This is a genomic window from Algoriphagus namhaensis (assembly GCF_042649705.1).
Classification (GTDB): domain Bacteria; phylum Bacteroidota; class Bacteroidia; order Cytophagales; family Cyclobacteriaceae; genus Algoriphagus; species Algoriphagus namhaensis.
The window spans coordinates 1,668,760-1,726,005 of record NZ_JBHRZS010000007.1; the positions used below are offsets into that span (position 1 = coordinate 1,668,760).

Here is a 57,246-nt window from a genome sequence, read left to right on the forward strand (position 1 = left end):
ATCCAGTCAAGTCAAAAAAGAATGTATCCGAGATATTTCTGTTCCATTGAATCGAACTAACCCAATTTGCCCAACCCAGACCAAAATCCTCATCTAAGCCCAGAAAGTCTCGCCCTTGATAAGAAGAGATGGAAAGCTTGTCGCGATCATTGAGATAGAACGTAAACTTGCCGCTCAAATCATGAAAGTTCAGGCGATTATTTCGGAGGTCTTCATCATTGGAAAGCTGCAAAAAAACATCCGCATAAGTTCGTCTTGCAGAAACCGAAAAAGTCGAATTGTTATTGAAAAGCGGGCCATCTACTGATATTCGGGAAGAAATGGTACCAATTCCCCCCTCACCATGAATTTGCTCCCGATTACCTTCTTTAAGGGATACGTCAATCAGAGATGACAATCGCCCACCATAAGAAGCAGGCATATTCCCTTTATAAAGCTCAACTTGATCTAAAGCATCCGGATTAAAAACGGAGAAAAAACCAAAAAAGTGAGAGGCATTATAAACCGGAGCCCCATCAATTTGGATTAGGTTTTGGTCTGCCGAACCTCCACGAACAAATAATCCTGTGGTCCCCTCTCCTGCCGTTTGGACCCCGGGTAACAGTTGCAAGCTTCGCAATAAGTCCACTTCACCAAACAGAGCGGGGATATTTTTGATTGACTCAATTGGAAGACGGACGATTCCAGTTTCAAGGTTTTTGACTTGTTCGTCCGGACGGATTTCCTGAATAATTATTTCATCAAGAGACATTTCGTCGGGACTCAGGAAAAACTTGAGCTCCTTATCAATATCTTTTGGATTAATCACTCGATTGGAAGTCTGATAGCCTACAAATGAAATGACTAATCGATCGGGTAGCTCGCGAATCTGAATACTAAATTTACCATCCAGATCAGAAACCACTCCCGTAGAAACATCCCCCTCCCAATAAATACTCGCGCCTGGCATGGGCTCTGAGTTATTGACATCTACGATAGTACCATTAAGGACTTGGCTTTGGGAAAAAGCAGAGTTGCTAAACCCTCCAAAAAACAAGAGAAACACACCCAAAAACGGGAGCGATTGAATTTTCATGTGGTAAAGTTGGTCGTGGTTCTTTAGGAAGACGAACTAGAAAGATTAATGTTTGTTAATTATTAAAATTCCTATGCCATCGGGTCAACCTTATTTTAAACGGCACTGTAAAAATGCACGAGATTTTATAATTTCGAACCATGATTTGGGCATACCCTGATTTAAAGCTGATATTAATACTTGCAGGGATATTTATCCTTCTGTACACGCTCTATATTGTTCGTTTTTGGCGAATCAATCGCCGCCTCAAAGTGGAAAAGCGAAGACTATTTACCAAGCTAGTCATTCGCACCTCCTATTTCACCCTATTTTTAATTGCTTTAGCCGGTCCGTCTATCGGTGTTTCGACCAAAGAAATCACTGAGGAAGGAAAGGATATTTTCATCGCCGTGGATCTGTCCCAGTCCATGAATGCACAGGATATCGGCCCGAGTCGCTTGCAGCGTATCAAATTTGAATTAAAAAATCTAACCAAAAGCTTCCCTTCCGATCGAATTGGATTGATCATTTTCAGTTCGGAAGCCTTTCTTCAGTGTCCCCTTACATTTGACCAAAGCGTTTTGCAGTTGTACATCGACGGCCTGAACACCGGTTTAGTTCCTAATTTTGGTACTGATCTCAATGGACCTTTGCTCATGGCACTGGATCGATTTGAAAAAGATGAGAGTCAAGAAATCAAGTCAAAATCCATTATTCTGATTTCTGACGGGGAAAATTTTGGAGATGATTTGGACGGAATTGCCAATCGCCTTTCAGACTTAGGTGTCAAAGTATTTTCGCTGGGGGTTGGAACAGACAATGGGTCGACCATTCCTAGAGGTAATGGAGTCGTCATTGATCCTAGCACCGGACAACCTGCAGTGACCGTTTTGGATCGTGATCCACTCCAAAGGATCGCATCCCAGACTGATGGACAATATTTTGAAATCTCCGATGGAGTTCAGGAAGTGGGAAGTCTAATCTCAGCCCTGGAAAGAATAGAAGGTGGAGTGACTGGGTCTAGAACCGTGGAAGCCTCCGCAAATAAGTACTTTTACTTTCTAATGGTGGCCTTCGCACTCACCTTGCTAGATATGATGTTGCCTATTAAAACCATCAAACTCTAATGAGCTGGAAATCAATCGCCTTTATTCTTTTGCTTTTACCTGCTTCTTGGACTCGCATTTCTAGATTAAATGAAGCTATAGATCAAGCCGAAAAAAGCTATGCAAGTACGGAATATGAGCAGTCCATTACGGATCATTTGGCTTTGATAGAAAATTTTCAATACTCCTCATCAAACTTGGATTTCAACTTAGGGCTGAGTTATCAATATGCTGAGAAGCTTGAAGAAGCTACAGCCAACTTTGATAAAGCTTCCATTGCCGTTGACAAAAAGCTGTCCTCCATGGCTTTCAATCAGGGCGGTGTGCTATTGGGAAATAAACAGGAAAATGAAGCTGCGCTGAGCAAATTCAAGTCCGCCCTAATCAAAGATCCCACGAACGAGACTGCCCGATATAATTATGAGCTTTTGGCTCGATGGATGCAGCGGGACGAGGAGCGTCAACAAGAAGATCAAAATAAACCCGAACCTTCGGATTTTGCGAAGCAGAAAAAAGCAGAAGCAGATCGATTGGTAGAGCAGTTTAGATTTAAGGATGCTCTGAAAGTAATGACAGATGCTCTGGCCCAAGATGAAACTGTTGCTGCCTATCAGGAGTTTATTACTAACCTACAAGAAGTCACAGAAATCGATGAAAAGTAAACTAATACTATGTACAGGATTACTTTGGGCTCTGGCCTTCGGTACGAGTCATGCCCAAGCTGTCGGCGACTATTTCAATAAAGCAGCGCGATCCTATGTGAAAACAGAGCGAGATCAAGCACTCGCCACAGTCAATGAAGGACTGGGCAAATACCCCAATGACCCAAAGCTTCAAGCCCTCAAAGAAAAACTAGAAAAGGAAAAAGAGGAGGAAGAGCAAGAGAAGCAGGATCAGCAAAATAAAGATCAGCAACAACAACAGCAGGATCAGCAGAATCAAGACAGTGAAGGTGAGCAATCCGAGCAAGATCAGCAGCAAAAGCAAGATGGAGAGCAGACGGATCAAGATAAGGCCGATGAGTCCCAAGATGGGAAACCAGAAAATCAATCTGAGGATGAGCCAGAAAATGCCAATGATCAAATGGATGCGAACCTAGCTGATCGAAATAAGGCTATGGAGGAGTTTAAAGAAAAGCTCAAAGCCATGAACCTCACTCCCGAGCAAGCAGCCCAGATCTTAGAAAACATGAATGCAGCAGAGCTTCGCTACATTCAACAAAATAAAAAACGACCCACCGAACGTCCAAAAAAAGGCATTCCGGATTGGTAAAAATTAGATTAAAGAACTAAACCCAAATTTAACATGATCAAAGAAGTATATATCGTATCAGCAGTGCGTACTCCCCTAGGCAGCTATGGAGGAGCCCTATCAGGGCTCACCGCAGTGGAACTTGGAAGCAAGGCTATCAAAGGAGCTTTGGAAAAGTCAGGAGTAGACTCCAAGGAGGTACAAGAAGTATTCATGGGAAATGTGATTTCCGCAAATCTTGGACAGGCTCCCGCAAGACAGGCTTCTGTTGGTGCAGGAATAGGCTACAATGTTCCCTGTACCACTGTCAATAAAGTATGCGCTTCAGGAATGAAAGCAGTAATGCTCGGTGCCCAGTCCATTATGCTTGGTATTAACGATGTCGTAGTAGCGGGTGGAATGGAAAGCATGTCTAATGTTCCATTTTACGTTCCTAAAGCACGTTTCGGCTACAAATACGGTAATGCAGAATTTGTAGACGGATTAGTAAAAGACGGCCTTTTTGAGGCTTATTATAATTTTCCAATGGGAAATTGTGCCGACAATACTGCTAGAGAATTAAATATCAGCCGTGAAGATCAAGATGCTTACGCCATTCAGTCATATGAGAGATCAGCAAAGGCCTGGGCAGATGGAAAATTTGCAGATGAAGTGATTCCAGTGGAAATTAAAGTACGAAAGGGCATAGTAACTATCAGCGAAGACGAGGAGTACAAAAATGTCATGTTTGACAAAATCCCAAACCTTCGACCTGTGTTTGAAAAAGAAGGAACAGTGACCGCCGCAAACGCGTCGACAATGAACGATGGCGCTTCTGCTCTTGTATTGGTAAGTAAGGAAAAAGCTGATGCACTTGGGCTGAAGCCTTTGGCAAAAATCCGTGGATTTGCAGATGCGGCTACGGATCCAATTTGGTTTACCACTGCACCCGCCTTGGCCATTCCAAAGGCAATCGCGAATGCTGGGCTTTCTGCTGCCGATGTGGATTTTTATGAAATCAATGAGGCATTCTCCGCTGTAGCACTAGCAAATCAGCGACAACTAGAACTAGACAATGACAAAATCAACGTCTTTGGAGGTGCAGTTTCTCTTGGACATCCACTAGGTGCATCCGGAGCAAGAATCATCACCACACTAAATAGCGTACTGCATAACCATCAAGGTAATATCGGAGTCGCAGGAATATGCAATGGAGGTGGCGGTGCCTCAGCCATTGTAATCGAAAAAATGTAATCTAACCCCAAGCCACAGCACTAGGTGCTGTGGCATTTCTATTTATGAGGAGTCTTCTTCTTATTTTTTTGTTCTTGGTAAATTTCTATGTCTTTGGTCAGGACACCGTTCGGACCTATTATGACAATGAGGAGACCCTTCTCAAGGAAGTCTATGTTGTAATCAACGGAAAGGCTCAAGGTGAAGTCAGGAGGTATGCCCTTGAAGGTGGCTTGGTGCAAATCGGCCAACTCAAGGATAATCAGCGTCATGGCCTCTTTGTAGACCTAGATGAAATCTCCGGAGACACGCTCAAACTCACTACTTTTGTAAATAACGCTCGTTCAGGAAAATCCATTAGTTATTTTCCCAGTGGACTCATCCGACAAGAAAGCTTTTTCGAAAATGATCAGCTCCAAGGGGAAGTCATTACTTATTTCCCCTCGGGAGTCGTACAAGACAAAACGAACTTTGTCGATAATCGACCCAACGGGCCCACTCAATCTTTCTTTGAGTCGGGAGCCCCTAAAGTCAAGGCTACCTTCAAGGACGGAAATTACGACGGCCTTTATGAAGAGTATGACGAAAGCGGGCAGCTATTGATTTCAGTTAATTATAAGGATAGTGAAATTGACGGTACGGAAACTCGCTACTTTGCCAACGGTACGATTCAATCCGCCAGAGATTATAAAAAAGGTGTCTTGGATGGGAATTATTTACTCAATTTTCCCAGCGGAAAAGTATCCAGAAATGGCACCTACAAAAACGGCCAGCCGGAAGGAGAAATGATCGAGTACCATGAGAATGGAAAAATCAAAGAGCGGGCAATTTTTAAACGCGGCGTACCAGTAGAAAGCATTAAGAAATATCATCCAAATGGTGAACTCGAAATGCTTGCAGAGTATGACAAGGAAGGTGAATTGCTCAGCGAAACGTATTATCACATCAATGGAAGCTTAAATTACCAAGCTCGATATGTGGGTGGTTTGATCGAAGGAGAATTAAAAATCCTCCGAAAGGACGGAACAATAGAGGAAATCAGAAACTACAGAAAAGGTTTATTGGATGGAAAAAGAGAATACTTTGATCAGAATGGTGAACCCATGAAAACAGAAATGTATTCCCGCGGAAAGAAAGTTGACAATTAAGACCTCTCGAATCTGAAGAACCTAAACCTTTTTTTATTTTTGCCAAAAGACTTGATTCATGACTGAAGCTATCAAAGAAACCCAGTTCAAATTTCCTGGACAGATCGATTTTTACAAAGGCAAAGTACGCGATGTCTATATTTTTGAAAAAGAGCTGGTAGTCGTGGCCTCAGATCGAATCTCCGCCTTTGATGTAGTTTTACCCAGAGCCATTCCCTATAAAGGACAAGTATTGAATCAGATTGCTGCTAAGTTTCTAGCCGCCACGGCTGACCTTGTTCCAAATTGGGTGGAATCAGTGCCGGATCCAAATGTCACCATAGGCAAGAGATGCGTCCCATTCAAAGTAGAGATGGTGGTCAGAGGATACCTCGCCGGCCATGCAGCCAGAGAGTATAAATTGGGCAAACGCATGCTCTGTGGAGTGTCTCTTCCTGAAGGGCTCAAAGAAAATGATAAACTTCCTACTCCTATCATCACTCCCACTACAAAGGCCGATGCCGGGCATGACGAGGATATTTCCAGAGAAGAAATCCTACGTCAGGGAATTGTCTCGACCAAGGATTATGAAAAACTCGAAGCTTACACATTGGCCCTTTTCCAGCGTGGACAGGAAATGGCTGACGAAAAAGGCCTAATCCTTGTCGACACAAAATATGAGTTCGGAAAGCATGAAGGAGAAATTTATTTGATCGATGAAATCCACACGCCCGACTCCTCTCGTTATTTCTACAAGGAAGGTTACAGCGAAAATCAGGCGAAAGGATTACCACAAAAGCAGCTCTCTAAGGAATTTGTACGGCAATGGCTGATTGCCGGAGGTTTTCAGGGAAAAGACGGTCAGCAGATACCCGAAATGACCGATGATATTGTAGAAAGCATCTCGGATCGCTATATTGAGCTTTTCGAAAAAATCACCGGAGAAACCTTTGTCAAAGCAGACACCAAAAACATTGAAAACCGAATCGAAACAGCGATTTTGAACCAACTTACTTAATTACAAAAGACCATGAAATACTCAATCGATAAAAAAGAGCAATACGTAATTTTCACTCCAGCAGAAGAAAAACTCGATTCGCTACTTGCACCAAAGCTTAAATCCGAGCTTTTGACAATCCATGCAGAAGGCTTTTCCAACTTAGTGTTGGATATGTCTCAAGTGAAATATGTGGACTCTAGCGGACTGAGTGCTTTGCTTGTAGGAGACCGTGAGTTTGGAAATGGGGGTGGTATTTTCATTATCTCTGGAGTGCAGGAGCATGTGATGAAATTGCTCAAGATTTCGATGCTTGACAAGAAATTAAATCTTGTAAACACCCTTGAAGAGGCTGGAGAGGCCATTTTCATTCATGAAATAGAAAACGGCGAAGACAGCGAAGAAACCCTAGAAGAGGAGGATTGATCCCTGAATTTGAAGTAACGGTACTTGGGAATACTTCCTCCATTCCTGTGCATGGAAGAAACCCCACAGCTCAGGTGGTCAGATACCATCAGGAGTATTTGCTGATCGATTGCGGTGAGGGCACTCAAATGCAATTGAAAAAATTCAAACAGAAATCCTCCCGGATCTCTTGCATTTTCATTTCGCACCTGCATGGTGATCATTACTTAGGCTTGGTAGGCTTGCTTTCGAGTTACAACTTGAATGGGCGTACCAAGCCTTTGACGATTTATGGCCCAAAAGGTCTTGACGAAATTATCACGACCCAGTTTAAATGGAGTAAAACCAAACTGGTCTACCCTTTAAGTTTTCGAGAAACCAACCCCAACGAGGCTGAATTACTTTTGGAAACCAACCAAATTCGAGTGTTTAGCTTCCCAATGAAGCACAGGCTTCCCACCACTGGTTTTAGAATTGAAGAAAAAACACGTCTGCGAAACCTGATTAAAGAAAAAGTTTTGTCCGAAAAGCCATCGGTGGAAGCCATTAAGACGCTACGTGAAGGACAGGACTTCCTTGATGAAGCGGGTAAACTCTTTCGGGTAAAGGATTTTGCATATCCTCAAGGCGAAATGCGATCTTATGCATTTTGTTCGGACACCATTTTCGATCCTGATCTGGTTCCTCATGTAAAGGATGTCACGCTACTTTACCACGAATCCACCTTTATGGATGATCAAAAAGATCGAGCAAAAATCACCTTTCACTCCACCGCCAAAGAAGCTGCAGAAATCGCCAAACGGGCCAATGTAGGTCAATTGATGCTTGGGCATTTTTCCTCGCGCTACGGAGATCTCGAAGGACTTTTGGCAGAAGCCAAAACTATTTTTTCAAAATCCTATTTAAGTACTCAAGGCGAAACTTACCCTATCACATGACCGATCCTTCGATAAAAAAACGCACCAATCTTTTTGTCATTCTGGCAAGTATATTTCTCACCAATGCTATTCTCGCTGAAGTGATCGGTGTGAAGATTTTTTCAGGTGAAAAAACATTGGGATTCGAACCGGTAAACTGGACTTTCTTTGGAGAATACGTCCTCGATTTTAATCTAACTGCGGGCGCAGTGATTTGGCCCATCGTATTCATTACTACCGATATCATCAATGAGTATTTTGGTAAAAAGGGTGTTCGAAAAATTAGTTTTATCACTGCTGGATTGATCGCCTATGTTTTTTTGGTAATTAGCCTAGTCACAGTTTTGGTGCCGGCAGACTTCTGGCTTGAGGTCAACGCCACGACTCCGGACGGAACCCCTTTCAACATCAATTATGCGTTCAACCTGATTTTCACGCAAGGTCTAGGAATTATCATCGGATCACTGACAGCCTTTCTTTTAGGACAATTGATTGACGTATATGTCTTCCAAAAACTGCGTGCGGTTACCGGTCCAAAACTTATCTGGCTTCGCGCCACAGGATCCACTTTTGTCTCTCAATTTATTGACTCGTTTGTGGTTTTGGGAATCGCTTTTTACGTTTTCGGCAATTGGGGATTGAGCCAAGTACTTGCTGTCGGCATCATCAATTACATCTACAAATTCACGGTAGCTATCTTACTCACTCCACTTTTATATGTCGGTCATGGCTTGATCGATCGCTACCTTGGAAAAGACCTTGCAGATCAAATGATGGAAGAGGCTTCCGAAGACACTTCCTTCATTTAGCACAAAGGATATTTCCTTGAGTGACTGATTAAGGCGCCGCAACCAAATATATTTCTCTTAAAATACCTTAATACTTAATAATATTCTATTGATGTTTGAAAGGGATTAGGAATACAAAATAAAAGTTCCTACATTTGCACCCGTCAATAAGACATAGAACAATTTTTCGTGCCGTGAAATCCTTACTGTCGCTTGTCTGGGATCATCACAAGGAAACATGGCAAGAAAAGTAAGGAAAACATCATGGAGCAAACACTCAAGTTCTCAGACTTGGGAATTTCTGCGGAAATTCTTAAGTCGGTGGAAGAGATGGGCTATACCCAACCTTCCCAAATTCAAACAGAAGCTATCCCTTATGTATTAGCAGGAAGAGATGTCATCGGACAGGCTCAAACTGGTACTGGCAAAACAGCCGCATTTGCGATACCTATCATTGATCTGGTAGATCCAGATTTCAATAAGCCACAGGCAATCATCCTCTGCCCTACTCGTGAACTCGCAGTACAGGTGGAAGGAGAATTCCAAAAACTATCCAAGCACCTACGAAACATCAACTCCGTAGCAATCTATGGTGGTGAATCTATAGACAAGCAGATTCGCGTACTTAGAAAAGGAGTACAAATCGTGGTAGGTACACCTGGACGAGTTCAGGATCACATTAAAAGAGGTACATTAAAGCTAGAAGACGTTGGAATCATCGTATTGGATGAGGCAGATGAAATGCTAGACATGGGTTTCAGAGATGACATCGAGGCAATATTGCGTGAAATGCCAGAAGAAAGACAAACCGTCTTTTTCTCTGCTACCATGCCTAAGCCGATCATGGATCTAACCAAGAAGTTTCAAAAAGATCCTGCGATTGTAAAGATCGACAAGAAGGAATTAACAGTATCGAATATTGAGCAAGTGTACTACGAGGTGAAATCTTCACTAAGAGTAGATCTAATGGCTCGATTGATCAATGTCAACGAATATTCTCTTAGCGTGGTATTCTGTAATACCAAGCGAATGACTGATGAGGTTACCGAAAAGCTTGCAGCTCACGGAATCCTTGCTGAGGCTCTTCATGGAGACCTATCTCAGGCACAGCGTGACAAGGTCATGAATAAGTTTAGAAAAGGTCATTGCGCAGTATTGGTTGCTACAGATGTAGCCGCTAGAGGTATTGACGTGGATGATGTGGAAGCTGTATTCAACTTTGATCTTCCTTTAGACGAAGAAAACTACGTACACCGTATCGGTCGTACAGGTAGAGCAGGTAAGTCTGGTACAGCCATTAACTTTATCTCCGGAAGAAGAGATTCATATAAGCTTAGGGATCTAGAAAGATTCACAAAAGCTGCTATCACTCAGCTTGCACCTCCTTCATTGGCAGAATTGATCCAGATGAAAAAAGATCAATTGGCAAATGATATTCAAGCGAAAATCGCGATCGAAGAGGACAATCAACTTTTCGAAGAGACACTTGGTCAATTATTGGCTAATGGCTTGACCATGGAGCAAATTGCTCTAGGTTTGACTAAAATCGCCCTAGGTGACTCAGTGAAGAAACTTAGAGAGCAAAACTTTAGCATCGAAGCTGGAAGTGATCGCCGAAGAGGTGACTCAGACAGCAGAGGTGGACGTAGAGAATTTTCTCGTGACGGTGGAAGAGACGGAGGTCGTCGTGGTGAGCGAGGCGGAAGAAATGATAGATTTGAACGTGGAGAGAGAAGTGGACGTAGAGAGCGTTTTGACCGTAGCGAAAGAGGCGGTCGGGATGCAGGACCTCGTGGCGAAAGAGCTCGTGAGGCAAATATGGCCAGACTTTTCTTGAATCTAGGTAAAAAAGATCGAATCAGACCCAACGATATCGTGGGAGCAATTGCTGGTGAGGCAGGTGTTCCAGGTAAGAGTATCGGTGGAATTGATATCTATGACAACTTCTCCTTTGTGGACGTGCCTCAGAAAGATGCCGCTCACGTAATTCAGGTGATGAAGACGAATACCATCAAAGGTAAGTCTGTAAACATGGAGATCTCAAAAGGTTAATTAATATTGGTTATTTGGTTAGAAAGCGCGGTCCTCTTTGGGCTGCGCTTTTTTGCTTTTCGACCATTTAATCTTTTTTCTTTTCCTTACTTTCGTCATTAACTTTAGACATGCAGCTTTTTTACCACGAAAATATTGAAGGACAAAGCGTCTCCTTCGGAGCAGAAGAATCTAGGCACTTGACTAAGGTGCTTCGCAAAAAAATAGGTGATTTGATCCAAGTCACAGACGGAAAAGGCCAATTGGCAACCTGCATTCTTGAAGAAATCAGCTCGCGCGGAGCTAGGCTTCAGATCAAAGAAAAGACTCTCAGCCCCAAGGATGATTTTGAGATTCATCTGATTATTGCTCCGACCAAAAGTCCGGATAGGATGGAGTGGATGATAGAGAAAGCAACTGAAATCGGATTTCATAAACTCACCTTAATCGAAAGCGAAAACTCGGAGCGACATAGAATTAAAACCGATCGACTCGAGAAGAAAATGATCTCAGCTTGTAAGCAAAGTCTTAAATTTCATTTTCCCGAAATATCTCCTTTTGCTTCATTTGAAGAGATGCTGAATACATCCCAATCATTTGATGGTCAAAAATTCATCGCTTATGTGGACGAACAGAATGATCAGCATCTTTTTGGTCTTGCCCAGCCTCATGGAAAATATTGGATTTTGATCGGACCTGAAGGGGATTTTTCCAAAAAAGAAATTGACGAGGCCCTGGCCTTGGGTTTTGAGCCTGTTTCCTTAGGAAAGAGTAGACTTCGAACCGAAACCGCTGGGTTGGCTGCCGTCCATATCCTTAATCTGGTGCAAGAAAAAGCCTAAATCAAAAAGACTTCAAGTTTCACTTGAACTATCAGCACCTTTTTCTTTAAATTGAGGTAACTTTTAAACAGGGACCGTGCCGTACAAAGAACGCGAAATAGAGAAGAAATATTTTTCCATTGGTGAGGTAGCCAGTCAGTTTGGCGTCGCCGCATCTTTGATTCGATACTGGGAAAGTGAGTTTGATATGCTTCGCCCCAGAAAGGACAAAAAGGGGAACCGTCGATACACCAAAGACGACATTCAAAAACTACGGTACATCTATCACCTTGTGAAAGAAAAGGGCTATACCCTACAAGGAGCTCAAGAGGTAATCAAATCAGGTAAGGAAGAGGGCTTTGATAAAGTAGCTGCTGTCCAAAACCTTCAGGAGCTCAAGGATTTTTTGATCAAAATTCGAGATGGCTTCAACAAACAAACCGGAGAATGACGATCTCCAATACTTCCTCGCTTTAGCATTAGCACCAAAAATAGGCCCTGCCGTCTTCAAAGCGATCTTGGCTTATGCAGGTTCTCCCAAGCGATTTTTTGAACTCCCGAAAGGAAAGGTAAGTAAAACACCTTCAGTGGGGCCCAAGCTTCTGGAACTGCGCAACCAGGAACAGAAACTTCTTGCCAAAGCAGAGTCAATTATTGAGCAGTCCACTAAGCAAGGATTTAGTATCCTCACTTCTCTCCACCCAGATTTTCCGCAGCGATTGAAGCTTCAGGAAGATGGGCCCGTAGTTCTCTTTTCAAAGGGAAAAGCAAACCTAAACTTCGAAAGAACTGTGGGCATCGTGGGTACTCGAAGTGCCACTTCCTATGGAAAGGATGTGACCAAACGGATCGTAGAGCAGCTCCTACCCTATCAACCAGCAATTATTTCAGGTTTGGCGTATGGCATTGATATCGAAGCACATCGGGTAGCCTTAAATTTTGGCTTGCCGACGGTGGCTGTTTTGGGCTCGCCCATTGATCATATTTACCCGGGGATTCATCGGAGTACAGCGGAGGCGCTGCAAGAAACAGGTGCCTTAATGAGCGAATATCCACCCGGAAGCAAAATGGTTCCAGGAAACTTTCCCGCAAGAAATCGAATCATTGCAGGCCTCTCAGACGCTTTGATCGTGGTGGAAGCAGCCAAAAAAGGAGGTGCCTTAATTACTGCGGAGATTGCTTACTCGTACAACAAAGAAGTCTTCGCCGTACCTGGAAACTTACAATCTCAGTATAGCGAGGGCTGTAATCATCTGATCCAAAAAATGAAAGCCAATATCTTCACCGGGCCTTATGATATTGCACAGGCACTGTTTTGGCCTGAGCCAGGAGAGAAAAAACAGGAAAAGCCAAACCTTGATCTGAGTAATCGAAGTCCAGAGGAGAAGATGATTTTGAGTTTATTGCAAGAACTCAAGGAAGTGGATATCGATAAGTTAAGCTTAGAAACTGAAATTGGGCTGGGAAATTTGGCATCCATTCTTCTTTCCCTAGAGTTTGAAGGAATCGTAAAATCCTTACCTGGCAAGAAGTACAAATTACTGCATTAGCCTTGCTTGGTTTTCCGTATCACTTTTGGGAAATACCACAAATAAAACCCACTCAAGCTCATCAAAAGTAATCCAAAAGCCGTGGCACTTGAGTAAACTAGCTTGGCTGTTTCGGTATTCCCAAAGTAAAAATCAACGATACTTCCATCGTGTACTTTCTCAATCCAATCAGAGTGACGTGTCGCCACTGACAGAATCTCTCCGGAATATCCATCAATCTGTACTTCAGTAAAATGCTCTTCAAAAGTAACTTTGGCTATTCCTTTATCCGGCCGTATATCGATACGATCCACCAAAGAGGAAAGAGATCGGGAATCCATCTCGGTGATGGCAATAGCGAGCATCTTTTCTGTAGGAATCCACTCACCCTGCCTTTGAACCTCTGAGCTTTGAGTTGGAGGCAAGAGTTCGACCTTCTTTTTCCAGGCGAGCAAAATTGAGGTAATCCCGATTACTAGAAAGAAAATCATTAGCGGAACCCCCAGCCAACGGTGAATGATCCGCATGCGACGCAGACGACGCACTTTTACTTGAAGTTTTTCTTGCTGCATAACTACTGATTAAACACGAAGCTAGTAAGCTTCATGGCTTCATTTAGCTCTGCCTTGTTCAAACCCAAGTCATGTCCGAGCCCTTCCAGAGTTTCGATCATTCGCTCCGTTGCCATATTTCCAACCAATTCATCCTTGGCCATTGGACACCCGCCAAAACCATTCAAGGCCCCATCAAAACGGCTACAGCCCGCTCCTATCCCAGCTTTCACTTTGGCTGCAATATCTTCCTTGCGACTATGCAGATGGGCACCAAATTCAATATGTGGGAAAGCCGGTATTTGAATTTCAAAAAGTTGGGTGATCAGTTCAGGACTAGCTGAGCCAATGGTATCTGAAAGTGAAATAATCTTGACGCCTAGCTGATCCAGTTTTTGTACAAATTCGGCCACCAATTCAGGAGAATAAGGGTCCCCGTATGGATTACCGAAGCCCATGCTGAGATACGTTACCAACGTTTTCCCTTTAACCTCGCAGAGATTTTGGATTTCTTCCACAGTTTCTAAAGCTTGGGCGATAGAAGCGTTTGTATTTCTCTGCTGAAAAGTCTCAGAAATCGAAAGCGGAAAACCCAAATAATCAATCTGTGGAAAAAGCAAGGCGTCATTTGCTCCCCGTGTATTGGCCACAATGGCCAAAAGCTTTGACCTCGACTGATGAAGGTCCAAAAGCTCTAAAACCTCTGCTGTATCCCGCATCTGCGGAATAGCCTTAGGACTGACGAAACTCCCAAAATCAATCGTATCAAAACCTATTTCCAACAGCTGATTAATATAAGCAGCCTTTATGGCTGTATCAATAAAGTTGGGAATACCCTGCATCGCATCCCTGGGACATTCAATAAGTTTGATCATAGCCCGAAGATATGGAGAAATGAGAAAAGGAGGGAAAAATTGGGAAGGAAGGTCAATCCAAACAACACTAATAGATCCTAATGAAATTAAAATACCTCCTTTGCGATCTGATAGGTCGCTTGCGCTTTACTCATGGTATAGAAATGTAAGCTGGGTGCTCCTGCCTTTACCAGCTCCTTGCACTGAGACACAGCCCATTCGATTCCTACTTCGCGCACATCTGCATTACTCTTGCATTTTTCCAACTCATCCATTAAGGCATCGGGTAAGTCTAGGAAAAAAGTTCTCGGAAGCATGGTGATCTGACCAAGTGTAGAAATGGGTTTGATCCCGGGAATAATCGGAACATCAATCCCAGCAGCTCTTACATCCTCCACAAACTTAAAGTACTTGGCATTATCAAAAAACATCTGAGTCACGATATACTCTGCGCCATTGTCCACTTTTTCCTTGAGATATTTCAAGTCAAATTTCATGGATGGTGCCTCAAAATGTTTCTCCGGATAGCCTGCTACACCCACACAAAAATCTGTTTGGAAAGCAGGCTCCGTCTCCTCATGTAGGTATTTGCCTTTGTTCATCCGTACGATTTGCTGGACCAGTTCGGAAGCATAGCTGTGCCCATTCTCCTCCGGTACAAATTTGCCTTCCGTCTTGGGCGCATCACCACGTAGCGCTAGGACGTTTTCCACCCCGATAAAATTCAAGTCGATCAGGGCATTTTCGGTTTCTTCTTTGGTAAAGCCTCCACAGAGCAAGTGCGGTACCGCGTCGATATGAAAGCGATTCATAATCGCTGCGCAAATACCCACTGTTCCTGGGCGCTTCTTTGTACTGATTCGCTCTAGTAGGCCATTTGGATGCTTTTTATAGATATACTCTTCCCTATGATAGGTCACATCCACAAAAGGAGGCTTAAAATCCATCAGTGGCTCAATCCCCTGCAATAACTCTTTAAGACTTTGTCCCTTGAGCGGAGGTAGGATTTCAAAAGAAAAAAGCGTTTTATCTGCTTTTGCTAAATGCTCGGTAATTTTCATACAATTGATTCTGTGGAGATGGATTGAGGGGAATAGGCCAAATTTGGGGAAAGAAGCTTTTCTGCTGCCTCCAAACTTATTTTCTTTCGGTCTGCATAGTCTTTAACCTGATCTTGAGCGATCTTTCCAAGCCCAAAATAAGCGGATTCGGGATGCCCAAAATAAAAGCCAGAGACCGAAGATGTAGGGTACATCGCATAGCTTGAGGTCAACTTCATGCCAATTCCTTCCGCATCGAGAAGTCGGAAAATCTCCTCTTTTTCGGAGTGCTCGGGACAGGCCGGGTATCCGGGAGCTGGGCGAATACCTGTATAATTCTCACGGATTAGATCGTCATTTTCTAAAGACTCATCCGTTGCATAGCCCCAATACTCTTTTCGGACAAGCTCGTGAACATATTCAGCGGCTGCCTCCGCCAATCTATCTGCTAAGGCTTTTAAGAGAATATCATTATAGTCATCTCCATTTTTCTGAAACTCCTCCAGCTTTGGCTCCATTCCAAGTCCTGCAGTTACGGCAAAGCAACCCAGATAATCTGTTTGATTTGGATGAAGGTAGTCTGCCAATGATCGATTAGGCACTCCTCTTCCTTTTTTACCTTGCTGTCGCAAAAAGTGGAATTCACCGTTTTTATCTCCAGTGGCTTCTGAAGGCAGAATTCGGATACTGTCATCAAGTCTCTCTATCGGGAAAAGCCCAAAAACAGCTTTGGCAGAAAGCCAGCGCTCAGAAATAAGCTGATCGAGCATTTGATTGGCATCGGCAAAAAGCTTCTTGGCTTCAGAACCAACTACAGGATCTTCCAAGATTTTTGGATACTTCCCACTCAGCATCCAAGTGCTGAAAAACGGGGTCCAGTCGATATACTTTCGCAAAACTTGCATATCCAGCTCTTCAAGAACCGTTTTTCCAAGTGCTTTGGGCTTGACTGGAGCGTAATTTTCCCAGTCTATCTCGACAGGGTTCTCCTTGGCCTCGTCGTAGGAAATTAGCTGTTTGACTGATTGCTTGGCTTCATGAGCTACTCGAAGCTCAGCATAAGTTTCTTTAATTTGCTTGTGGTATGCGTCTTTAGTTTCAGGGCTAATGGCTTCACCGGCAATAGGGACGGATTTACTCGCATCAGTCACATGAACCACGGTTCCTGAATACACCGGATCGATTTTTACCGCCGTATGAATTCTGGATGTGGTGGCTCCTCCTATCAATAATGGGATTTTCAAGCCTTGACGTTCCATTTCGGATGCTACATTGACCATCTCATCGAGGGAAGGCGTGATTAGACCGCTCAATCCGATGATATCAACTTTGTTTTTTATCGCTTCGTCGATGATCCTTTGGGCATCTACCATAACCCCTAAATCGATGATTTGGTAGCTATTGCAGGCCAATACCACGCCTACGATATTTTTCCCAATGTCATGCACATCACCTTTTACGGTAGCCATCAGAATTTTTTTCAAAGAGCTTTCCTCTTGCCCTTCTTCCGGCAAAGGCATAAATGGCTCTAAATAGGCCACCGCTTTCTTCATCACTCGGGCAGACTTCACCACTTGAGGGAGGAACATTTTCCCTTCACCAAATAGGTCTCCCACTACATTCATCCCATCCATCAGCGGGCCTTCGATCACTTTAAGCGGATTGACTAATTCTAGTCTTGCCGCCTCGGTATCCTCTATGATGTAATCCAAAATCCCTTTGACAAGCGCATGTTCGATTCGTTTTGCCACTGGGTCAGATCGCCAAGCCTCGTTTGCAATTTCTTTTTTACCTGTAGATTTTACAGTCTCAGCAAAGTCCAAAAGCCGCTCTGTAGCATCCTCCCTTCGGTCGAAAAGCACATCTTCCACTCGCTCCAAAAGGTCCTTGGGAATGTCATCATATACCTCCAACATCGTAGGGTTCACAATTCCCATATCCATCCCATGCTTGATGGCATGATAAAGGAAAGAGGCATGCATGGCTTCTCGGACAGGATTATTTCCCCGGAAAGAGAAACTTACATTACTCACACCTCCACTTACTTTTGCACCAGGAAGATTGGCTTTGATCCATTTGGTCGCTTCGAAAAAATCCACCGCATTCTTTCTGTGCTCCTCCATTCCTGTGGCCACAGGGAAAATATTAGGATCAAAAATTATATCGTCAGGATTAAACCTGGCCTTCCGCACCAAAAGGTCATAGCTGCGTTTACAGATTTCGATTCGTCTCTCGTAGGTATCCGCCTGTCCGTCCTCATCAAAGGCCATCACCACAACTGCAGCTCCAAATTTCTTGATGGTTTTGGCCTGCTGAAGAAATTCTTCCTCACCATTTTTGAGCGAGATTGAATTCACGATTCCTTTGCCCTGCACACATTTAAGTCCCGCCAAAATGATAGACCATTTCGAACTATCAATCATAATCGGGATTCGAGAAATTTCAGGCTCAGAAGCAATCAAATTTAAAAATTGAGTCATAGCGGCTTCCCCATCGAGCATTCCTTCGTCCATACAGACGTCAAGAATCTGCGCTCCCCCTCGCACTTGGTCCAAGGCCACTTCCAGTGCCTCGTCATAATTTCCTGAAAGAATCAACCGTGCAAATCGCTTCGAACCAGTTACATTAGTTCGCTCACCGATATTCACAAAATTCAGTTCGGGTGTGAACACCAAAGGTTCTAAGCCAGATAGCTTTAATAGGTTTCTAGTCTCCATCACATTCAATCGGCTAAAATATTTTCTTGAGATTCAAGGCTCCGTGGGGCATAGCTTTCGGCCATTTTGGCTAGAGCTGAAATATGATCAGGAGTAGTCCCGCAGCAGCCCCCGAGAATATTCAGCAAACCATCTTTTAAAAATTCATGCACTTGATCTGCCATTTCCTTGGCATCTTGATCATAGGCCCCAAATTCATTGGGAAGTCCGGCATTTGGATAGGCACTCACATAGAAGGGAGCTTTTTGAGCTAGCACTTTAAGATAGGGTCGTAGCTCCTTTGCACCGAGAGCGCAGTTGAGTCCTACGGAAAGGAGTGGTACATGGCTTACGGAAATCAAAAAAGCTTCTGTGGTTTGCCCGGAAAGAGTTCTACCCGAAGCATCCGTAATGGTACCTGAAATCATTATTGGAATCCCTCCTTCTTTGGGATCCAAGGGGATATTTCTTTCTTCAAAAACCTCCTGAATTGCAAATAGCGCTGCTTTAGCATTAAGGGTATCAAAAATGGTCTCCACCAAAAGTATATCCACTCCCCCATCCAAGAGACCTCTAGTCTGCTCCTTGTAGGCATCTGCTAGTTGATCGAAAGTCACCGCTCTAAACCCAGGGTCATTGACATCCGGTGAAATTGACGCCGTTCGGTTGGTGGGTCCCAAAGCTCCAGCTACAAATCGAGGTCGTTTCGGAGTTTGGGAGGATACTGCGAGTGCCACTTCCTTAGCGAGCAAAGCAGATTGGAAATTGATTTGATAAGCTAAGTCAGACAAATCATAGTCCGCCTGAGCAATGGATGTCCCACTGAAGGTATTCGTCTCAATAATATCAGCACCAGCATCCAGATATTCTTGATGAATTTGCTTGATGATTTCAGGTCTGGAAAGGGACAATAGATCATTGTTACCCTTGAGAGGCTTGTGATGATTTGCCAATGCGGGAGTTCGAAAATCCTCTTCTGTCAGCGTATATCGCTGAATCATGGTACCCATGGCACCATCGAGGATAAGAATTCTTTTGGCTAATTGTGCTAGAAGTAAGTCCGTTCTGTTTTGCATAGTCTATAAAAGCTTAATCGAGCAAAACCACGGAAAAAAGTAAATCTACTTCTCCGCTCATCTGTTTCCGGATTCATCCGGAATGGGAGTTAGCACCTTGTTTACAGGTTGCTAAGACGTCAAAGGGCCCTTCCCTCGGTCTTTCTCGATAAGCTCACCAAAGGTAATACCAAATCGATAAAAAACCACCTAACTCGCAATTAAGAATTTAGCCATCAAATTATGGGCGGATTCCGACACTTATATTCCAGTAGGGTGCGGCCATAAAGCCAGCCATTCCGAGCTCGGCAAGTTTGAAATTTGCCAAGGGCAATTCATATCCCAATGAGGTGCTAAAGACCAAATCGAACAGCTTACCGTCTTGAACAGGTAGCCCATACTCTAAAAACACCTCTGGCTTACCGAGTAATCCACCACTTCTCAAATAGCCATCAAAATCTCTTTGCTCCAGCAACTCAGGAAAATCAGGTTTGGAATTTTGGGTAATGGTGTAGCGAATATTGCCATAGCCTAGGCCCGCCAAAGCCCCAAATGCAAAGTTTTTTACCTGAAAAACTTTCATTCCAGCATCTGCATAGACTCTCAGACTGTTTAAACTATGAGATTGAAAATCACTTGCTGCTCCATCCATGGCTAGATTGTATACCTCCAATCCATAAAGCAACTTCTCAGTCTGACCGAGAATTTTGACACCTAGATTCGAGGGCCTTCCTTCCAATGGATTGAGACCGGCTTCCACCAATTGTCGGTTAAATTTATCAGGCTTCGAGAAATGAAAACTATTAAGCAGGTAAAAGGTGATACTCGCGTCCTTATAGAAAAAATTACGGTCAGGAATGGTGATTCCTGCTCCTAGACGAAGAAAAGCACCAGCTTGCGTGTTTTCAAAAGAAACTCCATTTAGGTCCCACTTCCCCTCAAATGGACTGAAGGAATAACCGAACTTCCCAATCAAAGAAACTGATTCTTTTCGACCAGGAATAGGGAAATCATATGTGAGATGAAATCCTATTTCAGTTAAAAAATTCCCGTATTTCCCGCTCCCTTTTTGGATATCATTTTCCCTAAGTATAAAGCCTTCGGCTGGATCTTGGAGAAAGGCATTCAATTGATCCGGCTGCTCTGAGGGGAGCATCTGAAAATTCAGGTAGCCCACTCCTAAAGACATATAATGGATCAACTGAAATTTCGATTCTTCGGTAAAGGAATATCCAACATTGATCAAAGCTCTGGAGGTACGGTAGTCGATTCTATAGTCGTCCAGTTGCCCTCTTCCTCCATGGTTTTGATACAATTCAAAACCAATAACCAAGTCATTCAAACGTGTCTGTGCTCCCAACCCAAAGGTTTGATACCGGTTGGGAAGTCCAGAGATTCCCCGATCTGAGAGTAGCTGATCAAATTGATTGAGTTTGGCCGTAGAAGTACCTCCTAGCACGTACAGAGTACTCCTCTTTTCGTAGAATTTTTGAGCCCATGCAGAAGTAGACACTCCTACCCAAAAGCAAAAAAATACGAATACACGGCTAAAATTAATCCTCATTGATCAGGCTGGTCGAGATAAGCTTGGGATGAAAAGGCAAAATTTATGCTAAAAAAGCTCTTTTATCCCTTCTTATTCAATTGACCCAACAATTTATCGTAAAGGCCCTCAGGAGTGAAAGGTTTGGGGACGAAGTCATTGATCCCAACTTCATTCATCTTTTCTCTAATCTCGTGGATGGAAGATGCTGTAAGAACTAGAATAGGTGTTTGACTTTTGTGAGCATCTGAATGACTTCGAATGTACTCAGCCACCTCAAAGCCATCTACACGAGGCATCTGCAAATCCAAGAGAACCACATCAAAATCAGCTTTTTCAAACTCATCCATGGCTTCTTGTCCATCTGATACCAGCACCAATTTGCCGGTATTCCAGGAAGTTAAAAATTTCTGAATCAGGATCTGATTCACCATATTATCCTCTGCTACCAAAATGGATGCATCTTCTAGAGATTTGGGTGCTGATCGACCGGCATCGGACATAGGTTTTGTTTTTTTAGATGGAATTTTAAAAGTAAGCTCAAATGCAAAATCTGTTCCTCCCTCAGGCTTCATTTGCACTTCTATATCGGATCCATGAAGCTGAACCAATCTCTTCACAATCGTCAATCCAAGTCCAGTACCACCATATTTACGCGTAGTATCGGAGGAAGCCTGCGTAAATTCCTCAAAAATCGAATCCATTTTTTCCGAAGGAATCCCAATTCCAGTATCTGAACAAACAAACCGGATTCGCATTTCATCCTCGGTCTGATCTAGATTAGTTAAATGCATTGAGACCTCCCCCTTTTCGGTAAACTTAATCGCATTTGAAATCAAATTATTTACAATTTGACCTATACGAATGGGGTCTCCTATTAAGGAGTCTGGAATGGAATCGTCGATCTGGCAACTGAGCTTGAGATTTTTTTCACTCGCCTGGAATGAATAAGAATGAACCAATCTTGAGATCAACATTCGCAGATCGAAAGGAACAAGCTCAAGCTCTATTTTACCCGATTCGATTTTAGAATAGTCTAAGATATCATTGATCAAACCTGTTAAGTTTTCCGCAGAAAACTGCAAAGTTTTCAAATTTTCGAGCTGGTCTGGGCGAGGATTCTCCTGCATTAAAAAGTGAGACATTCCGACTACCGCGTTTAGAGGAGTTCGGATTTCATGACTCATTATGGAAAGGAACTGTGACTTGATCAGTGAAGCCTGCTCAGCCCGCTCTTTTTCCTTAAGCAAAGCTTGCTGTGCTTCTTTCAATTTTGAGATATCTCTGGCAATTCCTGTGTAGTATCCCTTCGAATTCTCTTTGTTTTTAATCACCTTGCCATTGGAATTGAATACACGAAAACTACCGTCCTTGTGCTTAAGTCGAAATTCTAGGATTTGATTTTTTTCTAGGAAATTTTCTTCCTCGCTAAGCATTCCTTGAAAGGCCCCAAGATCTTCCGGATCAAGATACTCAAAAATGCTATGTCCAGTCACCTCGTCAGATGAATAGCCAAGAAACTGAGTTACGTTCGGCGAAACATAGGTGAGCTCAAAAGTATCGGAAAGGGAGAATATAATTTCTGTTGACTCTTCTACCAGGGTTCTATACTTTTCTTCTGATCTCCTCAGATCTTCCTTAGTTTCAATGAAATCCGTAATATCTCTGGCGCTAAACAGAATACCTCGGATGTAAGGATCATCTAGGAGATTTTTGGCGAAACTCTCAATATAAATTCGTTTCCCGTTCATTCCCTGAATCCAGAAATCGATATTGACTTCTTGCTTATTCTCCAGAACAGAGCGATAGTCCCCTTTGACTATTTCTAGAACTCCCATAGAAAGGAAATCTCTAAAATTTCTACCGACAATTGAATTCACACTGAAGCCCAATTTTTCGCCTACTGAGGCGCTTATAAACTTGTAATTACCAGCCGAATCCAAAATGGCTATCAAGTCATGTGTATTATTCAGAATTGTACGGAGGTATTGAATCTCTTCCTTAGAGTACTCCGACGGATCGCTCAAGAAAAGGGCAGGTTTTTCAGGAATGATTTCCTTTTTTTCACCTTTTACCACCAAAAACCGGCTCTGGTAGTCCGATGGAAGATTTGTAAAATCCCAATTATAGCTTAAGGACAAGCCATCCTTGGTGATTATATTTTGGTAAATTTTAGAATCAATTTCTTGTCCAGATTTAAAAAATTCCTCGAGCTTATATCGAGCCTCCTTGCTAGAGAAAAAGTCTCTCCAATTATCTGGCAAGTCTTTGAAGTTTTCTTTGTAAAATTTATTCACATAGATGATTTCCTCTTTATCCATCAAGAATAGTGGAGCCTTGTATTGATCAAAAAAATCAGAAATGTCAAATCTATGAAACTGCTCCATCGAAAGGTGAAACTAATTTACCGTTTTAAATCCTCAGCTTTATAATTACAAAGTACCTAGCAGCGATGCTTTTGGATCGTTAGGTAAACTTACTAAAGTTTTCCATTAAAAATAAAATCCAAAAGTCTATATTCCCTCTTGAAAATCTCTTTTCAAATATTAGTATTATGCAAGTAAAATCGTTTAACTAAACCAAAAAAGAATGATTATTTCAACAACAAACAACCTCGAAGGGTATACGGTAACAGAATATCTCGGCATTGTCTCTGGTGAGACAATTATCGGAGCCAATGTCTTCAAGGATTTTTTTGCAAGTATAACGGACATCGTTGGGGGTAGATCTGGAGCTTACGAACGCGTATTGCGGGAAGCGAAGGCCACTGCCATGGCAGAAATGGAAATGCAAGCCAAAGCCTTTGGCGCAACGGCTGTAATCGGCATTGATCTAGATTATGAAACCATTCGTGACGGTATGCTGATGGTCACCGTGGCCGGTACAGCTGTTCGTATTACAAAAAATTAATGAAAAGCCCGTTTAGGGCTTTTTTATATATTCTTTCATTTTTTCTACTGTAGCTTTTTTAAAAAAATGATCTCCAATAATTGTGACAGGGGCAGATTTGCACATATCCAAGCATTTGGTTTTGACAAACTTAAACTGCCCTTTAAATGGCGCCGAGCAGAGTTCTTCCTTCAAAACCTTAGTCAGCTGTTTACACCCTGACTTTTTACAATCAGACCCGGTACAGATAAAAACAAGTTTTCGTGGATGCTTCATCACGTAGTGGAAACATACTGCATCATCAACCCACAAATGTAGGCTCCGTACGTTCCTGCGGCATAACCTAATACGGCAAGAAGAACTCCAACCGAGGCTAGCGAGGGATCAAAGGCAGAAGCTACGATCGGTGCTGAAGCCGCTCCACCCACATTGGCCTGAGAGCCCACGGCAACATAGAAAAACGGAGCTTTGATTAAATAGGCCACAATCAGCATAATGAGAATGTGGAAGAACATCCACAAGATGCCTATCAAGAATAAGATTGGATTATCCAATACTGCCCCGAGATCCATTTGCATACCAATACTGGTCACCAGAACATAAAGAAGTACTGTACCCATTCGGGAGGCCCCTGCACCCTCAAGATTTCTAGCTTTGGTAAATGACAAAGCGAGCCCAGCAGTGGTGGCGATTACCACGATCCAAAAGAAGCTGGAATCCAAGGAGTATTGGCTAAGTGAAGGATAATTTTCCCCGATGAAAGGTGCTAGCCAATCCGCGATCAAGTGCGCCGCCCCAGTCATTCCAAATCCGACCCCTAGGATAATCATGGTGTCTGAAAGCGTTGGAATCTTCATGATTCCTGCCCTGAAATCAGCGATTTTATCTCTTAATTCATATATAGCAGTACTATCTGCTTTGAATATCTTATCTATCTTATCCGGCTTAGCGGCCCAAAATAACAGGAAGGCAAGCCACAAATTCGCGACTAGCACATCTACTGCGATCATTTGACCAAACAACTCCGTGCTTGCACCAAATACCTCTAGCATGGCTGTTTGATTAGCTCCTCCGCCGATCCAAGAGCCAGCTATGGTTGCGAGACCCCGCCAAACTTCCTCCGGACCACTTCCGCCAAGTAATTCCGGCTGAATAGTTCCGACAGTCAATAGCGCTAAAGGCCCTCCAAGCATAATCCCGAGGGTTCCTGCCAAAAACATGGTTAATGCTTTCGGTCCGAGACGGAGAATTCCTTTAAAATCTATGCTTAGGGTAAATAGCACAAGTGAAGCAGGAAGCAAATATCGGCTGGCCACTTTGTAAAGACCAGAGCTTTCTCCTGAAATGATACCAAAGGAATTCAATACTGCAGGTAAAAAGTAAGCCAGCAAAACGACAGGGACCACAGAATAAAATTTGGTCCAAAATCTCGATTTGCTGGCCGAGGTTGCAAAAATGGTAGCCAAAATTAACATCAGAATTCCGAAGACTACTGCGTCATTGGTAATTAAAGGTTCGTTCGCTTCCATATTCAGTGGGTGAGTTGCAAGGTTAATCACAAATGGTGAAAATCACCAAAAAATCGAGTTTAACCTTCGTCGATCAAATGTAGAAGTTCACTCAACATCATGGCTGTAGCACCCCAAACTACTTCACCGTCGATTTCAAAGTAAGGAGTATCAAGGACCAAATTACGCGCGAAATTAAACTTCTTCTCCTTTCTGATACTTGGAGATAGTAGCTCTTTAACGGTGGGCAGGAGAATCCGGTCCACCTCTTTTTCCTCTCTGACGAATTCCGGTTTCTGTGACGTTATCCCAATAAATGGGCTGACAAGGAAATTACTTGGTGGGATAAATAAACTCGTCATCTCTCCTAAAATCTCCACTCGACTTGGATCCACCCCTACCTCTTCTTGTGCCTCCCGAAGAGCTGTTTGCTCAAGATTTGCGTCTTCCAATTCATACTTCCCCCCTGGAAAAGCGATCTGACCACTATGTACTCCTTCGTAACTCGGCCTTTTGATCAATGGAAAACAGACTTCTTGGGAATCCGGATAAAAAAGAATCAAAACAGCACCTTTTCTATGATTTGAAGGGACTTCAGGGTCAAAGCGTTTTGGGTCAATGGGGTTTGGTGCCATGGTCAAATGCGCATTTTTCCCTGGCAATGGTTTTGAAAAGCCTTTTTCTAACTTTTGAATTAATTCAGTGAAATTCATTTCAAATCTAACCCCCTCAGTTTTTCGGCTAGGTAATTTGTAGGATCATAATCTGTGGAAAGTTGATTATAAGCATATTGATAGAGTCGATCCTCATCAAGATTAATCAACCAAACCATGGGCCTGTAGCCATTTTCTTCCTGCAGAGAGCCCAAAACCAAAAATTCCCCACTGCTAATCCAGCGTCCTTCTTCGAGCATACCCGATGGCCCCATAAACAGTAGCGTTTCTTTCATTCCATCCTCTCTATACCAAACCACTTTAGAGTCTGGATTAAAAAATGCCTCCTTAGAATTCTTTCTTGCCTCGACCTTGGAAGAGTAAAGGTCTATTCGGCCATTCCCTTCTGGATGGGCAAATTGATAGGGATAAAGTGGGTCATCTTCCAAAATCGGATTGCGTTCAGGCATCGTCAGATCTTGGATGCTATCCGTTCGCATCAGCTCAAAACCTTCAGGGCTTACCGCAATGGATGGTCTCCATTGAGCCAGCCAAGCTGGATATGCCGCTAGTCCATTTTGGATTTGTGCTTTGAGAACTGAATTATTGATTTCGCCATCTGACAATGAGGCAGCTGACTCATTCGATTCCTGATCACCACTACAGGAAAAAAGGGCTAGACCCAGAACCAGAAATACAAAAAGTCGTCGATTGATCATCAAAAGGGAATTGGAAAATGAAAATAATACGGTGTAGCGTAAAATCAAAAAAGGCCAGAGTAACACTCCGGCCTTTTCTAGCTCTCAAACCTATTAAACCTATTGTAGATATTCAATATTGAATACAGCCGAAAAGTAGAAATTGTTTTCATATAGTCCAAACAATCGATTGCGAAAGATTTTCAAAATTTTATTTTCCATGATATTTCTCATTTTATTGGTCTCATTTTCAATCGAATGGAAGGAAATCCTGAAATATTTTTTTTTAGTCTTACCTTTTAAAAAATTTCAGTTTTTCCAGTATCATGATCAATCCGAGTCAGCATTCTCAACTAGCGAGACAAATCTTCGATGGTTTTGACCAATACATTTCTAAGTTTGGAGTACACAGTAGGCTGGCTCCCAGTTATTTCAAATCCAGAAATTGGACTCAGACACAGCAAAATCACAAGGATCGATTGCGCGTTTACAAGGATATTCTCAAACCCCTTTGTACTGAAATAAATGAAGCTTTGAGTGAGCAAAAATCCAATCGAGAGATTTGGAAGGCTGTTCAGACCTCCTATTCGGCTTTGATCAAAGAAAGACAGGATGTGGAGCTTGCTGAGACTTTTTTCAATTCAGTCATCCGAAAAGTATTCCCTGGGCTTTCAATGGATGAGGAACTCATGTATGTACGAGAAACTCGCCTCCCTCAGCTTGTAGAAGACAGTAGCGATCTTTTGAATACCTATCCTTCATCCATGGGACTGGACAGGATCATTCGGACTATTCTGGATGATTATGATTTTGGCGTTCCATTTATGGATAAGGAAGCAGATATTAGCTTTTTGATCCATAGTATAAAGGAAGTTATCCTCTCGAGATACCATGTGGCACCCACCACTAAAACTCAACTTTTAAAGTCCGTTTTTTATCGAAATAAAGCGGCTTACTTGATCGGTAGAACCTATTTAGGTCATAAATGGATGCCTTTTATTATTCCCATCATGAATGGGCCTGAAGGAATTTTCGTAGACACTCTCATCTTCGATCCGAACATAATGAGTCATCTTTTCAGCTTTACCCGGTCTTACTTTATGGTGGAAGCAGAGATACCTTCCCAAGTGGTGAGTTTCCTTCATGAGGTGATTCCACACAAAAAAGTACATGAATTATACAATGCCATAGGTTTTAACAAGCACGGCAAAACTCTTCTGTATCGAGATTTTCTCTCCCATTTGGAGAAAAGTGAGGACCAGTTTACGATCGCTCCCGGGGTAAAAGGAATGGTGATGACGGTGTTCACCCTTCCGTCTTTAAATCTTGTTTTCAAATGTATCAAGGACCATTTCGAGCCTCCCAAAAACATGACCCGAAATGAGGTTCGAGCAAAATATCGCTTGGTTTCTCTCCATGATCGAGTCGGTAGAATGGCCGACACACATGAGTTTGAGGATTTTGCTATTCCCAAAAATAGAGTGAGTCCAGAGTTACTTTTGGAGCTTAAAAACACCATCAATTCACTTCTAGAAATCAGAGGAGATCAATTGATAATCAAACATCTATACACCGAGCGGAAAATGATCCCACTGAATGTATATCTAGAAGATTGTAGTAAAGAGGAGGGATTAGAGGTAGCTGAAGACTATGGCCGGGCCATAATCCAACTGGCACAGGCCAATATTTTCCCCGGGGACATGCTCGTCAAAAACTTTGGTCTGACTCGTCAAAAACGAGTAGTCTTCTATGACTATGATGAAATTGAGTTTTTGGTGGATATGAATTTTAGAGAAAAACCAAAGGCAGAAACCTACGAGCAAATCTATGCACCAGAGCCTTGGTATTCAATTGCTAGAAACGATGTATTTCCAGAAGATTTCAAAAGATGGATGATAGGACGTGATGATCTGAAACCTCATTTTTTAGCCTATCATGAAAAACTTTTTCTCCCTGAATTTTGGCAAAGGCTACAATCCAAAATATCAAATGGAGAATTGATTCATGCATTCCCCTACCCTGAAGAGATTCGATTTCGCCCCAATCAAAAAGTATGATATTGTGTGGTTTCCTAGAACCATTTGACAACAAAATGTATTTTTGAAACCACAGCGGAAACGCCACAATTGAAGATGACTACCAAATCCCATCCAGACACACTTAAAGATCTTAAAACCAAGACAATCCAACTGTCTACTCCAGATGATGACCATCGCCCGGTGTACATCGCCGGGAATTTCAATAATTGGACGACTCAGGATCATCAGTTTCGCATGAAAAAGATTTCCAAGGGAAATTACGAGTTCACCTTCCCTGCGGAGACCAAGTTTCAAGGAGAATTGATCTATAAATTCACAAAAGGAGACTGGTCAGAGGTTGAGATTGATCGATATGGAAATCGAACACCGAATCGGATATGGCATGACGAAAAAACGACTCGAAAAGAGAAAGTAGCCAAGTGGAGAAAAAACTGGCTCCCCTATCGCCCTAGTCAGCTTCCTCAGATCCATCTCATGTCAGAGGAATTTGAGATTCCTCAGCTCAACAAAAAGCGACGAATCTGGGCCCTTCTTCCCCATGACTACGATACTAGCGATGAACAATATCCGGTATTGTATCTCCAAGACGCACAAAATTTATTTAATGAGGAAGCTGAATTTGGGAATTGGCAGATTGACAAGAAACTAGCCGTCATGTCAGACTATGGCATCGGTAAAATCATCATCATTGCTGTAGAACATGGTGAAGATGATCGATTGGAAGAATACAATGTGGGCAGAACCCTTTTAGGATCTGGAAGTGGCAAGCAGTACATCCGATTTATAACTGATACCCTGAAGCCATTTGTGGATGCCACTTACCGAACCAAACCCGAGCGGGAGTTTACTGGGATCGGAGGAAGTTCGATGGGCGGTCTGGTAAGTATTTTTTCAGGAATCATGTACCCAGAAGTTTTTGGTAAACTGATGATCTTCTCCCCTTCGCTCTGGGTGCTTCCCAAAATCAAACTAGGCTTTTTGGATCTATTTGACCCTATGGATACCCGCATTTATATCTATGCTGGAGGTGACGAAAGTAAGGACATGATCGCTCATGTCAGCAAGCTTCAAAAAAAACTACTTAAACGCGATGCCCTTCATGGCAAAATGAAAGTGCATTTAAGTATTAATGAAGAGGGAAAGCATTCCGAAACGTATTGGAGTGACGAATTTCCAAAGGCCATAGAATGGCTGTTTTACAGTGATAAAGAAGCATAAATATGAAATTCATTTCAACGAATACTTCATCAGCCACAGTTCAGGTGTTTGCTGTTTTGGAAAAGGATTTAGAAACACTTCAGAATAAGTTAGACTTCCAGTTGCCATCGGACAAAACCTTTGACGGCAGCAAGGATAGCCTCCATTGGTTGGAGAGTTCTGGAAAGCAAATCGCCCTGTTGGGTTTGGGAGATGGAAACAGTCCAAAAACCATTCTAAACTCCTTCCGAAGAATTCTTTCAAAGAATGGCAAAAAAATAGAAGACGCTACAGCTATCCAATTTATCGGAGAGCTGAGCGAATTCCAACTCACCCAGGCACTAGTTGGATTTAAACTTGGAGCTTATCATGCTGATTTCTACAAAAAAGAGCGTAAAAACAGCTTTGAAGAACTATCTGTACAAGTAAATGTCAGTGAGACCATCATTTCTAAGGCTAGCAAAATTGCAGATGCAATGAAGGAAGCGATGAGACTGGTGGATTTGCCACCTTCGGTGAAAACACCCGAATATTTGGCGAAGTGGGCGCTTTCGAAGTCAAAAGAATTAGGCTTCAAAGCCCAAATTATCGACGAAAAGCAGGCGAAAAAAGAAGGTCTTGAGGCCTTTTTGGCTGTGGGTCAAGGAAGCTCCAAAGCTTCCCAATTTATCATTATGGAACACAGACCTTCCAATCCAAAATTTCATCTCGGTTTAGTAGGCAAAGGAGTCACCTTTGATACAGGAGGTCTAAATATCAAAACACAGGGAATGCATCATATGAAATCCGATATGGGAGGTGCAGCTGCCGTTTTGGGCACCATGCAATTGATTGCCGATCTTGAGCTTCCGATTCACTTGACGGCCATCGTTCCCGCTGTAGAAAATGCGGTAAGCGCCGAGGCATTTTTGCCTAGTGAGGTGATTTCAAGCCATGCAGGGTTAAGCATCGAAGTGATCGACACGGATGCCGAAGGAAGATTGATTTTGGCAGATGGACTTTCTTACTTGGTGAAAAAATACAATCCAGATCATGTGATCGACCTGGCTACTCTCACCGGCTCTAGTGTTGGTACTTTTGGCTATGAATGCGGTGCGCTTTTCTCCAACAATGATCAATTAGCACAGGACTTACAAACTGCCGGGAGCGGTTGTTCAGAGCGAGTTTGGCCTCTTCCTGTGTGGGAAGAGTACGGAAAGGAAATGGATAGCGACATCGCAGATATCAAAAATTATCATGGCAAACCTATCGCAGGAGCGATTACGGCAGCTAAGTTTCTCCAAGCATTTACCCATGAGCATCCATCTTGGGCTCACCTCGATATTGCAGGGGTGGCTTTTGGAGATAGTGAATTTTCAAAAAGTAAAACGGGCACTGCTTTTGGTGTTCAATTATTACTTAATTTCATCGAAAACCAATTGAACCATGTCGACTGATTTTTCCACTTTCCTCTGCATCTCCAATTTCTTTAAAGGAGGTGACTTTCTCGTTGAACTGAAGAAACAAGGCAACAAAGTATTTCTAATCACTTCAGAAAAATTGAAGGACCAAGCCTGGCCATATGACCACATTGACGAGGTTTTTTACATGCCTGGCCAGGATCTTGATTGGGATTTGGACACCTTACTTCAAGGTGTTGGTGGCTTGATGAAAGCCAATAAAATCGACAGCATTGTAGCCTTGGATGATTACGATGTAGAAAAAGCCACTTTCCTTCGTGAAAATCTCCGAATCCCAGGAATGGGACAAACTACTGGGAGATTCTTTAGAGATAAATTGGCGATGCGAATCAAAGCTCAAGATGAAGGAATTCAGGTTCCTGCTTTTGCGCCTCTATTCAATGATGAAGACATCAATCAGTTTGCAGACCATATCCCAGCTCCATGGGTTCTGAAGCCTCGATCCGAAGCCTCAGCGCATGGAATTATCAAGGTTCATGACAAAAATTCACTTTGGGAACATATTCATGGACTAGGTGAAAATAGACTTTACTATCTGGTGGAGCAATTCAAACCCGGAGATGTCTACCATGCTGATGGTTTGATTTTGGAGGGAAAGCCGCTCTTCTGTGCTGTATCCAAATATCTCTCTACCCCGATGGAAATCTCTCAAGGGGGAGGGATTTTTAGAAGCGCAAGCGTTCCCTATGGCTCAGATGATGATGAAGCTATTCAGAAAGTCAATAAGCAAGTGATGAAGGCTTTCGGTATGAAATCCGGAGCAACGCATACTGAGTTCATCAAAAATAGAGAAGATGGAGAAATCTATTTTCTGGAAACCTCATCACGGGTAGGTGGCGCACATCTCGCAGAAATGGTGGCTGCAGCCACAGGCGTCAATCTCTGGGGTGAATGGGCTAAAATCGAAGACGCGCTAGCCAAAGGGAAAAAGTACAAACTTCCCAAGGTACGGAAGGAATATGGAGGAATTGTTCTGACGCTTTCTTCTCACCAAAACCCTGACTTGAGTGGCTTTAATGATCCCGAGGTTTGCTTCAGAGTTCCTTTGGAATATCATGCTGGATTGATCGTACGATCCAAAGATCATGGAAGAGTACGTGAGCTTTTGGATGACTATGCACAGCGACTTTCTTCAGGTTTTGCATCAGTAGCAGCTGCTCCGGAAGTAAAGAAGTTTCACTAAAACTTCTCCTCCACTCCTAGTCCAAACAACGCAAAGTCATATTTGACTGGATCTTTCGGGTCAAATTCCCGGAGACGGGCTGTCAGTTCAAGGGCTGTTTGCCAGTCCGTTCGTTTGCGTGTGATTAAACCAAGCTTTCGCGCTACTCGATCCACATGAAGATCACAGGGACAAATGAGATCCTTGGGCTGCAATCTGTTCCAAATCCCGAAATCCACACCCTTATCGTCATGTCGCACCATCCAGCGCAAAAACATATTCAATCTCTTACAGGCCGACTTTCTTTCGGGCGTAGCGATGTGCTTTCGTGTACGTGAAGGAGCATCAGGTAAATCAAAAAAGGTCCGATGAAAGCCAATAAGACTTTTCTCAATGGCTTGATCCGATCCTTGCCCACTCAAAAAAGCATCCTCGAGAGTGTCGTATTTTTGATAAAACTGACTCAAAAATTCAATGAAATAAAGCGTATCCGTCGCAGTAAATGTGCGATGCTTAAAATTTAAGAATGCCTTTAAGTCATTTTCCTGGTGAGAAATCATAAACTCATGCGGAGCATGATCCATTTTCTCAAAAAGCTCTAAGCATTTATTGATGATGGTTTTTCTTTGGCCCCAGGCCAAAACCGCAGCAAAGAAACCTGCAATTTCAATGTCCTGCTTTTTTGAGTATCGGTGAGGGATAGATATCGGATCCAGTTCAATAAAACCCGGCTGATTATACTCAGCCACCTTTTGATCCAAAAAATCTTGTAAATCAGTCATCAAAGGGCAACTTTGACTTCTCCACCTTGGGTTCCGTCAAACCATTTGAACATCAATTCATTGTCTACTCGATCGGAAACATGCCAATCGAAGCACTTCATTTGCGTAAGCGAGCGAAGGGAATCTTGATCTGGATCATACAAGCAAATATCAAAATCTGGTAAATCCTTTGATTCGGTAGTATTCCATTTTTCTAGAATAAAACCTTCTTCCATTACCCGTACTTTTTTTCCGAAAATATAATCTGATAAAACCGAGGGCACTCCGTCTGTTCTTCTAAATCGAAAACCGGAAGGCCCAAACATGATTTGCTTCTCCAGCTTTGCTTCCAACAAATCATTGGAATAGGGTAATGCTTCCCACTCAGACTCTTTGAGGACGACTCTTCTTCCTTCAGGTCTCAGCCGGGTGAGCAATTTGGATAGCAGTGAAAAGAAATAGGTCAAACCCACGAAAAGCAATCCAAACGTAGCCAATACTGGATAGCAGAGGATGAAAATCAGATTCCAGATAAATCTGAAAACGTGGTGAAAAAAGAGTTGAATTTTATTCATGAGTACTTCGCACTAGCAAAAGTACGCTTGATTAAAGGATTATCAAAAGATTTAATCCATGAGAAATGTCCTGAAAAGGCAATCCGAGCATTGCTGAAGACTAAATTCCGGATCAATACATGATCTCAACGGGAAAGCGTCCATTCACGGCTTTTAATTGATCAAAAGCCGCTTGAGATAGTTTGATGAGTAAGGTGGAATTATCGCCCGTCTCCGGCAAAGCCCCAACTACCCGTGCAAAAATAGTGACATCATTTTCTTCATTCTTCACTCGCATGATTGTTCCTATCGGAGCAGTACGGTGCAAGACTAGATACTTTTTATGCGAACCAGTACCTTCAATAAGCTCGGCTTTTCCAGTTTCTTTTATATTCTTAAATCCACCTGAGCTGGCCTCAGCGCTCATGGCAGCATCAGCTTCTTCGATGCTACTCACCACTTTGGGCTGTCCATAAACCGGAACTGTAGATTCCTCAATGGGACCTCTACCCACTTTTAGGATTTGACCGGCCTTGACGTTGTTTGAACTGAGGGCATTCCAAGTAATTAAATCCTCCACTCTGGCATCATAGGTGTTGGCTATGGAAAAAAGAGTTTCTCCAGATTTTACTGTATGTGACATCCATTCACCTGGCACCAAAGGCTTTTCGTTACCAGTAAGTTCAGGTTGAGCCGCTGCTTCCAATTTCTCCACTTGCTTTTCTACCTCCTCTTTTTTAGGCTCTGTAACCTTTACTTCTTTCTTCGGAGCAGCTTTCTCTGCCACAGGAGTCGCTTTAGTCACAGTTGTAGTTGTAGCAATTTCTTGAATAGGCTCAATCACAGGCTGAGGTTCTACTGCTTGGGGTTGAGCCACATTTTTGATGATTAGCCCTTGACCAATGCTCAAGTCGTTTCCGATCAGGCCATTCCATTCTTTCAGATCTTCTACTTTGACCTCGTATTTCTTAGAAATAGAAAAAAGAGTTTCTCCAGGCCCTACATTATGAAGCTTCGCTCCTTCCGGAATTGCAGCAACCGGGATAAAAGGCACTCTAATACTTTGTCCGATTTTTAGGCCTTCCTTTAAGACAGGATTGGCGCTAATGATATCCCCAACTGGTGAATTGTATCGCCTAGAAATACCAAAAAGTGTCTCTTTGGGGTCTACTTCATGAATAATGAAAGACTTCCCGTTCACGGTTTCTACACCTACTGAGTCAGGTACCGATACCGTCGAGGCGAAAGATGAAGAATGTGTAAAAAAGAAAAGGGCAGTGAATAGAACAAAGATTGACTTCAATTCTGAAAACATATATGAACAGGTAATAGTGTGACGTATTGACAATTAATACAAGATTAATTTCGATTCAGTACATGCGCAAGAATTATGCTAAAAACCTCAAATAAATTACAAATCGCATGATTTAGGAATTCTTTGCAAATGCATCCTGTTTAAAAATTAATTGTGCCTATTTCGTATCTTTTGACAGGCTTATAAGTTTTATACCTATGACATCTCGTTTATTAGTTTCTCTTTTCTTGGTTCTCAGTTTCGCCATTTTGGCTTCGGCCCAAGAAAAACCCAATACACAAAAGACCATTCTTACCTTCAAAATAGATGAGGACATTGATCCAGGTATGAATCGTCGGGTTAAGCTCGCCTTAGAAAAAGCTGAAGAAATCGAGGCTGATCTCATCATTATAGAAATGGACACCTATGGAGGGGCAGTGACCGATGCCGACGACATCCGTACCATGATTCTCGAATCACAGATCCCAATCTATGTTTTTATAAATAAAGACGCAGCTTCGGCTGGTGCCCTAATTTCAATTGCAACGGACAGTATTTACATGGCGCCCGGAGCTAGTATAGGTGCGGCTACGGTGGTGAATGGAGCAGATGGAGCTGCGGCGCCCGACAAGTACCAATCCTACATGCGGTCCATGATGCGGAGTACGGCTGAAGCCAAAGGCAGAGATCCAAAAATTGCCGAAGCCATGGTGGATGAGAAAATTGTAGTGGAAGGAGTTTCTGAGGAAGGGTCGGTAATCACTTTTTCTGTTTCAGAAGCGATTAAATACGGGTTTTGCGATGGAGAATACGAGAGCATTGAAGCCATTCTGGCCAGCCAAAATCTTCTCGCCGATGAGGTGGTAGCTTATGAGCCCAGCCAAGTCGAAGACATTATCAATTTCTTCCTAAATCCCGCTGTGAGTGGCTTTTTGATTCTAATTATCATAGGGGGGATTTATTTCGAGCTGCAAACTCCTGGTGTTGGATTTCCCCTTGTGGCCTCAATCGTAGCCGTGGTCCTATATTTTATCCCTTACTATCTCAATGGTCTTGCAGAAAATTGGGAAATCATTCTGTTCATTGTTGGCTTGGTCCTTTTAGCCATAGAGCTTTTTGTCATACCTGGATTTGGGATTTTTGGAATTTTGGGTATTCTGGCGATTTTAAGTAGTCTGGTTTTGGGTATGCTTCCCAATCAAAATTTTGATTTCCAATTTGTCCCAGCAGGAGACTTGTTTGCGGCTTTGCTCACCGTCATCCTTGCCGCAATTTTTGCGGTGACTTTGATTTTTTGGCTCACGCCAAAGGTTAATAAATGGGGGGCATTTAAAGCTATATCCTTGGCAAATACCCAACTCAAATCAGAGGGGTTTACCTCTACCATTTATCAAGAAACGCTTTTGGGCCGAACCGGCAAGGTTCACTCCCGACTTCGCCCGAGCGGAAGAGTGGAAATTGACGGAGAAATATATGATGCCTATTCGCGGGGAGAATTTATTGATAAAGGGGAAGCCATCCGGGTAATTTCTACAGAGGGCACATCCATCAAAGTGAAAAAACTGGAGGGCTGAATCTCTGAAGTAAATTCATAAATTTGCTCCATGAATCCATTTCAAACGGTTTATGACCGAATTGGTGAGGAAAAAATTAAAGTACTCTGCGATAATTTTTACAAAGAGGTCGCCAACACACCCCCACTCAGAAGTTTGTACCCCGAAGACCTTGACCCAGCCAAAGAGCGGTTATTCCTATTTTTGGTACAGGTGTTTGGAGGGCCTCAGACCTATTCAGAGCAGCGTGGACATCCGCGACTGAGGATGCGCCATTTACAATGGAAAATCGATGCTAAAATGCGCACTCATTGGCTCAACGCCATGTTTACGGCTATGGATGGCATCGCACTTGATCCTGAAGAAAGGGAGCTAATGATGGGTTATTTTATCAAAGTTGCCAATCATATGATCAATCATGATTAAGATCGAAAGAAGACTTTATTCCATCTATGCGCTGGTATTGTTTGTCCTGAGTTTTTTTTTGATCTATCCATTTTTCCTACTCTGCATTTGGATCCCTGGTTGGCAGAGAGCGGGTAGAAAAGCCACTCAGTTTTGGGCAAAGTTTTACTTTACCATCATCTTCATGCCGGTGAAAAAAGTGATGCATACCAAAATCAAAAAGGGGCAGCCTTATCTCTTTTTGGCCAATCACTTCAGCTATTTGGATATTGCAATGATGGGCTATACACCTACTGAAATCATGTATGTGGGAAAAGCATCCATTAGAAAGGTGCCTCTTTTCGGGTATTATTTTAGAAAATTACATATTGCTGTGGACCGTGGAAGATTAAAGAGTCGGGTGGAAACCATGCGTCGAGCAGGTCTAGCATTGGATCAAAAAACCAGCGTGGTTCTATTTCCGGAAGGGGGCATTTATTCCACAAAACCTCCTGAGATGGTTCCTTTCAAAAATGGAGCATTCCGACTGGCTCTGGAAAAACAAATCCCTATCATTCCTGTCACAATTTCTTATAATCACTTAATTTTACCTGACAATGGAAAATTTCTGTTTCGATGGCATCCAGCAAAACTCGTTTATCACAAAGAGCTATTGCCGCAGGTCGGAGATACGGAAGAAATCCTAAAACAAAGATGCTTTGATATCATCCAGAAGCAGCTCACACTAGACCAACTCAATGAAAATCGATAAGGAAACTGTAAAGAAAATCGCACATCTAGCTCGACTCGAATTTGACGAGGAAGGTGCTGAAAAGATGGCGAATGACATGAGTCAAATCCTCGATTGGGTGGAGCAACTTGACGAAGTGGACACCGGAGACGTGGAACCTCTGACTACCATGTCAACAGAAGTAAATGTGCTCAGAAAAGACGATGTAGGCACACATCTAGACCGAGAAAAAGCCTTGGCAAATGCCCCTAAAAAGGACGAAACCTATTTTCGAGTTCCAAAGGTTTTGGAATAATGCCAGAGATCAAGACCAAATCTACCTCCTTCATTTACCGAAATCTGCTGCTGCTTTCCATTGGTTTGGGAATGTTGGCCTTGATTTATGTGTTGTTTTTTCCAGGTGCTGATTATAGGATTTTTACTTCAAGCCTTTTCACGGATACCATTGCAGTGCCTTTTGATCGGTTGGATTTAAAAGGTCTGAGCATTCCACTTGAGGTGGACAATTACCTAGTTTTTCAAGAATTCAAAGTAAGTCCAGCTTTGACCAGAAGCCAAGAAAGCTTGGTATTTGGCTTGATTTTCAACCTGTTGGCCATTTCAGGGCTGGCGCTTTTTACCGCATTTCGGAAATTATATTTCGTAATTGGGGGCATCCTTTGGATTCTCTTGATGACGCTGAGCAATTTCAATGGGCTTGATATTATCGCTCCCAGCTCCAATTATTCACTGATTATCATCTTCTTAGGCACATTTCTACCCACCATTTTGATTTATATCTGGGGGCAGGAATTAGTCTATATCAAACGCTGGCTGATTATTTTTCTAGGTTTCGTAGCGACAGCCTTCACCCTCTTTCAACTTAGTCCCTTGCCCTCTCCCGAGCTGTTTGTTTCTTACCATATTTTGGTTCCGGCGATAGGATTTTCTTTAATCTGGCTGATTGCCTGCGGGCATGCCATTGTCTCAGGGATTTATATTCTTTTGGCTCGAATCAATCAATCTATTGGGATCAAGATTTCTATCCAGTTCCTGATTCTTAGCCTCATTTATCTCGGGATATTATTTGCGATTTTATTGAGCTTAACAGGAGAAAAAAACCTCCCCACCCCCACTTTCAACCCCCTCTACCTAATCGCATTTATTGGTGTTTTTGGATGGCTTGGGGTGAAAATCAAAAGCGAAACAGATCCAGAACTTTCCTCCAAAACCTCAGTCATTCAAGCAATTTACCTCCTCGGTTTCGCACTTGTGCTTTGGACCGTTTGGAAACTGGGAATTGACTCAAATGAGCCTGGAGTCGAATTATTCAAGCATATTTTGGTGTATAGCCAGATTGCATTCTCCATTTTCTTTGTAGTTTATCTCCTGAGCAACTTCCTTTCCATCATGGACTCCGGGCAGGCGATAGACAAGGTTATTTACAAACCTTACTCCCTTCCCTTTTACCATGTGCGAATTGGAGGACTTATTGGCCTAATGGTACTCACCATCTATGCTGACGGGATTATTGGTGTGCAAGTCAATTCCTTGAGCAATAACGTTTTGGGAGATTATTATTACGCCAGCGATCAAAAACTGGAGGCTAGTATTCTTTATGAAAACAGTTGGACTCGCTATCGCAAAAATGGTAAGGCCAAACAGAGTGTCGCTCAATTGCTTTTTGAGCTAGATCAACCTACTCTTGCAAAGCAACATCTGGAAGAAAGCTTTGCCGAAAACCCACAGATCGATAATACTATCCTACTTGCAGAGCGATTGCATCGGGAAAACAAGATCTTTGAAGCGGTTTTTTATTTAGAAAATGGACTCAATCGCTTTCCTAAAAGTCCAGAATTGGCAAATAACCTTGCCCTTTTCTATACCAAACTCGGTAGAATCGCTGATGCTCAAGAAACCCTAAACTCCTTTGCTGATCCGATTTCTGAGGCCAATAAGCTCGCGCTTGGTCTAAAAGCAACTTCAGCTCAATCCGATTGGGAAGCAGGCAATACATTGATCGAAAAAATCAACACCATTCCAGCTCAAAAACTTCGAGGGCAAGAAGTGAAGGATCAAGACAATACGATTTTGATGCAGAATGCCATGGCCATCGGTAATCCGCTTTTGATCGAGGCAACTTTACGAAATGTCTTCACTTCGAAGAGTTTTGAAAACACCTCCAATGATTTAGCACTTCTTGACTCGCTCACTCGAGATCCGCTCTACACGGATTATATCATGTCCTTGCAGGAGACGGCCAGTTTGAGGAGTTTGGCTTCCAAACGCATTGCTGAGTCGGTCAAAAATCTAAAGGGATTGGCCTTCCGTAACCCGGGCGATGCAGCGTATTATTTGCAACTTTCTTCTAGCATTCTCGCGCTACAATTAGATTTTGATAAGGCCGCAATAGATTTGCTCGCTGCGCTCGAAAAAGGCTTTCAAAATGTACAAAACGAACATCTTAATATTTTGAGATTGGCTGGTCAAAATGAAATAGCCGATAGTTTGCGCGTTTTCTTTGAATTGACTGAAAATTCAATCAATCCAGCTTTCCTAGCTATTTGGGCTGATTTTCATGAATTGATGCCTCAAAAAGGCCTTGAGATCTGGGAAGAAATCACCGACTCTGAAAGCAAAATCAGCTTTGGCAGAAGGCTCATCCAACATAAGTCCCATGGACTCACCAAAAGCCAGATCCAGCGAGTTGCAGAATCCTTGACTGAGCAGGATCGAAGTAATGAACATTTGAAAATTTTCCTTCAAAACCCAGAGTTCACTGAAACTTCACAACTGGAAGCCTTTATGAATTGGCTCAATTTGGGTGATGAATTATCGGCAAATCCCTATATGACGCCCTTAGTTTTGGCGGCCGCGGATCGACTCTCAGATCCTTTAGCACAATATGAATTGCTTAATGCTGCTAGTGAATTTAATCGTGACCCCATTCTTTGGATACAAAAAGTAAATGCAGCCCGGAAAATTGGTCTTGCAAATTATGCCTCAGCAGCTCTGGAAGAAATGAAAAACTGGATTCCTGAGGACGAGTTATTCAAACTACAAATGACCAACTTCTAGCTACCATTCACGTATTTTGATTAAGTAACCTTAAAAAAATCACGCTGAAGCCTTATCTTGACAAAAATTACTAAACCAATGAGCAGAATAATCGAAACCACCGAAATCAACAAGACCTATAAGATGGGTGCTGAAATCATTCAAGCTTTAAAATCGGTGAGTATTACCGTGGATAAGGGTGAATATGTTGCGTTTATGGGCCCATCCGGATCAGGCAAATCCACCCTGATGAATATCATCGGATGTCTGGATACCCCCACTGGTGGAACGTATATTTTGAACAACAAGGATGTGAGTTTCATGACAGAAAATGAACTCGCTGACATTCGTAATAGCGAAATTGGTTTCGTTTTCCAGACTTTTAACCTCTTACCGAGAGCATCTTGCCTAGATAATGTGGCCCTGCCCCTTGTCTATGCAGGGTATAGCAAAGCGGAGCGCGAGGAGCGTGCACACAATGCTTTAGTAAATGTGGGACTAGGAGATCGTACCAAGCATAGACCCAATGAACTTTCTGGTGGTCAGAGACAGCGTGTGGCCATTGCACGAGCTTTGGTAAATGACCCAAGTATTATTCTTGCAGATGAGCCAACTGGTAATTTGGACTCAAAGACTTCCTACGATATCATGGAGTTATTTCATGAGTTGCATTCCAAAGGCAATACCATCATCATGGTAACTCACGAAGATGACATTGCCCACTATGCCCATAGAATCATCCGTCTTCGAGACGGACTCGTAGAGACTGATGTCATCAATCCAAATCCAACACGCGGCACAGAAGTATCTGTATAATCCCTTTTTATCTGTGGGATTGCCTTAACTTTGCCCCAGGCAAACGTGACTATGAAAGTATATACAAAAACAGGCGATAAAGGTGACACCTCCTTATTGGGGGGTGCACGAGTACCAAAATCCAACCTTCGAATCGATGCTTATGGCACAGTAGATGAGTTGAATTCGTACATCGGTCTGCTTAGAGATCAACCGGTTAATGAGTCTAGACTTGATCTGCTCAAAGAAATCCAAGATCGACTCTTTACCATCGGAGCAGATCTGGCTACGAGCCCAGGTAAGGACAAAGTCGTGAAACCAGACCTTCACGATGCAGACATCACACTGCTTGAAGATCAAATTGATCAAATGGAAGGTGGTCTCCCTCCTCTGACCGCATTTATCCTTCCCGGAGGACATACTGCTGTTTCATTTTGCCATGTAGCCCGTACGGTCTGCCGACGCGCAGAAAGACAAGTGGTAGGCCTGGCAAGCACAGAACCAGTTTCAGACCTTGTGATCAAATATCTAAATCGACTTTCCGATTATCTTTTTGTCCTAGGACGTAAAATGGCCCAGGAGCTCAATGTGGAAGAAGTGACCTGGAAGCCACGAAATAAATAATATCAAACAGTACGCGAATTACCAGAATCATGAAGACTACTCTCTCATTTCCCGTCTATAAAACCAAAAACTCAAAGCTTCAACAAACGAATTTTTCCAATTTGGTCTTTGGGCAAACCATCAGTGACCACATGTTTGTGGCAGATTACAAAAACGGTGAGTGGACCGATTTGAGAATTGAAGCCTATCAGCCCCTTTCGCTTAATCCAGCGAATGCGACTTTACATTACGGGCAGTCGATTTTTGAAGGAATGAAAGCCTATCGCACCCCAAATGGAGAAGTGTCTGTTTTCCGTGGAGATGCCAACTGGCGTCGACTCAATGAATCAGCAGAGCGCATGTGCATGCCTACGATTCCTGAGGAGATCTTTATGGAGGGATTGATGCAGCTTTTGGATTTGGATAGAGATTGGGTGCCTACGGCAAAAGGAGCCTCGCTTTACGTTCGCCCATTTATGTTTGCCACAGATGATTATATCGGTGTCAAGCCATCCGAGACCTACAAGTTTATGATTTTCACATGTCCAGTGGGAAACTATTACAGCAAACCTGTGAGCGTGAAAGTGGAGACCGAATTCACTAGAGCTACTCCAGGGGGCACCGGAGCAGCCAAAACTGCCGGTAACTATGCCGCCTCCCTCTATCCAGCCAGGAGAGCACAGAATTTAGGATATGATCAATTGCTTTGGACAGATGGCAAAAACCATCAAATGATCGAAGAAAGCGGAACGATGAACGTGATGTTTAAAATCAACGGTACCATCATCACTGCTCCTACCACCACCGGTACTATCCTTAAAGGGATCACTCGAGATTCTGTTATTCAGCTGGCAAAAGATTGGAATGAACCACTAGAGGAGCGATTTCTTTCCGTATCCGAGCTAGAAGAAGCATTGAATTCAGGAACCCTTGAAGAGGCATTTGGTACGGGCACAGCAGCTACTATTGCACATATCGAGCGAATTCATGTTAATGGCAAAGACTACACGCTTCCAGCTAAAAAAGAAGACGCATTCTCTCATAGAGTTTTACGTGAATTAGACGGAATCAAATACGGTACTATCGCAGATCCACATCATTGGATTGCACTAGTGTAATATTTCAATTGGGTTGGAAATCACTCTATAAATGAAAAAAATACTTTCCCTTATCCTTTTTCTAGGCCTAAGTGTTGGGGTCTTTGCACAGGGGAAAGATTTTATTTTGTTAAAAAGAGGAGCTAATCAAAAATCGCAAATCCGCTACTACCCCGGAGAGGAAATCACCTATTTGAGCAAAAAGCTTGGCTACTATGTCACGGATGTGATTACCGAACTGGATCAGGATTTTATCTATCTCCGAGAAAATATTATCACTCCTGCCGATATTCTGGAGATAGACGTTCGCAATAAAGACCCACGAAATCGCACACTACGTAGCCTCAATACACTGTTTCTCGGAGCCGGAGTTCTTTTGATTTCGGTAGAGACCATCAACAGCCTTTATCAGGAAAATGAATTTGAAATTGATAGTGGTGTGGGATTGACTTCAGCCATCTTGATCGGTACAGGGCTGGCCCTTTTGCCTGTACGCTACAAAACCTTTAAACACAAAGGCTCTAACCGAATCCAAATCATTCAAATGAGGATGGATTAATGAAAAGATTATAGCATAATCCCATTTTTTTGGTGATTTTTGCACCTCAAATTTTAACCTAAAAATCATGACTTCGGATCAACTGAAAGACTTGAAAGCTCGCACCTCGGCTTTAAGGAGGTATCTTTGACTACGACCGGAAGAAGGCAGAGATAGAAGACCTGGAGGCAGTATCGGCCCAGCCAGACTTCTGGAACAATCCTGAGGAAGCAGAAAAAACGATGAAACAAATCCAGCTACGTAAAGGCTGGACAAAATCCTATGAAGAACTGGATCAACTGATTCAGGACCTCGAGGTGCTCTATGAATTTTATTCCATGGAAGAAGTTTCCGAAGAGGAAATGAAAAAGGAATATGAGAAGGGCAAAAATGCAGTAGAAGAGCTGGAATTAAAGAAAATGCTCTCCTCCGAAGAGGATCAGCTGAATGCCGTGCTCGAAATCAACCCTGGTGCCGGCGGTACCGAATCCAATGACTGGGCATCCATCCTCATGAGGATGTATATCATGTGGGGAGAGAAAAATGGATACAAAGTAAAAGAAGTGGATATCCAGCCCGGAGAAGTTGCCGGAATCAAATCCTGTACGCTGGAATTTGAAGGTCCGCTTGCTTACGGCTTTTTAAAGTCAGAAACGGGTGTGCATCGCTTGGTACGGATCTCTCCATTTGATTCGGGAGGGCGACGACACACCTCTTTTGCCTCTGTATATGCCTATCCGGAAGTGGATGACTCGATTGAGATCGACATCAATCCGGCAGATGTGGAGCTTCATACCTCGAGATCAGGTGGTGCAGGTGGTCAGAATGTAAACAAAGTGGAGACCAAAGTGCAGCTTACACACAAGCCTACAGGTATCGTGGTGGTATGTCAGATCGAGCGATCCCAGTTGGCAAACCGTGAAAAAGCGATGCAAATGCTGAAGTCGCGGCTTTACCAGCTGGAGCTAGAAAAGCGAAATGCCGAAATCGCTAAAATCGAATCTTCCAAACTCCGGGTAGACTTCGGTTCACAGATTCGAAATTACGTACTGCACCCCTATAAGCTGGTCAAAGACAATCGGACCGGTCATGAAACCTCAGATACCCAAGCTGTATTGGACGGCGGACTAAATGAATTTATGAAAGCCTACCTCCTAGCTCAGAGCGAAGAAGAAGCCAATAAGGAATAGAAAGATAGCCGACTTAGTTCGGCTATTTTTTTTTACATCACCATCGTTTGGTTTATGTTTGAATATTTCATCGGCTTTTGCTTACCAGCATTTATCCTGCTATGATCGAGTCGGCTTTTTCACTACTTTCGCGCCATGCGTAAGCTCTTACCCTCTTTTTTTACCTTGGATTTTTTCCTGCTTTGTTCGAGCTCCTTTCTCTTTTTCAGCTCCTTTAATATGATTATCCCGGAGCTTCCCTCCTACCTTACCTCACTGGGTGGAGAAGAGTACAAGGGTCTTATTATCGCCTTATTTACCTTGTCAGCAGGTTTATCCCGACCCTTTAGCGGTAAACTCGCAGATAAAATCGGGCGAATCCCCGTGATGATGGTGGGGGCCTCGGTTTGCTTTGTGGTGGGTCTACTCTATCCTATCTTGAGTTTTGTGGGTGGATTTCTTTTTTTACGCTTTATGCATGGGTTTTCTGCTGGCTTTACTCCGACTGGGGCCTCGGCTTATGTTGCCGATATCGTTCCCTTTCAGAAGCGTGGCGAAGCCATGGGTATCCAATCCCTCTTTGGATCCATGGGAATGGCTGCAGGGCCGGCCATTGGAGGCTGGGTAGCCACTTTCTGGCCCATCGATGTATTGTTTTACCTTTCGGCCTTTACCGCTATTTTCTCCATTTTGATCCTATGGAGATTACGCGAGACATTAGAGGATAAAGTTCCGCTGTCGGCAGGTCTTTTTAAGCTAAAACGAGATGAAATCATCGAAAAGCGAGTTCTCGTTCCCTCGGGAATACTCTTCCTGGCTGTCTTTTCTTTTGGGGTGGTATTGACTATTGTACCAGACTTTTCTTCCCATTTGGGGATTCAAAATAAGGGGTTATTTTTCGCAGTATTTACCCTTTCCTCATTGGGAATCCGGCTGATTGCAGGCCGCACTTCGGATCGATATGGTCGGGTGCCGGTGATGCGCGTGGCAAGTTTGACCATGATAGCTGCTATGACTTTGATGGCATTTGCAGAAAGCAAAACCATACTTCTAGCCTCAGGAGTGCTTTTTGGATCGGCAGTGGGAATGTATAGTCCCACCACTGCAGCTTGGGTGGTGGATCTTTCCTTGGATAAGTTTCGCGGACGTGCTTTGGCTACCATGTACATTGCCTTGGAAGGGGGAATAGGTATAGGAGCCATCGTTTCGGGTTACTTATTTGCCAATAATCCTGAGAACTTCCGCTTGGTATTCCTTAGCAGTGCAGCAACCGCCGGATTGGCTTTTGTTGCCCTGATTTTTGTAAAGCGTGATCGTAAGGCTACCAACCCTCAATAGCCTAGGTAGTTGCTAACTCTTGGAATAGCCAAAATAGATTTCTGACGGCCATTGTAATACACCACCTTTTCGCCATTGAAAAAAGCTCCTTCCTCGAGCATGATTCTCACGTCCTTCTTCCACTCCTCCACATAAACTACAGCATTGAGCTCTATGGCGTATCCGGTGTTCTTGTGAAGGGGAAAATCACCTGCTCCCGGTGTATCTCCCTGATTGTCCCACATGCCTATGGTAGGGCCAGCCGAATGACCATAGAAGCCCAGCGGATGAGTATAGATGCTTCCTCGGATGCCTTCGGATTCCATTTGTTTTCGCGCTTCGCGCAAAATTTCATTTCCTGTCCGTCCAGTGATATAGTTTTGGGTGAGAATATCTTGAAGTCTATTGCCTACTTTCAAAGCCTCCTGAAGGTAAGCAGGCACTTCTGTCTCCCCTGCCTTTAGTACATAGGCTAATTGCTGGGTATCAGTATTCAGTCTGAGATATTTGATCCCAAAATCAATATGGAGCAAGTCTCCTGGCATAATGACCATTTCCGAAGGCCGTACAGCAAAAGAGCGCTGAGCTTCTTTGGAATCAGGATCTGGCCGCTGAATATCTACTGTCGGATGAAACCAAGTGTCCAGCTTCATTTCCTTGATTTTTTCTCTGTACCACCAGACCACATCTTCCGTGGTCGTCACACCAGGGGTAATGACCCGCTCAGAGAGTCCTTCCGCGATGATGTAATGGGCCAACTCCTGAATATGCTTGTAGGTGGCCATCTCCGCAGCAGTACGGGTCTCCAGCCATCTCACGGCAAGGGTTTGTGCTGACACCACAGTGTTATTCAAACCAGAAGGAAGGTAGTTCATGAAATCATCAAACTCATTCTTGGTCAATCCATCCGCATGTCCATAATCTTTGGCATAGTTGAGTCCTATTTTCGTGGGGTTTTTGGACGCGATTAGCTCCATCAACGCAGCCCACTGATCGGGCTGGACTTCAGGATCCCAGGCTCTTTTAAATGACTTGCCCACATCGTAGCGAGCAATGGCATAGGTTTCTACTTCGGCACCAGGGCCAGGCTGATACATCACAAGGATTGTTCGGCGACGAGCAGCATGCCAGGTAGCAGGCAGTAGGGTGCGAATCACCGGATCCTCATTGTATTCGCGTGAAATCACCACCCACATATCTATTCCTGTCTCTGTCATCAGTTCGGGCAAAAGATGATCGATCCGATCCTCTAGCCAGGAATCAATGACAGCGGCTTGCTCCCGCTGGCTCAAAACAGCCAGATCTTGGGCAAAAGCAGGGATAAAAAAGAGGTAAAGAAGAAGCGAAAGGAAAATTTTCTGAAGCATATTCATTCGTTTAGATCCTGAAGATATACTTTTTCTTTGGGTGAAAAAGTGTTTTTCACCAGGTACTAGTCAATTTTGTATTCCACTTAATTTAATGAGAAGTCAATGCTAGAAATGATTTGTGGATTGTTGAATTTCAGAATGGCCTTGGATTTTTATTTGGAAATTGGAATGATGTTAATCTGTTGTTTTTCGACAGGAAGGGCAATTAGGATGTGAAAATAGCTTTACCAAAACTGAAACAACGTGGCCTTAACCTCTTCCTTTTCGATCCTTTTCAGAGGTTTTCGAATTGGTTTTTCTTTGATACTTTTGAAGACCAAAAGTATCCAAAAGTCTTGGCCCCGTTCTTTTCTTTCCGCTGGTAGCATTTTCTCTGTCCATATAATTAGTGCAAAGCGGAATTTTGTTCTGCTTTGCCACCCTAAAAATGACTGGGTCTCTCTCGATACCTCGTGAGCCAAGTCATTTTCTTTACGGGTTTGCAAAGCACAACAAAACCGAAAATTCCGAAGGGCCCATTAACCTCAAAATTCTAGTTTATTTGAACACTTGACTTAGTCTAACGGTAGTTCATTGCTTTTCATGGTTTTCATTTCAACGAGCTTTTTAAACAAGATGCCAGTTCCTTTAATTCAGGACAATTGGTTTTGAGCGTCAATTCTGCGCTGACTGAGTTTTCGAAAACGAACGAAAAGCAAAATAGCTGTAAAGCTCAACCCTATCAATAAACCGTACCAAATGCCTTTTTCAGCGAAGCCAAACTCAAAAGCCAGGAGATACCCAAAAGGAAGCCCGAAAACCCAATAGGCCATAAGGGTAACAATGGTGGGCACTTTGACGTCCTCCATCCCACGCAGTACTCCCAGTCCCACGACCTGCGCCCCATCCGAAAGCTGAAATAAGCCAGCAATAATCAACAGCGAAGCAGCCAAACTCACCACCTCAGGATCAGAGATGTAAAAAGTAGGCAGAATATAGCGACCTAGGAAGAATATGATGGCAGTCATGGACATAAAGGCTAAAACCATTTTGTACACCATCATCCCTGCGTCCTGCATGGTATGCATATCCCCTTTTCCGATCTGATTTCCTACGCGAATCATCCCGGCTGTGGAAAGTCCCGTAGCCATCATATAGCTAATGGCGGCAAGATTCAAGGCAATTTGATGAGCTGCGAGTGCATTTACTCCTATCCATCCCATCATCACAGCAGCTGCGCTAAATGCACTTACCTCAAAAATGTACTGGAAACCAGTAGGCACACCAATATTCATGATTTTGGAATAAAGCAACTTAGACATTCCAGATAGTCGAAGGCTCAAATTGAAAAGTTTATATCTTTTCGATCTCAAAACATAAACTCCCATCAAAATAGGCATCAGAATTCTTGAGATGAGCGTAGCATATCCAGCTCCCATCAAGCCTAGTTCTGGGAATCCCAAGGTTCCAAAAATCAATACCCAATTAAGGAATACATTGACCAAATTACAGAAGATAGTGATATACATCGCCTGTTTGGTTTGAGATAGGCCTTCGGCAAATTGCTTGAAAGTTTGAAAAATCATAAATGGAAAAAGCGACGCAGTAATTACCCATAAATATGGAATGGCTTCCACCACCACCTCTTCTGGCTGATCCAGAGAATACAGCACCTCTCCTAGCCCGATTAAGATCACAGTGAGAAGAATACTAAATCCTACATTTACCCATAAACTATGCTGAAAAAGACGGCTGATTCGTTTGGTCTTCCCTTTCCCATCAGCCATGGATACCAAGGGAGTAATACCCATGCTGATCCCCATTCCAAACATCAACACAACAAAAAATATACTATTGGCCAGCGCGGAGGCAGCCAAAGGAACAGCCCCTAGTCGCCCCACCATCATGGAATCTGCCACGCCTACCATCACCTGACCAAGCTGACTAAGCATGACCGGAGCGGCCAAGTTAAAAGTGATTTGTAAATGCTCTTTTGACGTCATGAGAGACTTATAATCCTAGAATTCTTCCTGCCTTGAGTAGGCCTGCGATACTGAGGGAATCTGTTATTTCGCCTAACATCACCATATCAATAGCTTTCGAAAGCGGCAATCGCTTGATCGCCAAAACCTCGGTTTCTTCAAATTCGGTTTCCCCTTCTTCCAAATCTTCTGCAAGGTAAACCCAACCCACTTCGTCGGTGACGGAGTTTGACGTATGAATTTTTAGGATTTCCGTCCATTTTTTGGCGGTAAAGCCGGTTTCTTCTTTGAGTTCACGCTTTGCACTTTCCAGACGATCAGCAGAATTTGGCCCTCCGCCCATTGGGATCTCCCAACTGTATTCATCTAGTGTGTAGCGATATTGACCTATCAGCCAAGTATCTCCATTTTCTGCCAGTGGAATGATCGCCATGGCCCTATTTTTAAAATGAACCTTGCCATAAATCCCAGGTTTGCCCGCAGGATTTAACACCTGATGCTCCTCTAATCGGATCCATGGGTTGTCGTAAATAGTTTGGATGGATTTGGTTTCCCAAGGGTTTACACTCATAGCTTCAAAAAAAAAGGGTGACTTTCGCCACCCTCATATGTGAATATTTTCGATTACATCGGGATCGGCAATACTTTAGAATCCTTGAAAGTAGATAAAATTACCATGGATTGCATAGAGTCCACTTCTTTGATTTCAGATACTTTTTCTAGCATCAACTTCTGATATGCGGTGATATCTTTTGCAATGATCTTTAGGATAAAATCACCAGAACCTGTGATGTGATGACATTCGATCACTTCAGCGATTCCATTGATCTCTTTCATAAAGGCATCGATATTCGCTTTGTTGTGACCTATCAAACTCACCAAAACAAATGTACTCACGCCAAGCCCAATCTTCTCAGGATCTAATTTCGCGTGATAACTTTTTATAATTCCTGACTGCTCAAGCTTCTTTACTCGCTCTAAAGTCGGGGCTGGAGAAAGGCCTATATCCTTGGAAAGCTGTGCGTTTGTAATCTTGGCGTTAGCCTGAAGAATCTCAAGAATTCCTCTATCAATCTTGTCAAATTTAATTCTTACGCTATTATCCATGATTCTTGAATTTACAAAATTTTATGTCGTGCAAATTTAATATAATTAAGGAATGTTTTAAAGCCTTTCTTTCGAATAAAGAAAAGAAATTCAAAACTTTCTTATGATTTCGGGTGATTTTGACAAAGAAATAAATGAAAGTTCTTAGTCCTCAAGCGAAAATTCAAATAATCTCTTGTTTGAAAAAATAAGAACGCAGAAAATCAGTTTAAAGTTTATTCTTTTTTATAAAATCCCTGGCCTCTTGGTGAGCAGGGTGTTTTCGCTTAGCGTACTTTTTTACTTTTTTGAAGTATTCCTTTGCCAGCTTCTTATTTCCCGCTGCTGTTTCCATCTTTCCTAACTGCACGAGTGAGAACAAATAATAGCCGCTTTCTTGGGACTCCGACTCTTCTCCGTAGGAAATCGTTTTGAGATAATATTCCTTTGCTTTTTTCGGATCTCTGACCCGATCATAATACTGAGCGATGAAAAAAGCGGCATACCGTCCACTGTTGGATTCATAACCTTCTTGCTTGGCATCTATCCGTTCCAATATTTGAAATGACTCGCTGACCGATTCAGTCCATCGCCCTACGGTATACAAATGACGAGCATACGAACGATGGAAATAAGGATTATTGGGGAATTGACCATGCAAGTATTCAGAGATCCTCAAGGCATCATAGGGCCTTTTCTCCTCCGAGGCATAAAGTCTAAATAGAAAATACATGGCCTCGATTCGGGTGTAAAATGCATTACTGGCCACCTCCTCCAATTGAGTAAGACCTAGCTCTTTGCTACCGGCAGGAAAAAGTGCCATAACAGGCCTGAGCAGCGGATAATTTTCAGGAATCCACACTGAGAAGTAATTGAATAAAGCATCTCCCAAAAGCAACTCCGGGTTAAACTCCGCTTCCCCTCTACTCAAATCCATGTATTTCAAAGCATTCCTTCCAGCAAAGGCCGCTTTGGTCCAGCTCCTTCGTTCACTATATAATCTACCTTGAAAGCCATAGCCAGCTGCAAGAAAAAAAGCCGCTTCCTTGTTGGTTTCATCTTCGTCGAACATTCGCTGAGCCTTGTCGGTGGCACGCTCAAGGTATCTTAAAAAGATCTTGTCATATCGTTCATTAGTCACGTCCACCTCTATCCTCCACCAATAGCCCAAGGCCATTAAAAAATCCGGCAGCGGATGATCGGGGTACTGATAACCAATTACGCCAAAATCTCGCTCCGCTTTCGCAAAGTCGAAATCATACATACTATTGATCGCCGCTGTGATTCTAAACTGCAGCCCCTTATCGAGCAATAAATAGTTTGACGGGTTTGCATTGAAGGGAATCGAATCGGCTTCTTGAGCAAAGCCCGTAGTGGCTATAGCAAGCCATAAAGTCAAAATCGTTCCTATTTTTTTCAATCGCATGAATTTGGATTCCAAGGCCACAAAATTATAGGTATTCTCAAACATTCTTTAGCTTTGAAATATATTCCTTGCACATGGCACTACCTCTTTCTTCAGATGCACAACGCTTAAAAGAAATAATAGATTTCGATAAACGGGTTTATTTTTTCATTCTAGTATTTCTTTTTCTGCTAATCCGGTATTTCACAGATGTTTTGATCATTGATGCTATTCCAGATTCGGAAAGGCTCAAGGCTGAAGGCAGTTTCACCTTTTTCTACATTTTCAATGCCCTTAATTATATCTGGACGCCCATAGCTCTGCTTTGGAAATTTACTGTGATCGCCTTTCTATTTTGGTTTGGGGCATTTATGCTGGGTTACAAAGTTTCTTATAGAGAGCTTTGGCAATTTGCCTTGGTCGCAGAAGTTGTATTTCTTTTTCCCGAATTGATCAGGCTGCTGTTATACATCGATCCGAGTGCCGGTGTTACCTATCAGGAAATCGAGGAATTCCGGGCGCTTTCACTGCTTTCTCTTTTGGGAGCCGAAAATGTCGCACAACAATATCGCTATGCTCTGGCCACAATTAATGTATTTGAGATTTTGTATGGCATCCTTTGGATGTACGGCTTTCACATGATTAGCCGTCGCAGTTTAGGAGCTTCGGCTATCGTCGTCATCGTTTCATACTTTATTCCTTTGGTAATCTGGCTAGCTTGGTATATCATGGCTTATCGCTAGGCCTATTGCTCTTGGCGGCTGAGGCGCATCGCTTGGAGCAATACTTGACATTTTCCCAGTCACGCTCCCATTTCTTTCTCCAAGAAAAAGGTCTCTGGCAAACCACACAGGTTTTTTGAGGCAGGTTTTGTTTTTTCATCTTACGCCCAACGATTTGGTAAGGTATGCTTGGCTAAAATCCGCCTAGCTTCCGCCTGCACTTCGGAGTCTTTCTGGATTTTCCAGATATAATCCCGGGCAGCTTTGGAAGATTTCTCAAAGTCTACAATAGGTTTGGGGTAGTCTTTCCCCAAATAAAACTGATACATCTCTTGCTCCATGGGGGAAATTTTCCAAGGTTCATGAATAATGCTTGAAGGTAATTTGGCGAGTTCTGGAACCCACATTTTAATAAAATGCGCATCCGGGTCATGGTCCTGAGATTGCTTTATGGGATTGTAAATCCTCACCGTATTGATTCCCGTCACACCAGCTTGCATCTGAAGCTGAGGATAATGAATCCCCGGTTCAAAATCCAAAAACATTCGAGCCAAGTGATCAGACCCAAACTTCCAATGCTGTCCGAGCTGGTGGGTCAGGAAAGAGACCACCATAGCACGCATCCTAAAATTCAGATACCCGGTCTCCCGCAAACAGCGCATGCAGGCATCCACGAGAGGATATCCAGTCATTCCATTTTCCCAAGCCACGATGAATTCAAGTTTTTTAGCTGTTTCGAAGTGATGAAATCCCCGATTAATAGATTCAAATTCCATTCTTGACTCCATCTCAAATTTCTGGATAAAGTGGCAATGCCAGCGTAGTCGGGCAATGAAATTAGTAAAGTTTCTAACCTGGAATTTATCTTTTTGACCTTTCGAAGCTGCCTGATAAACTTGGCGAATGGAAAGACAGCCCCATGCCAAATAGGGAGACAATCGACTGCAGCTTTTTCGACTTTCTGTGGGTTTACTGATATGACGATTGTAATTCTTCACTCTGTCCGAGCAAAAAGAATCTAGGTATCGATAAGCCAGGGACTCTCCCCCTTTTTGCATTTTTGGATTTGGCTCATTCAGTTGGTACACTAATTCACCCAAAGTAAATCGACTCTCAAGATCAGGTGGACATTTTGCCCAAGTGGCAGCGTTCAAATCCGGATTGGCCAATGGTGATTTAGCATAAGCAAACCAAGCTTCCCTCCATCCCGATCTGTTTTTTCTTCCCCGCTGTACCCCTTGCTGAGGAAATTCATGCCATGGAATTCGGTTTTTTTTCATAAAATCCTTCACCCAAAGATCCCTTTGAAAAGTGATACCTATCCCTGTTTCTTGATGGGAATATAGACCTTGAATATCAAAACTTTCAACAAGTGCCGGCAGGAGTTCCGAAAGCTCAGCTTTCAGTTTCAAAACCGCAGAACCGTAGGCCTTCAAGCGTGTATCCATATCCGCCAAGCTCTCCCATACAAAGCGGACGTGTCTTGTAGAGCTTTGTGGAGCTGCCATCAAAGACGGCTCGAAAACATAGCACAAAAGAATAGGAAAACCTGCCTCTATTGCCGCTTTCAAAGGGGCATGATCATTCAGTCGTAGATCTCTCTTTAGCCAGACAATTGATATTTTTTGCACAAAAGCTAAACCTTCATACCTCCTCAAAGTTTTCTAGATGTGAAAATTGAAAAGACATTTACTGACGAAGAAATAAATCGCATTGTGGAAATGGCCTGGGAAGACCGAACACCATTTGATGCAATAGAAGCTCAGTTTGGAATTCCCGAGAAGGAGGTAATCAAAATCATGCGTCGAAATATGAAAGAAAGCTCTTTCAAAATGTGGCGTAAACGTGTACAAGGCAGAAACACGAAGCACGAAAAAAAATCAGGGGATGAAGTGAACCGTTTCAAATCAAAAATGCAGCGGTCTATTGCGCTAAATAAGATTAGTAAGAGATAAGAAACGGCTCAGAAATTTCTGCTCGTCAGGCCGTTTCAAAAGGCCAAGACATAATGCCGCCTTTAAGATTGGTAACTTTTTCAAATCCCATATCAGCCATAATGCTGCACGCCTGACCACTTCTGGATCCGCTTCTGCAATACAGATAATAAGACTTATCCCTTGGGAGATTTTCTATACTCTTTTTAAAAGATCCCATGACATTGATATTTCTTGCTCCGGGTATCTTTTCAGAGGCAAATTCACCAGGCATTCTGACATCAATAATTACCGCGTCAGCCCCTTTCATTCCTGCTAGAAAATCTTGAGCATTTAAGTCTTGGTATTTTTTTGGAGTGCTTTTGAAGAAATTAAACATAGCTTCTATTTTTTCTTTAAAAGTAAGCTAGCTATGAGTCCTCTTCAGTACTTTTTGTCACTTAGTGAGTCCGCTTCGCCGAGTAATCTTTGAGTTTGATCACCAAAATAAAAATCGCTAAAAACCAGGGTGCGCCATGAAATAAAAAGTCAAACCAATCCATTGCCTGCATTCCATTTGCCCCACCAAAAACCCATTTCAATTTACCCCAAAAATGTGGTTCCGGCGTGAATGGAGCTAGTCCTAGCGTGAGACAAAGTAAGGCCACGGTCTTCCAATTGGTGACTAGTGCTTGAGTGATTTGTGATTTTTTCTGCTCCATGGATAAGTAATTTGCGCCCAAAATGTAGTTGGAAATTCCTCGTCATGATCAAACCCAAGGGGTTCATCCTTGCCAGAATTTGGAATATATGCTGATCCAAAGATGTAATCCCACACACTGAGGGTAATCCCAAAATTCACTCCATAGCTACCTTCAGGAAGCTTTTTGGCATGATGCCAAGTATGCATTACAGGGTTATTGAGCAAATATTTAAATGGGCCGTAGGTGATTTTGACATTGGCATGATTCAAATGCCCAATGAGAATGGTGAAAATATGAAGTAAAATAAAATCATCCAGCCCAAAACCAATCATCGCCAAGGGAATATATTGCAAGGACTTGTACACGATGGTTTCCATCCAGTGATAGCGTAAATGCGCTGCAAAACCCATCTGATGAACCGAGTGATGTACCTTATGAAATTCCCATAACCAAGGCACACGATGAAGCAAGCGATGTACATTCCACTGAATAAAATCTGCTACCACTAGCATCAATAAAAGCTGGAAAGCAACTGGCCAAGAATTCACTTCTATTGCTACTAGATTAGTAATTCCGAAGAGGCCAAGAAAGTCATTGAAGAGCTCTACTCCTACATTGGAAATAGCATTGTACCCTACTAGGGAGAAAAGGAAAAAGTTGAAAAACATGTAAAATCCATCCAACCAGAAATCCTCTCGGAAAAATGGTCTATCCTTTCTCCAAGGAAAAAGAATTTCTAAAGACCAGACCAAAAGCGATAAGCCAATCAACCAGTAGAAGTAATTGCCCCAAGAAGGGTATAAAACTTCTGATTTCAGATACTCCCAGTATCCATAATAGCCATTAACGAATGTTTGAAAATATTTCTCCATACAGTATTACAACAACTCTTTTCCCAAAATGTATATCGCCATGATTACAACAAACCATCCAAACCCTTTTTTCAGAACTTTGTCATTGATTTTTTTCGAAAGCGCACTTCCTATAAAAATCCCGACAATAGACAGGGCCGTGAATGATAGTAAAAGCGTCCAATCTATGGTTTGAGTTCCCAAATCACCTAGAAATCCGATCAAAGATTTGGCCGAGATAATCAGTAAGGAAGTACCCACTGCCATTTTCATAGGAAGCTTGGCGAGAAGTACCAATGCTGGAATAATCAAAAAGCCCCCTCCAGCTCCTACAATCCCTGTCAAGACTCCAACCAAAGAACCTTCCAGAGCTATCATAGGGAAATTGAACTTTACTTTACTTGATTCTTCCTCCTTCGTCTCTTTCTTTCCTTTAATCATGGAATAAGAGGCTGCAAGCATGATCAGGGCGAAAAACACCATGATACCTGTGTTTTTAGAAACCTCCAATCCCTGTATAGAAATAAGTGGGTCCGGTAAAGCAGGAACCAAATACATTCGCGTCAAAAAGACGGCGATAAATGAGGGAACAGCAAAAACGACCGCGGTCTTATAATCGACCAACTGTTTTTTCATGTAAGTAAATGAGCCGATTAAAGAAGTACTGCCCACCACAAAAAGGGAATAAGCAGTAGCTAAAACCGGCTCCACTCCAAGAATATAAACTAAAACGGGTACAGTGAGGATCGATCCTCCTCCGCCGATAAGGCCTAGACTAATTCCGATAACTATAGCGGCA

General features: G+C 42.9%; 57 protein-coding genes and 1 riboswitch (2 of these 58 cut by a window edge). Of the genes, 31 read left to right on the forward strand and 26 right to left on the reverse strand.

Annotated features, from left to right (window positions below):
- On the reverse strand, positions 1 to 1,075 hold the 5' end (the start) of the coding sequence (locus ACFOSV_RS15665; protein ID WP_377906981.1) for a TonB-dependent receptor. It extends 1,325 nt beyond the left edge of the window; the window shows 1,075 of its 2,400 coding nt (coding positions 1-1,075); the start codon lies at positions 1,073 to 1,075; its stop codon lies off the left edge, out of view.
- A 140-nt stretch (positions 1,076 to 1,215) separates the two neighbouring features.
- Here ACFOSV_RS15665 and ACFOSV_RS15670 point away from each other — a divergent pair, with 140 nt between their 5' ends.
- The 13 genes from ACFOSV_RS15670 to dprA all read left to right on the forward strand — a co-directional run bounded on the left by ACFOSV_RS15670 (position 1,216) and on the right by dprA (position 13,259).
- Entirely contained in the window at positions 1,216 to 2,181 is a 966-nt protein-coding gene (locus ACFOSV_RS15670) for a VWA domain-containing protein (RefSeq protein WP_377906982.1), read from the forward strand.
- A complete protein-coding gene (locus tag ACFOSV_RS15675; RefSeq protein WP_377906983.1) occupies positions 2,181 to 2,822 on the forward strand; it encodes a hypothetical protein in 642 nt (213 codons plus the stop codon). The genes ACFOSV_RS15670 and ACFOSV_RS15675 overlap by 1 nt, the downstream gene beginning before the upstream one ends.
- Positions 2,812 to 3,432 (forward strand): hypothetical protein, encoded by a 621-nt coding sequence (locus ACFOSV_RS15680; RefSeq protein ID WP_377906984.1) that lies wholly within the window; start codon positions 2,812 to 2,814, stop codon positions 3,430 to 3,432. Before ACFOSV_RS15675 ends, ACFOSV_RS15680 begins: the two co-directional genes overlap by 11 nt.
- Before the next feature lie 36 nt (positions 3,433 to 3,468).
- Positions 3,469 to 4,644, forward strand: coding sequence for an acetyl-CoA C-acyltransferase (locus ACFOSV_RS15685; protein WP_377907315.1), 1,176 nt, complete (start codon positions 3,469 to 3,471; stop codon positions 4,642 to 4,644).
- Between the two features lie 74 nt (positions 4,645 to 4,718).
- A complete protein-coding gene (locus tag ACFOSV_RS15690) occupies positions 4,719 to 5,771 on the forward strand; it encodes a toxin-antitoxin system YwqK family antitoxin (RefSeq protein ID WP_377906985.1) in 1,053 nt (350 codons plus the stop codon).
- 58 nt (positions 5,772 to 5,829) lie between these two features.
- A complete protein-coding gene (locus ACFOSV_RS15695; protein WP_377906986.1) occupies positions 5,830 to 6,768 on the forward strand; it encodes a phosphoribosylaminoimidazolesuccinocarboxamide synthase in 939 nt (312 codons plus the stop codon).
- Positions 6,769 to 6,780: 12 nt separating this feature from the next.
- The gene (locus tag ACFOSV_RS15700; protein ID WP_377906987.1) at positions 6,781 to 7,173 is read left to right on the forward strand and encodes an STAS domain-containing protein; all 393 of its coding nucleotides are present in this window, start codon (positions 6,781 to 6,783) and stop codon (positions 7,171 to 7,173) included.
- Positions 7,170 to 8,090, forward strand: a complete 921-nt coding sequence (locus ACFOSV_RS15705; protein WP_377906988.1) for a ribonuclease Z — start codon at positions 7,170 to 7,172, stop codon at positions 8,088 to 8,090. Before ACFOSV_RS15700 ends, ACFOSV_RS15705 begins: the two co-directional genes overlap by 4 nt.
- A complete protein-coding gene (locus tag ACFOSV_RS15710; protein ID WP_377906989.1) occupies positions 8,087 to 8,878 on the forward strand; it encodes a queuosine precursor transporter in 792 nt (263 codons plus the stop codon). Before ACFOSV_RS15705 ends, ACFOSV_RS15710 begins: the two co-directional genes overlap by 4 nt.
- A gap of 243 nt (positions 8,879 to 9,121) precedes the next feature.
- Entirely contained in the window at positions 9,122 to 10,909 is a 1,788-nt protein-coding gene (locus ACFOSV_RS15715; protein ID WP_377906990.1) for a DEAD/DEAH box helicase, read from the forward strand.
- 110 nt (positions 10,910 to 11,019) lie between these two features.
- Complete coding sequence (locus ACFOSV_RS15720) at positions 11,020 to 11,730, forward strand: 16S rRNA (uracil(1498)-N(3))-methyltransferase (RefSeq protein WP_377906991.1); 711 nt, start codon at positions 11,020 to 11,022, stop codon at positions 11,728 to 11,730.
- 76 nt (positions 11,731 to 11,806) lie between these two features.
- Positions 11,807 to 12,160: a MerR family transcriptional regulator gene (locus ACFOSV_RS15725; protein WP_377906992.1), complete on the forward strand. Its 354-nt coding sequence runs from the start codon at positions 11,807 to 11,809 to the stop codon at positions 12,158 to 12,160.
- The gene (gene dprA, locus ACFOSV_RS15730) at positions 12,132 to 13,259 is read left to right on the forward strand and encodes a DNA-processing protein DprA (protein WP_377906993.1); all 1,128 of its coding nucleotides are present in this window, start codon (positions 12,132 to 12,134) and stop codon (positions 13,257 to 13,259) included. The genes ACFOSV_RS15725 and dprA overlap by 29 nt, the downstream gene beginning before the upstream one ends.
- On the opposite strand, the gene ACFOSV_RS15735 is transcribed toward dprA, so the two are convergent.
- From ACFOSV_RS15735 to ACFOSV_RS15765, 7 genes are all read right to left on the reverse strand, one after another.
- Entirely contained in the window at positions 13,256 to 13,810 is a 555-nt protein-coding gene (locus ACFOSV_RS15735) for a PepSY domain-containing protein (protein ID WP_377906994.1), read from the reverse strand. The genes dprA and ACFOSV_RS15735 overlap by 4 nt on opposite strands.
- Before the next feature lie 2 nt (positions 13,811 to 13,812).
- On the reverse strand, positions 13,813 to 14,664 hold the full coding sequence (locus ACFOSV_RS15740; RefSeq protein ID WP_377906995.1) for a hydroxymethylglutaryl-CoA lyase: 852 nt from the start codon (positions 14,662 to 14,664) through the stop codon (positions 13,813 to 13,815).
- A gap of 86 nt (positions 14,665 to 14,750) precedes the next feature.
- Positions 14,751 to 15,704: a methylenetetrahydrofolate reductase [NAD(P)H] gene (metF, locus tag ACFOSV_RS15745; protein WP_377906996.1), complete on the reverse strand. Its 954-nt coding sequence runs from the start codon at positions 15,702 to 15,704 to the stop codon at positions 14,751 to 14,753.
- Positions 15,701 to 18,400, reverse strand: a complete 2,700-nt coding sequence (gene metH, locus ACFOSV_RS15750) for a methionine synthase (protein WP_377906997.1) — start codon at positions 18,398 to 18,400, stop codon at positions 15,701 to 15,703. Before metH ends, metF begins: the two co-directional genes overlap by 4 nt.
- A gap of 5 nt (positions 18,401 to 18,405) precedes the next feature.
- Positions 18,406 to 19,455: a homocysteine S-methyltransferase family protein gene (locus tag ACFOSV_RS15755; RefSeq protein ID WP_377906998.1), complete on the reverse strand. Its 1,050-nt coding sequence runs from the start codon at positions 19,453 to 19,455 to the stop codon at positions 18,406 to 18,408.
- 54 nt (positions 19,456 to 19,509) lie between these two features.
- Positions 19,510 to 19,610: riboswitch (SAM riboswitch) on the reverse strand.
- 65 nt (positions 19,611 to 19,675) lie between these two features.
- Positions 19,676 to 20,998 carry a hypothetical protein gene (locus ACFOSV_RS15760; RefSeq protein WP_377906999.1) on the reverse strand — a complete coding sequence of 441 codons (1,323 nt, stop codon included), beginning with the start codon at positions 20,996 to 20,998 and terminating at the stop codon, positions 19,676 to 19,678.
- 62 nt (positions 20,999 to 21,060) lie between these two features.
- Positions 21,061 to 23,364 (reverse strand): PAS domain S-box protein, encoded by a 2,304-nt coding sequence (locus ACFOSV_RS15765; RefSeq protein WP_377907000.1) that lies wholly within the window; start codon positions 23,362 to 23,364, stop codon positions 21,061 to 21,063.
- Positions 23,365 to 23,566: 202 nt separating this feature from the next.
- Between ACFOSV_RS15765 and ACFOSV_RS15770 the strand changes: the two genes are divergently transcribed.
- Entirely contained in the window at positions 23,567 to 23,887 is a 321-nt protein-coding gene (locus tag ACFOSV_RS15770; protein ID WP_377907001.1) for a YbjQ family protein, read from the forward strand.
- 12 nt (positions 23,888 to 23,899) lie between these two features.
- On the opposite strand, the gene ACFOSV_RS15775 is transcribed toward ACFOSV_RS15770, so the two are convergent.
- Genes ACFOSV_RS15775 through ACFOSV_RS15790 form a run of 4 tightly spaced genes read right to left on the reverse strand, consistent with a single transcriptional unit; the run spans position 23,900 to position 26,746 of the window.
- Entirely contained in the window at positions 23,900 to 24,142 is a 243-nt protein-coding gene (locus ACFOSV_RS15775) for a (2Fe-2S) ferredoxin domain-containing protein (protein WP_377907002.1), read from the reverse strand.
- Complete coding sequence (locus tag ACFOSV_RS15780) at positions 24,142 to 25,395, reverse strand: DUF819 family protein (RefSeq protein WP_377907003.1); 1,254 nt, start codon at positions 25,393 to 25,395, stop codon at positions 24,142 to 24,144. The genes ACFOSV_RS15775 and ACFOSV_RS15780 overlap by 1 nt, the downstream gene beginning before the upstream one ends.
- A gap of 59 nt (positions 25,396 to 25,454) precedes the next feature.
- Complete coding sequence (locus ACFOSV_RS15785) at positions 25,455 to 26,087, reverse strand: NUDIX hydrolase (RefSeq protein WP_377907004.1); 633 nt, start codon at positions 26,085 to 26,087, stop codon at positions 25,455 to 25,457.
- Complete coding sequence (locus ACFOSV_RS15790) at positions 26,084 to 26,746, reverse strand: hypothetical protein (protein WP_377907005.1); 663 nt, start codon at positions 26,744 to 26,746, stop codon at positions 26,084 to 26,086. Before ACFOSV_RS15790 ends, ACFOSV_RS15785 begins: the two co-directional genes overlap by 4 nt.
- A gap of 305 nt (positions 26,747 to 27,051) precedes the next feature.
- Here ACFOSV_RS15790 and aceK point away from each other — a divergent pair, with 305 nt between their 5' ends.
- The 4 genes from aceK (at position 27,052) to ACFOSV_RS15810 (ending at position 32,604) form a co-directional block, all read left to right on the forward strand.
- Positions 27,052 to 28,782, forward strand: a complete 1,731-nt coding sequence (aceK, locus tag ACFOSV_RS15795) for a bifunctional isocitrate dehydrogenase kinase/phosphatase (protein ID WP_377907006.1) — start codon at positions 27,052 to 27,054, stop codon at positions 28,780 to 28,782.
- 75 nt (positions 28,783 to 28,857) lie between these two features.
- Positions 28,858 to 29,982: an alpha/beta hydrolase gene (locus ACFOSV_RS15800; RefSeq protein ID WP_377907007.1), complete on the forward strand. Its 1,125-nt coding sequence runs from the start codon at positions 28,858 to 28,860 to the stop codon at positions 29,980 to 29,982.
- 2 nt (positions 29,983 to 29,984) lie between these two features.
- Positions 29,985 to 31,397: a leucyl aminopeptidase family protein gene (locus tag ACFOSV_RS15805; RefSeq protein WP_377907008.1), complete on the forward strand. Its 1,413-nt coding sequence runs from the start codon at positions 29,985 to 29,987 to the stop codon at positions 31,395 to 31,397.
- Positions 31,387 to 32,604 (forward strand): ATP-grasp domain-containing protein, encoded by a 1,218-nt coding sequence (locus tag ACFOSV_RS15810; protein ID WP_377907010.1) that lies wholly within the window; start codon positions 31,387 to 31,389, stop codon positions 32,602 to 32,604. Before ACFOSV_RS15805 ends, ACFOSV_RS15810 begins: the two co-directional genes overlap by 11 nt.
- Here ACFOSV_RS15810 and ACFOSV_RS15815 read toward each other — a convergent pair.
- The 3 genes from ACFOSV_RS15815 to ACFOSV_RS15825 form a co-directional block, all read right to left on the reverse strand.
- Positions 32,601 to 33,365, reverse strand: coding sequence for a TIGR02757 family protein (locus tag ACFOSV_RS15815; RefSeq protein ID WP_377907011.1), 765 nt, complete (start codon positions 33,363 to 33,365; stop codon positions 32,601 to 32,603). The genes ACFOSV_RS15810 and ACFOSV_RS15815 overlap by 4 nt on opposite strands.
- Positions 33,365 to 33,919: a hypothetical protein gene (locus ACFOSV_RS15820; RefSeq protein WP_377907012.1), complete on the reverse strand. Its 555-nt coding sequence runs from the start codon at positions 33,917 to 33,919 to the stop codon at positions 33,365 to 33,367. The genes ACFOSV_RS15815 and ACFOSV_RS15820 overlap by 1 nt, the downstream gene beginning before the upstream one ends.
- Before the next feature lie 112 nt (positions 33,920 to 34,031).
- On the reverse strand, positions 34,032 to 35,201 hold the full coding sequence (locus ACFOSV_RS15825) for a LysM peptidoglycan-binding domain-containing protein (RefSeq protein ID WP_377907013.1): 1,170 nt from the start codon (positions 35,199 to 35,201) through the stop codon (positions 34,032 to 34,034).
- A gap of 209 nt (positions 35,202 to 35,410) precedes the next feature.
- Here ACFOSV_RS15825 and ACFOSV_RS15830 point away from each other — a divergent pair, with 209 nt between their 5' ends.
- From ACFOSV_RS15830 to ACFOSV_RS15880, 11 genes are all read left to right on the forward strand, one after another.
- Positions 35,411 to 36,766: an NfeD family protein gene (locus ACFOSV_RS15830; RefSeq protein ID WP_377907014.1), complete on the forward strand. Its 1,356-nt coding sequence runs from the start codon at positions 35,411 to 35,413 to the stop codon at positions 36,764 to 36,766.
- 30 nt (positions 36,767 to 36,796) lie between these two features.
- Positions 36,797 to 37,171 carry a globin domain-containing protein gene (locus ACFOSV_RS15835; protein WP_377907015.1) on the forward strand — a complete coding sequence of 125 codons (375 nt, stop codon included), beginning with the start codon at positions 36,797 to 36,799 and terminating at the stop codon, positions 37,169 to 37,171.
- On the forward strand, positions 37,164 to 37,901 hold the full coding sequence (locus ACFOSV_RS15840; protein ID WP_377907016.1) for a lysophospholipid acyltransferase family protein: 738 nt from the start codon (positions 37,164 to 37,166) through the stop codon (positions 37,899 to 37,901). The genes ACFOSV_RS15835 and ACFOSV_RS15840 overlap by 8 nt, the downstream gene beginning before the upstream one ends.
- Complete coding sequence (gatC, locus tag ACFOSV_RS15845) at positions 37,888 to 38,175, forward strand: Asp-tRNA(Asn)/Glu-tRNA(Gln) amidotransferase subunit GatC (RefSeq protein ID WP_377907017.1); 288 nt, start codon at positions 37,888 to 37,890, stop codon at positions 38,173 to 38,175. The genes ACFOSV_RS15840 and gatC overlap by 14 nt, the downstream gene beginning before the upstream one ends.
- On the forward strand, positions 38,175 to 40,937 hold the full coding sequence (locus tag ACFOSV_RS15850) for a hypothetical protein (protein ID WP_377907018.1): 2,763 nt from the start codon (positions 38,175 to 38,177) through the stop codon (positions 40,935 to 40,937). Before gatC ends, ACFOSV_RS15850 begins: the two co-directional genes overlap by 1 nt.
- Before the next feature lie 78 nt (positions 40,938 to 41,015).
- A complete protein-coding gene (locus tag ACFOSV_RS15855; RefSeq protein WP_377907019.1) occupies positions 41,016 to 41,732 on the forward strand; it encodes an ABC transporter ATP-binding protein in 717 nt (238 codons plus the stop codon).
- 51 nt (positions 41,733 to 41,783) lie between these two features.
- Positions 41,784 to 42,335 carry a cob(I)yrinic acid a,c-diamide adenosyltransferase gene (locus ACFOSV_RS15860; RefSeq protein WP_377907020.1) on the forward strand — a complete coding sequence of 184 codons (552 nt, stop codon included), beginning with the start codon at positions 41,784 to 41,786 and terminating at the stop codon, positions 42,333 to 42,335.
- 29 nt (positions 42,336 to 42,364) lie between these two features.
- Positions 42,365 to 43,432: a branched-chain amino acid aminotransferase gene (locus tag ACFOSV_RS15865; protein ID WP_377907021.1), complete on the forward strand. Its 1,068-nt coding sequence runs from the start codon at positions 42,365 to 42,367 to the stop codon at positions 43,430 to 43,432.
- Positions 43,433 to 43,463: 31 nt separating this feature from the next.
- Positions 43,464 to 43,970 (forward strand): hypothetical protein, encoded by a 507-nt coding sequence (locus ACFOSV_RS15870; protein WP_377907022.1) that lies wholly within the window; start codon positions 43,464 to 43,466, stop codon positions 43,968 to 43,970.
- Positions 43,971 to 44,037: 67 nt separating this feature from the next.
- A protein-coding gene (gene prfB / locus ACFOSV_RS15875) for a peptide chain release factor 2 (protein ID WP_377907023.1) occupies positions 44,038 to 45,139 on the forward strand; the annotation gives its coding sequence in 2 pieces (ribosomal slippage) (positions 44,038 to 44,097 and positions 44,099 to 45,139; 1,101 coding nt in all).
- A gap of 135 nt (positions 45,140 to 45,274) precedes the next feature.
- Positions 45,275 to 46,456 carry an MFS transporter gene (locus ACFOSV_RS15880; RefSeq protein ID WP_377907024.1) on the forward strand — a complete coding sequence of 394 codons (1,182 nt, stop codon included), beginning with the start codon at positions 45,275 to 45,277 and terminating at the stop codon, positions 46,454 to 46,456.
- On the opposite strand, the gene ACFOSV_RS15885 is transcribed toward ACFOSV_RS15880, so the two are convergent.
- The 5 genes from ACFOSV_RS15885 to ACFOSV_RS15905 form a co-directional block, all read right to left on the reverse strand.
- On the reverse strand, positions 46,450 to 47,802 hold the full coding sequence (locus ACFOSV_RS15885) for a M24 family metallopeptidase (RefSeq protein ID WP_377907025.1): 1,353 nt from the start codon (positions 47,800 to 47,802) through the stop codon (positions 46,450 to 46,452). The two genes, ACFOSV_RS15880 and ACFOSV_RS15885, sit on opposite strands and share 7 nt — an antisense overlap.
- Before the next feature lie 635 nt (positions 47,803 to 48,437).
- Positions 48,438 to 49,787, reverse strand: coding sequence for an MATE family efflux transporter (locus tag ACFOSV_RS15890; RefSeq protein ID WP_377907026.1), 1,350 nt, complete (start codon positions 49,785 to 49,787; stop codon positions 48,438 to 48,440).
- 7 nt (positions 49,788 to 49,794) lie between these two features.
- Positions 49,795 to 50,337, reverse strand: coding sequence for an NUDIX domain-containing protein (locus ACFOSV_RS15895; protein WP_377907027.1), 543 nt, complete (start codon positions 50,335 to 50,337; stop codon positions 49,795 to 49,797).
- 53 nt (positions 50,338 to 50,390) lie between these two features.
- Positions 50,391 to 50,873, reverse strand: coding sequence for an Lrp/AsnC family transcriptional regulator (locus tag ACFOSV_RS15900; protein ID WP_377907028.1), 483 nt, complete (start codon positions 50,871 to 50,873; stop codon positions 50,391 to 50,393).
- Between the two features lie 208 nt (positions 50,874 to 51,081).
- Complete coding sequence (locus ACFOSV_RS15905) at positions 51,082 to 52,323, reverse strand: tol-pal system protein YbgF (protein WP_377907029.1); 1,242 nt, start codon at positions 52,321 to 52,323, stop codon at positions 51,082 to 51,084.
- A 29-nt stretch (positions 52,324 to 52,352) separates the two neighbouring features.
- On the opposite strand from ACFOSV_RS15905, the gene ACFOSV_RS15910 reads away from it, so the two are divergent.
- Positions 52,353 to 53,000, forward strand: a complete 648-nt coding sequence (locus tag ACFOSV_RS15910; RefSeq protein WP_377907030.1) for a sulfate ABC transporter permease — start codon at positions 52,353 to 52,355, stop codon at positions 52,998 to 53,000.
- Here the strand turns inward: ACFOSV_RS15910 and ACFOSV_RS15915 are convergent.
- Positions 52,984 to 53,139 carry a DUF2256 domain-containing protein gene (locus ACFOSV_RS15915; protein WP_377907031.1) on the reverse strand — a complete coding sequence of 52 codons (156 nt, stop codon included), beginning with the start codon at positions 53,137 to 53,139 and terminating at the stop codon, positions 52,984 to 52,986. The genes ACFOSV_RS15910 and ACFOSV_RS15915 overlap by 17 nt on opposite strands.
- A 1-nt stretch (position 53,140) precedes the next feature.
- Positions 53,141 to 54,610: an FAD-binding domain-containing protein gene (locus tag ACFOSV_RS15920; protein WP_377907032.1), complete on the reverse strand. Its 1,470-nt coding sequence runs from the start codon at positions 54,608 to 54,610 to the stop codon at positions 53,141 to 53,143.
- A 39-nt stretch (positions 54,611 to 54,649) separates the two neighbouring features.
- Between ACFOSV_RS15920 and ACFOSV_RS15925 the strand changes: the two genes are divergently transcribed.
- Positions 54,650 to 54,934: a TIGR03643 family protein gene (locus ACFOSV_RS15925; RefSeq protein WP_377907033.1), complete on the forward strand. Its 285-nt coding sequence runs from the start codon at positions 54,650 to 54,652 to the stop codon at positions 54,932 to 54,934.
- 25 nt (positions 54,935 to 54,959) lie between these two features.
- On the opposite strand, the gene ACFOSV_RS15930 is transcribed toward ACFOSV_RS15925, so the two are convergent.
- The 4 genes from ACFOSV_RS15930 to ACFOSV_RS15945 form a co-directional block, all read right to left on the reverse strand.
- Positions 54,960 to 55,292: a rhodanese-like domain-containing protein gene (locus ACFOSV_RS15930; protein WP_377907034.1), complete on the reverse strand. Its 333-nt coding sequence runs from the start codon at positions 55,290 to 55,292 to the stop codon at positions 54,960 to 54,962.
- Positions 55,293 to 55,353: 61 nt separating this feature from the next.
- Complete coding sequence (locus tag ACFOSV_RS15935; RefSeq protein ID WP_377907035.1) at positions 55,354 to 55,614, reverse strand: hypothetical protein; 261 nt, start codon at positions 55,612 to 55,614, stop codon at positions 55,354 to 55,356.
- Positions 55,578 to 56,468: a sterol desaturase family protein gene (locus ACFOSV_RS15940; RefSeq protein WP_377907036.1), complete on the reverse strand. Its 891-nt coding sequence runs from the start codon at positions 56,466 to 56,468 to the stop codon at positions 55,578 to 55,580. The genes ACFOSV_RS15935 and ACFOSV_RS15940 overlap by 37 nt, the downstream gene beginning before the upstream one ends.
- A 6-nt stretch (positions 56,469 to 56,474) precedes the next feature.
- Positions 56,475 to 57,246: the 3' portion of a sulfite exporter TauE/SafE family protein gene (locus ACFOSV_RS15945; RefSeq protein ID WP_377907037.1), read on the reverse strand. It continues 29 nt past the right edge of the window; 772 of the gene's 801 nt are visible here — the last part of the coding sequence; the start codon falls outside the window, past its right edge — the gene reads right to left on this strand; the stop codon is at positions 56,475 to 56,477.

What these genes read in the sequence shown, in the direction of transcription:
- ACFOSV_RS15670 (WP_377906982.1), top strand. Translation starts at nt 1,216, where the DNA reads ATGATTTGGGCATACCCTGATTTAAAGCTGATATTAATACTTGCAGGG.
- ACFOSV_RS15675 (WP_377906983.1), top strand. Translation starts at nt 2,181, where the DNA reads ATGAGCTGGAAATCAATCGCCTTTATTCTTTTGCTTTTACCTGCTTCT.
- ACFOSV_RS15680 (WP_377906984.1), top strand. Translation starts at nt 2,812, where the DNA reads ATGAAAAGTAAACTAATACTATGTACAGGATTACTTTGGGCTCTGGCC.
- ACFOSV_RS15695 (WP_377906986.1), top strand. Translation starts at nt 5,830, where the DNA reads ATGACTGAAGCTATCAAAGAAACCCAGTTCAAATTTCCTGGACAGATC.
- ACFOSV_RS15700 (WP_377906987.1), top strand. Translation starts at nt 6,781, where the DNA reads ATGAAATACTCAATCGATAAAAAAGAGCAATACGTAATTTTCACTCCA.
- ACFOSV_RS15710 (WP_377906989.1), top strand. Translation starts at nt 8,087, where the DNA reads ATGACCGATCCTTCGATAAAAAAACGCACCAATCTTTTTGTCATTCTG.
- ACFOSV_RS15715 (WP_377906990.1), top strand. Translation starts at nt 9,122, where the DNA reads ATGGAGCAAACACTCAAGTTCTCAGACTTGGGAATTTCTGCGGAAATT.
- ACFOSV_RS15720 (WP_377906991.1), top strand. Translation starts at nt 11,020, where the DNA reads ATGCAGCTTTTTTACCACGAAAATATTGAAGGACAAAGCGTCTCCTTC.
- dprA (WP_377906993.1), top strand. Translation starts at nt 12,132, where the DNA reads ATGGCTTCAACAAACAAACCGGAGAATGACGATCTCCAATACTTCCTC.
- ACFOSV_RS15735 (WP_377906994.1), bottom strand. Translation starts at nt 13,810, where the DNA reads ATGCAGCAAGAAAAACTTCAAGTAAAAGTGCGTCGTCTGCGTCGCATG.
- ACFOSV_RS15740 (WP_377906995.1), bottom strand. Translation starts at nt 14,664, where the DNA reads ATGATCAAACTTATTGAATGTCCCAGGGATGCGATGCAGGGTATTCCC.
- metF (WP_377906996.1), bottom strand. Translation starts at nt 15,704, where the DNA reads ATGAAAATTACCGAGCATTTAGCAAAAGCAGATAAAACGCTTTTTTCT.
- metH (WP_377906997.1), bottom strand. Translation starts at nt 18,400, where the DNA reads ATGGAGACTAGAAACCTATTAAAGCTATCTGGCTTAGAACCTTTGGTG.
- ACFOSV_RS15755 (WP_377906998.1), bottom strand. Translation starts at nt 19,455, where the DNA reads ATGCAAAACAGAACGGACTTACTTCTAGCACAATTAGCCAAAAGAATT.
- ACFOSV_RS15760 (WP_377906999.1), bottom strand. Translation starts at nt 20,998, where the DNA reads ATGAGGATTAATTTTAGCCGTGTATTCGTATTTTTTTGCTTTTGGGTA.
- ACFOSV_RS15765 (WP_377907000.1), bottom strand. Translation starts at nt 23,364, where the DNA reads ATGGAGCAGTTTCATAGATTTGACATTTCTGATTTTTTTGATCAATAC.
- ACFOSV_RS15770 (WP_377907001.1), top strand. Translation starts at nt 23,567, where the DNA reads ATGATTATTTCAACAACAAACAACCTCGAAGGGTATACGGTAACAGAA.
- ACFOSV_RS15775 (WP_377907002.1), bottom strand. Translation starts at nt 24,142, where the DNA reads ATGAAGCATCCACGAAAACTTGTTTTTATCTGTACCGGGTCTGATTGT.
- ACFOSV_RS15780 (WP_377907003.1), bottom strand. Translation starts at nt 25,395, where the DNA reads ATGGAAGCGAACGAACCTTTAATTACCAATGACGCAGTAGTCTTCGGA.
- ACFOSV_RS15785 (WP_377907004.1), bottom strand. Translation starts at nt 26,087, where the DNA reads ATGAATTTCACTGAATTAATTCAAAAGTTAGAAAAAGGCTTTTCAAAA.
- ACFOSV_RS15790 (WP_377907005.1), bottom strand. Translation starts at nt 26,746, where the DNA reads ATGATCAATCGACGACTTTTTGTATTTCTGGTTCTGGGTCTAGCCCTT.
- aceK (WP_377907006.1), top strand. Translation starts at nt 27,052, where the DNA reads ATGATCAATCCGAGTCAGCATTCTCAACTAGCGAGACAAATCTTCGAT.
- ACFOSV_RS15800 (WP_377907007.1), top strand. Translation starts at nt 28,858, where the DNA reads ATGACTACCAAATCCCATCCAGACACACTTAAAGATCTTAAAACCAAG.
- ACFOSV_RS15805 (WP_377907008.1), top strand. Translation starts at nt 29,985, where the DNA reads ATGAAATTCATTTCAACGAATACTTCATCAGCCACAGTTCAGGTGTTT.
- ACFOSV_RS15810 (WP_377907010.1), top strand. Translation starts at nt 31,387, where the DNA reads ATGTCGACTGATTTTTCCACTTTCCTCTGCATCTCCAATTTCTTTAAA.
- ACFOSV_RS15815 (WP_377907011.1), bottom strand. Translation starts at nt 33,365, where the DNA reads ATGACTGATTTACAAGATTTTTTGGATCAAAAGGTGGCTGAGTATAAT.
- ACFOSV_RS15820 (WP_377907012.1), bottom strand. Translation starts at nt 33,919, where the DNA reads ATGAATAAAATTCAACTCTTTTTTCACCACGTTTTCAGATTTATCTGG.
- ACFOSV_RS15830 (WP_377907014.1), top strand. Translation starts at nt 35,411, where the DNA reads ATGACATCTCGTTTATTAGTTTCTCTTTTCTTGGTTCTCAGTTTCGCC.
- ACFOSV_RS15835 (WP_377907015.1), top strand. Translation starts at nt 36,797, where the DNA reads ATGAATCCATTTCAAACGGTTTATGACCGAATTGGTGAGGAAAAAATT.
- ACFOSV_RS15840 (WP_377907016.1), top strand. Translation starts at nt 37,164, where the DNA reads ATGATTAAGATCGAAAGAAGACTTTATTCCATCTATGCGCTGGTATTG.
- gatC (WP_377907017.1), top strand. Translation starts at nt 37,888, where the DNA reads ATGAAAATCGATAAGGAAACTGTAAAGAAAATCGCACATCTAGCTCGA.
- ACFOSV_RS15850 (WP_377907018.1), top strand. Translation starts at nt 38,175, where the DNA reads ATGCCAGAGATCAAGACCAAATCTACCTCCTTCATTTACCGAAATCTG.
- ACFOSV_RS15855 (WP_377907019.1), top strand. Translation starts at nt 41,016, where the DNA reads ATGAGCAGAATAATCGAAACCACCGAAATCAACAAGACCTATAAGATG.
- ACFOSV_RS15860 (WP_377907020.1), top strand. Translation starts at nt 41,784, where the DNA reads ATGAAAGTATATACAAAAACAGGCGATAAAGGTGACACCTCCTTATTG.
- ACFOSV_RS15865 (WP_377907021.1), top strand. Translation starts at nt 42,365, where the DNA reads ATGAAGACTACTCTCTCATTTCCCGTCTATAAAACCAAAAACTCAAAG.
- ACFOSV_RS15870 (WP_377907022.1), top strand. Translation starts at nt 43,464, where the DNA reads ATGAAAAAAATACTTTCCCTTATCCTTTTTCTAGGCCTAAGTGTTGGG.
- ACFOSV_RS15880 (WP_377907024.1), top strand. Translation starts at nt 45,275, where the DNA reads ATGCGTAAGCTCTTACCCTCTTTTTTTACCTTGGATTTTTTCCTGCTT.
- ACFOSV_RS15885 (WP_377907025.1), bottom strand. Translation starts at nt 47,802, where the DNA reads ATGCTTCAGAAAATTTTCCTTTCGCTTCTTCTTTACCTCTTTTTTATC.
- ACFOSV_RS15890 (WP_377907026.1), bottom strand. Translation starts at nt 49,787, where the DNA reads ATGACGTCAAAAGAGCATTTACAAATCACTTTTAACTTGGCCGCTCCG.
- ACFOSV_RS15895 (WP_377907027.1), bottom strand. Translation starts at nt 50,337, where the DNA reads ATGAGTGTAAACCCTTGGGAAACCAAATCCATCCAAACTATTTACGAC.
- ACFOSV_RS15900 (WP_377907028.1), bottom strand. Translation starts at nt 50,873, where the DNA reads ATGGATAATAGCGTAAGAATTAAATTTGACAAGATTGATAGAGGAATT.
- ACFOSV_RS15905 (WP_377907029.1), bottom strand. Translation starts at nt 52,323, where the DNA reads ATGTTTGAGAATACCTATAATTTTGTGGCCTTGGAATCCAAATTCATG.
- ACFOSV_RS15910 (WP_377907030.1), top strand. Translation starts at nt 52,353, where the DNA reads ATGGCACTACCTCTTTCTTCAGATGCACAACGCTTAAAAGAAATAATA.
- ACFOSV_RS15915 (WP_377907031.1), bottom strand. Translation starts at nt 53,139, where the DNA reads ATGAAAAAACAAAACCTGCCTCAAAAAACCTGTGTGGTTTGCCAGAGA.
- ACFOSV_RS15930 (WP_377907034.1), bottom strand. Translation starts at nt 55,292, where the DNA reads ATGTTTAATTTCTTCAAAAGCACTCCAAAAAAATACCAAGACTTAAAT.
- ACFOSV_RS15935 (WP_377907035.1), bottom strand. Translation starts at nt 55,614, where the DNA reads ATGGAGCAGAAAAAATCACAAATCACTCAAGCACTAGTCACCAATTGG.
- ACFOSV_RS15940 (WP_377907036.1), bottom strand. Translation starts at nt 56,468, where the DNA reads ATGGAGAAATATTTTCAAACATTCGTTAATGGCTATTATGGATACTGG.